This is a genomic window from Mucilaginibacter lappiensis (assembly GCF_900155965.1).
GTDB classification, from domain to species: Bacteria; Bacteroidota; Bacteroidia; order Sphingobacteriales; family Sphingobacteriaceae; genus Mucilaginibacter; species Mucilaginibacter lappiensis.
Genome location: NZ_FTMG01000005.1, coordinates 283,520 through 341,190, shown reverse-complemented (window position 1 = coordinate 341,190; position 57,671 = coordinate 283,520). Strand labels below are relative to the sequence as shown.

Sequence of the window (57,671 nt, the reverse complement as noted above, 5' to 3'; positions counted from 1 at the left end):
TTTGTTGATCCGCGGAACAATAATGAACCGGTAATACTTACCTGGTTGTTAATATTGATGGAAGTACCGGCGGTTAGCAAAAATTTAGGCAGGTTCCATGCCTGTACTTCGGATGCCAATTGGTAATCCTTAATCTCTACACGGCCAAAAATGTTAAAATCATCACTGGCTTTAAAATCAAGCTCGCCGTTAAAGCCGTTTACACGAGCTTTGCCATCATCGTATATCACCTTGAATTTGTTTACTTCAGCATCGAAATTGCTGACCAGTAACGGCATGTTTTTAACGCTGTTGCGGAACACAGATGCCTTAAAGCTTAAGCCCGGAGCAAGGGTGCCTTTTAAACCAGCACTAATATCCAGCTGATCAACCGAATTTTTGATGTCGATATTTTGACCGATGAAAGGATTGATGTAAGCCAGGTCATGTAGGGATGTCCGGTTGATATCGCCTTTGGCTTCTACAAACAAACGCACATATTTCGGGATCACCTGTACCTCTAATTTAGCGGCAGGGAAAATGTAGAACTTGCCAAAGTCGCCAAATTCCTTCTCGATATTTACACCCGCGTCAATTTTATAATTGGTACCCTGAAATTTGATGTAAGGGTTTAATCGTAAAATATTGTTGCTGAGTTTGTACAGACTATCCTTCTGCGAGTTCAGATCAACCGATCCGCTTAAACCTGCATAAAACTGTTTTACGGTTTGGTTGATAAAGCCCGAAATTACTACATTGTTTTCCCTGGCCTGGTAAGCATTGCTAAAGGCATAACCTTTTATTTTAAGAGCGTAGGTTAAATCATTCTCTACATCTTTATAGTTTTTGGCCAATTCTGCTTCGGCTCCAATGGTGTTAAAGTGTTGTTTGCCGGGGATAAATGTACTTAGCGGGGGAGCCGTTTGGTCGAACCCGTAAAAATTGGTACCCATACGGTTATAGGTAATACGACCACTGATATTATTATCACCCAGAATGCTTTTGCCAAATACACCAACATCATCCTTGCTCTGGCTTTGTTTTTCTAACGAGCCGGATTGTGAAAAATGTTTCAGGTATCCGCCAAACTGCAATGCCTGGTCACGACCATTAGAAAAATATGCTTCGCCAAAAAGAGATTTCAGGTTTCCGGCACCTACTTTAACATAATTGTTGAGTAGAATGGAGTCTTGCTCGGGCGGTCTCTTCATAGCTTCCAACTGCCTTATCTCGGAGTTTTGCTCCTGTCTTTTATCCAACGGAGTGTAAACCAATGGTGCTTTAAACGGAACTTTATCCTCTAAATCTGGGTTACGGCGTATTTTTACCGCATCGGCCAATACCGGTTTGTAAGCGGTAGTTACTACAATTTCTTCAGAAAGACCGCCACCACTATCAGCGTTGTTGCCATTGCCGCCTTTTTTGGTGGTATCGGCCGCAGCACGAGCCGCGGCATCACCTAAGTTTTTTGATGATGTGCTGGCTTTTTTAGGAGCAGTAGTTTTTGCCGCAGGCTTTTTGGTTGCCGGTTTTGCCGGAGTCTTTTTTGCAGCAGTTTTTGTAGTACCTTTTTTGGCCGGTTTCTTTGTTTGCGCTTGTGCAGGGACAAAGTATAATGCTAGTATTAAGGTAAGCAGCGTATAGATATATTTTAATTTCATTGCTTGTCTTTTTATATTATTCTTTGCCATCCTGTTAGTTTTGACCGGTTTTGGTAGTATCAGCCGGGGCCGGTTTATTATCACTTGTATCGGTTACCGGAGTCTCTATTTTTACAGGCTTGCCCGTTAATACGCCCAGCTTTTGTTTGGCTGTCGATAGTATATCGTCATTACCCTTATAATTTTCAATAATACTTTGCAGTGTGGCTTTTGCCTGGAAATTGTCTTTCAACTTTACATAGTTATCAGCCAGTAAGATATAGGTTTTGGCTACCCAGTAATCATAATTTGGCATTTCCTTAGCCAGGTCAAAACACATTTTTTGCGATGTTTTGTACCTGCCTTTTAAGTACTCTACATTAGCAATGTTGTATTTGGCTTCGGCGGCGGCTACGGTTTTGGTGTTGGTTACCGTGTAATCAAATTCTTTTACTGCAGCAGTGGTATCGCCTTTTAGCAAGTAAGCTTCGCCAGCATACAAGCCGGTACGGAATTTATCTTCCTGGGCTGCCTTATCATTACCCCTGATCTGTTTTACGTAGTTCAGCACATCATCGGGCATGTTCATTTGCGCGTAACAAAGCATCAGGTTATTGATAGCGAAAGAGTAATCTTCTTTAAACTCGGCATTGGTTTCCAGTTTTTTCAGGAACACAATGGCTTCGTTATACTTTTTCTGCGAAATGTACAGCTTAGCCATGCTTATCAATGATTTCTCAGTATAGGCGCTTGTCCAGTCATTCAGGATGATGTTATAATCAACCACGGCTTCCTGTGATCTGTTCAGGTTAACCAAACTTTGCGCACGTATAAACCGGGCCTGTTTTTCATAGATCTGTTTAGCCGGGAACTTATCTAAATAGGCATTAACCGCACCTACGGTCCCTTGCCAGTCACCTTTTAAATAAAGGTTGTTGGCTGCAGTGATCATGATATCTTCCTGTTGCGAGGTGGTATAATTACCAATAGAGGTAGTACCCGCGTAATTGATAAACGTCTGGGCATCGCCTTTATCGGTATAAATCTTTTCAATTTGTTTGAGCGATTGTTTGGCCTCATCGGTTGAGGAATAATCGGCAACTACTTTTTTGAATGATTCTACAGCCAGGTCGTCATGACCGGCATTATAGTCTATCAAACCAATGGTAACCAGCGCCCGTGGTACATAACTGCTGTGCGGATACTTCTGGATCATGGCATTCAGATCGGTTTTGGCCCTGTCGCCATCATTTTTAAGGAAATAGGTATACGCTATTTCGAATGAGGCGTCATCCGCATAATCTGAATTCGGGAAGGTGTTCAACACATCATTCAGGGTGCTGATCTTAGTATCCAGCGAGCCTTGTAGGCCCTGTATCATACCACGCTGAAACAAGGCGTAATCTTCGCCCTGGTTGTGCATAGCTATAATGCGGTTATAATAATCAAGCGCGGTGCTGTAGCTTTTCAATACAAAATAGCTGTCACCCAGCCTGGTTATCGCATCGTTCTCAGTATTTTTATCCTTTACATCTCCCCGAAGGAATTTTTCGAAGTAGTTGGCCGCTTTTTTATATTGTTCACCATAAAAGGCAGCGTAAGCCAGTGCGTAGTTAGCATAATTGGCCAGATCGGTCTCTTTGGCTTCGGGCATGCTTAAAAACGCCTCAAAGTTTTCTACTGATTCGCCATACTTACGTACTTCATACATGGCTTCGGCCATCCAATAAGTAGTTAATGCTTGAGTTTTAGGATCGACGGGGTTTTTTAACGAACGCAGGAAAATACCGATGGCGTTTTCAAAAGCGCGCTCGTTATAAAATTCCAACCCGCGGTAATAAGTCACTTTTTGATAAGCTATCTGGGCACTTTCTGATTTGTTGGGTATCGGTTCCAGTATCTCTACAGCTTCTTTGTAATTACGGGAGTTTAATAGTTCCTCACCCAGCAATACTTTCACCTCGTCGTTACGGCGCGAACGCGGATAATTCTTTAAATATAAGCGGGTAGCCGCCAGCGCTTCGGTATTGAAATCGAGCTCGTAAGATAGTTTGGCATATTCGTACAAAGCATCTTCCTGTAGTTGCTTGTCGTAGGTAAGTTTAGAAGCCGCTAAAAACGCGTTACGGGCACTTTGCTTGTTATTCATTTTCAGGAAAACATCACCCAGCGTGTAGTTACCGCTTTGGCTGTACACATCGCCCTGCTCTATTAAACGCTCCAGTTCGGTAGCCGATTTGGCATAGTTACCCACCTTGTAATAAGTATAACCAATCTGATAACTGTCCTGCGTGTTTTGGGTTTTGCCCTGGTCGCCGCTCTGGAAACGGTCGTAATATTTAACCGCGTTATCATAGTCGGCTTTGGCAAAGTAGGAGGCGGCAATAATGCGCAGCATTTCTGTTTCGTGCTCCTGATGGGTGCTGTTCACAATAGGCACCGCATAGCTGATCACATCGTCGTAGCGTTTATCAAGAAAGTAAACTGCCGATATATAGTAGGGATAGCTCCGCTCGTATTTTTTGGAGTTTTTAAGCTTTTCAAAGTTGGCCAGTGCCAGGTGATAATCTTTGTTGAGGTAAGCTATATACGCAAAGTAATAGGTAGCATCCTCGGTAAACTCCGAACGTTTGTTTTTTACTTCAGCAAAAAGCAATTGGGCATTCTTAAAATCTTTAAGAGAGAAATAAGCATAGCCCTTGCGGAATTTGTATTCGGTATTATCGTGACCGTTAAGCTCGCCGGCCTGTACCTTATCAAACCAGCGGATGGCATCCTCATATTTACCTTGTTTAAAATACGATTTACCAATCTGGAAGTAAGCCAGCTTGGTTAGCGGGTTTTCGGGGTGCTCCTTAATAAAGCGCAGAAACATGCTTTCGGCATCGTCGTTACCCAGGTTAAGGGCGCAAAAAGCCTCGTAGTACTGGCTGTTTTCTTTAACCAGCGACAGCTCCGATTCAAACTGGGGCTGGGTGGCTGTTTTAAGTCGTGATGTTTCAACGGAGCGGAATTGCTCGGCAGCGGAGGCAAATTTACCCTTGTCCATCAGGTCCATAGCCGTATGATAAGTGCGGTATACCTGGAAGGATGGATTTTGCTGCGCGCTGGCCGTTGAAACAATAAATACGGGGATTAATAGGGAAATGTATCTTATTTTGATCATAAAGCGCATACTAACGATGTTGCTAAATTAGCGAAACGAAAAAGAGCTATTAACATAAGTAATTAACAAATGTGGATAACACGTTTAATTAACGAAGGTAATACTTAAGACAATATGTGTGTGGAAAACTTTAAAATTGTTGAACAAAAACCATGGTACTGGCATCGACGGCCAAAGGTAACCAAATAGAACATTTCCGGACAATTTATTTGAACATTATGCGTGATATAGTATGGTAGGTGGTGTTGTGGTAATGGTGTTTTTTACAGCCAGCTTTTTGCGACGGAAGGGATTGCGAAGCAAGGTGCTATTAATCATTGTCTTAGTTGCTCCATCAATTTTAAAGGCTCAGAAAATAACAGGCCCGCTTGTTTTAAATAATGAGCGTTTGCCGGTAACTGCCAAAGAATTTTATGTAGCCGGTATAGTAGATAATCGGCCAGATCGTACTGCCGTGGCTTGGTTAGTGCCACCAGGACCCGGTGTGGCAAAATATACGGTCGACCTTAAAGGAGGTGCATTAGCCTCCATTAAACAGTTTGTGAATGCTGCTCTTCCGCCTGATAAAACATTAAGACCGGTTATTTTCCATATTGAAAAATTTAGGCTCGATGAAACACTGCTGCCAGGTAACCATGTAGAAGGTAAATTAAAAATATCGCTGTCTTTTTATTTGCAAAGAGATGGTCAATATATTCACCTCACAGACTACAATGCCAGTGCGGGTTATAACCGGCTTGTTAATCAGGAAGTTGATATCGAAATGGTATTACGCCATGCGTTGGAATATAGTCTAACCTTTTTTAACTCCTGGATAAACAATGAAGCCGGTACCAATATTAAATTGGCAAGGGATGTAAAGATTATTTTTACTGATTACCAGGAAGAACCCGAAGGCGATACTATCTATTATTCGCCTAAAAGACGCTTAATTTGGGACGATTTTAAGGCAAAGCCACTCAGCAATAGCCGGTTTGGAGCCGAAGTTTTACCCAGCATTGGTTATAATGAAGATGTAAGCGTAAGTAAAAGTACAGTAAATGTACATTTGAGTTTAAAGGCCTTTGTACCCAAAAGCGCCTGCTGGGTAAAAACCGATAGTAAAAATACTTACAGCCTGAACCACGAACAGCGGCATTTTGATATTGTAAAGATCATCATAGAAGGGTTTAAGCAAAAACTGAAAGCTGAAAAATTTACGGTAGATAATTATGATGGCCCAATCAATGTGGCTTACCTGGAATCGTTTCATGAAATGAATGTAATGCAGGATGAATATGATACAGAAACCTCCCATGGCATGAACATGGCAGTGCAGGAGCAGTGGAACAAAAAGATAGATAAGGAGCTGGGAGATTTGAAGTAAATAACTAAACTAACGTTGTCATCCTGAGCGCAGCGGAGGATCTTCTTCGTAGTGCCTCTGCTTAATAGATGCTTCGCTGCGCTCAGCATGACAAACTTTTTTAATCCGCATAACTCTATTAAATAAAAGTTCGAAAAAATAAATCCGAAATCGAACCTCCCCAATCCGAAATTCAAAAATAATCTTTCATTTATTTTTGAAAGTTTAAAAAGTTATTTATATTTGTATATGGAATTGGCAGAGGCAAAGCTGAAATTTATTGAAGCCTGGGGTAAACTGGGGTCGGAGTGGGGTATTAACCGCACCATGGCCCAGGTACATGCCCTGCTGTTGGTTTCGCCCGAAGCTTTAACCACCGAGGAAGTAATGGCCGAGCTGAGTATATCACGTGGTAATGCCAATATGACCCTGCGCGATCTGATAGATTGGGGTCTGGTTGAAAAACAACACAAAACCGGCGAGCGTAAAGAATACTTTTATGCCGAAAAAGATACCTGGATTATTGCCAGGCGAGTAGCCGAAGAGCGTAAAAAACGGGAACTTGATCCGGTGATTAAAATATTAGGTCAGCTAACAGAGGTGAAGGGGGATAAAAAAGATTCCGCCTATAAAGCATTCCATTCATCGGTAACCGACATCAGCAGATTGGCTAATAATGTAAACAAAACTTTAGACACGATGCTAAAAGCCGAAGAGAACTGGTTTTTTGGTTCGATATTTAAGATATTCAAGTAATATTTTTTTAATCATAAATTTCATTTTTTACTGAAAATTCAATAATTAATAATACATAAATAATCACAATCATGAACTACTTTATTTTAACTTACATTGTTTACCTGCTGGTAAGCATCGCTTTAACCGTATGGGTGGCCAGGGTGTTGTTTAAAAACGGTCGGATATTTTTAGTTGACATTTTTCACGGCAATAATGAATTGGCCGATTCTGTAAATAAATTGCTGGTAGTGGGGTTTTACCTGGTGAATATAGGCTATATGAGCTTGGCACTGAAAGAAACCGGCAGAATTGACAACGCGCAGGTAGTGGTGGAGGTTTTAAGCTACAAAGTGGGATGGATTATACTAATACTGGGTGGCATGCATTTTATGAATCTGATTGTGTTTTTCAAACTGCGCAACCGTGCCAAAAGAGAAAAGGAACTTAATATTAATGTTTGAATATAATGGGGCATAAAAACAAACCGGGCTGCTTAATTAAGCAGCCCGGTTTGTTTTTATATCTTAAGCAGCGTTATCTAACTGCCGGTTAATGCTCCTGAGCAAAACATCAATATCAAAAGGCTTGGCTATAAAATCATCAGGGGCGCCGGTTTGGTTTAATGTTCTGGAAACTTCATGACTCGCTGATATGAGGATAACCGGTATACCATGTGTTTCCATACCGGTTTTAACACTTTTACAAAGATCGCGGCCATCTAAGTTGCCTAGCATGATGTCCAATAATATCAAATCGGGTTGGCTTTCTTTTATTTTGTCAAAAAGATGATGCCCATCAGCTAAGGTTATCACCTCATAACCAGAATCTTCTAATATGTATTGTAAAACCTCCAGTATGTCGCTGTCATCATCAACCGCTAATATCCTTCTCATATTTTATCTTTAAGTATCGTCTACAAATTGCTTTCAAATAGTAAAAAAGCAAGTTATGTTAGGTTTAGCAATTCTTGTACCAAAGTAATAGTTAAGTACTTAAAGTACAGTTTAATATTGCTGTTTATACTTAATAATAAAGCGATTTTTTTTCGTGAAAGGTATTAGGCAGCATACAAAAGGTTTTTAATGCCTGTTTAAATAAACACCTTCCACAACTATGAAGGGGATTTATCAATAAAAACATAGGATGCTTTTTTGCATTTAGCACAGAAATATCTTCTTACAGGCAAAAAATATAATACTCTTTTTACAAACCAGTTTCTCTTTAACTGGAAATGGAAAGGCTCACCGCATTTTGAGCAGTGATACTTTTTTTTTCTCTTGATACTTGAATTTAGGTCGGCCACTATAAATAAAATAGTGTGCAAATTACAATACCTGTTATAAATATAAGGTGTTAATTAATGTAAACATACTAATAGGTATGTTTACATTAATTTAAAGTGATAAAAAATAATATTAAGTTAATTATTGTAATATATAAGTCTTACGCTGGCATCTGTAGCAGATATAACGTTTTAAGGGTAGGAAGAAAAGTATGGTTTTTACGAAAAAGCCTCTTGGTACGCGGTCGTCAAGTTGAGCCTTACATTTTGGGCACAGGGGGAGTTTTTTACCTTTAGACCCGATAGATTCAATTGAATTTACTGGAATAACCATATACCATTAGGGGTTTATTGTATATCAATATCCTTTAACATCTGTCACTAACAAATTTAATAATAATTGTCAATGTTTCAATCAAAGTGTTTGATTATTAATTAAACGTAATTTTTTCAGTAAAATTTTAATAGATATGATAATAAAAGGACATTTTGAGGAATGTTTTTTATTTGTCTGTTAATGATTACTGGTAGGTAGAGCAGGTTTGGAGGAAAATAAAAGTATTTATATGCCATAAAATTACAGGCATATGGTATACACGAGAAGACATTTAAAAAACTTATATTAAGTTATTCACCTTTTCAACCAGTTCAGAAAGATCAAAAGGTTTGTTGATAACACCGTCGCAACCATAATTGAGTAAATGATCATCGCCATTAAGGTAGGCCGAGAATATGATAACCGGTACGTTATTGAATTTGTTGTGAAGCTTAATACTTTTACAAATTTCACCTCCGGTAGTACCGGAAACCCTATAGTCTAATATGACTAGATCCGGGAGAAATTGTTCCATTAAAGGTAATACATCATGACTGTTCGAAGTACTTTTTACCTCAAACTGTTCATAGGTGAGGGTTTCATGTACAATATCTAATATGTCCTGATTATCATCCAATACTAAAATACGTTTTGACATAAAAAATATTAAAAAGTGAAAAGGCCGGAAAGGTGCTCAAGTACGTAAAACTAATATATAGATAGCAAAAAAGCTATGGATAGGGCTAAAAACTTTATCGGGTAAATAACACACAAACTTAACTATTTTTTATATCATTGAATTATAAAAAATAGCTAACCTTCATATATTTTTTGTTTTAATTAATGTTTTGAAAAAAAAAGATCAAAATATAGCTGTAAGGCAAAGCGCTGATGATTTGATTATACAGGCGCCCGTAGCCATCAGCTTTTTAAAAAGTAACAGCCTCGTTATTGAGTCGGCGAATTCCCATATATTGGAATTATGGGAAAAACAGGCTGATATTATTGGCCGGCCACTTGCTTTTGTCCTTAGTGCTCCCGGGCAGCTGCATTATGTAAAGTCAGTACAGGATGTTTATAAAAGTGGTCATATTCATTTTGGTTATGAAACTCCCATAAGGCTTAACCGTAACGGGCATAACAATTTATTTTATTTTGATTTTGTTTACAAACCGGTTAAAGATAGCAGTAATAATACGGTTGGGGTGATGGTTGTGGCCACCGAAGTAACTAAACAGGTAGTGGCAAGACAGCTTCTGGAAGAGGCGGAAGAGCGCCTGCGCCTGGCCATTGAGGCTACAGGTATAGCCAATTGGGACATGGATCTGTTAAACAATGATGTTATAGCATCGTCAAGGCTTTCAGAAATATTTGGTTATGATTCCGATGAAACGCTGACTTATCAGCAACTATTCGGCGCAGTACATCCGGATGATAAATGTGTAGTGGACATGGCCTTTGAAGAAGCCATAAAAAGCAGTATTTATTTATGTGAAACCAGGATAGTTTGGGCCGATGGATCAATCCGTTGGATACGAACAACGGGCAAGGTTTTGTATGATGACCACCACAAGCCTTTACGTATGCTGGGCACTACCATTGATATTACCAAACGGAAGCAGGAAGAGATCATGAAAAATGATTTTATAGCCATGGCCAGTCATGAATTAAAAACACCGCTTACCTCACTTAAAGCTTATACACAGTTACTGGTATCAAAAGCTAAAAAAGCGGGCGATGAGTTTTTTATCAATGCCCTTGAAAAATCCGAAAACCAGATCAACAAAATGGCCCGGTTGATATATGGTTTCCTGGATATGTCAAAAATTGAATCTGGTAAATTACAGTTGAATACCCAAGCATTTGATATTAATGAGTTGTTTGACGAAATAATAGCCGATAAATTGCTTATAGCGCCTGATCATGTTTTATCCTTTAAAAGCGGACAAACTATACAGATAAACGCCGACAAAGAAAAGATAGCCCAGGTGATTGGTAATTTTATCAGCAATGCTGTAAAGTACTCTCCCAAAGGCAGCGCTATAACCTTAGCAGTAAAAAAATTGAGCGAAAATTTGCGGATAAGTGTAAAAGATGAGGGTATTGGTTTAAAAGTCAGAGATCAGCAAAGCGTTTTCCAGCGTTTTTACCGGGTGGAGGATGAGAGCACACGGGGACTATCAGGATTTGGTATTGGTCTTTATTTATCGGCCGAGATCATCAGGCTGCATCATGGTAAAATTGCTGTGGAAAGCGAAGAGGGTAAAGGTGCCGAATTTTACTTCCTGCTGCCTTTACAAACTGATCCGAACTAGCTTTTGTAATCATCGATCCGTTAATTGTAACGGTTTTGTCTATAAGAATCCGAAACTCAAATATTGTTATTACTTTAGGCAGATGACAGGCGACTGTGGCTTCACCATGTTGCTTACCTGTATATAACCGTTTAAATCATGGCATTATTAACTATACTGATTTGTATTATCCTGCTTGTTTTATTGGTAAGCTGGGCAAAGGTTAATCCGTTTATAGCTTTTCTTTTGGTATCCATTGCTGCCGGTTTAATGTTGGGTATCCCCATCAATAAAGTAACGGCCTCTGTACAAAAAGGCATGGGCGATATCATGGGCCAGCTACTTATTATCATTTGCCTGGGTGCTATGCTGGGCAAGCTAGTAGCTGTAAGCGGTGCTGCCCAAAAGATTGCCGAAGTGCTGGTTAATGCTGTTGGTCAAAAATACATACAATGGGCCCTGGTAATTGCTGGCTTTATTATCGGTATCCCGTTGTTTTATGGTATCGGTTTTGTGTTGATGGTTCCGCTTATATTTTCGGTGGTGTACAAATACAAATTACCGGCGGTATATATAGGCTTACCTATGCTGGCATCACTGTCTGTAACACATGGCTTTTTACCGCCGCATCCATCGCCATCGGCATTGGTGGTATTGTTTCATGCTAACATGGCCACCACTTTTATTTATGGTTTGATGATAGCCATCCCTGCCATTATACTGGCGGGACCTGTATTTGCCCGTTTCCTGAAAAAGATACCGTCGGAGCCGTTAGCTACCTTCAGGGCCGAAGAATTGCCCGAAGAAAAACTGCCCGGCGCTTTCAATAGTTTCTTTACCGCCCTGCTGCCTGTGATGCTGCTGATGCTCACCGCATTTTTTCCTTACCTGGGCATCAAAGATCCGGGTTTGTTAAAATTAGTAGCTTTCCTGGGCGATCCATCCATCGTTATGTTGATTGCTCTTATTGTGGCCACTTTTACTTTGGGTGTAAAACAAGGCCGGAGCATGAGTCAGCTGGCCATTAATTATACTGATGCTATTAAAGATATTGCCTTGATCTTATTGATCATTGCGGGTTCTGGCGCTTTTAAAGAAGTATTGACCGCAAGTGGCGTGAGCGGTCAGATAGCCGCCCAGTTAGAGCAACTGAACCTGCCACCGCTTGTTTTGGGCTGGGTTATCGCTGCTATCATCCGCATCAGCCTGGGTTCGGCTACGGTGGCGGGGTTAACAGCTGCGGGTATTGTGGCTTCGTTAGTAGTGCAAAACCATGTGAATCCTAATTTAATGGTATTATCAATAGGTGCTGGCAGTCTTGCTTTTTCGCATGTGAACGATTCTGGCTTTTGGCTTTATAAAGAATACTTTAACCTGAGTATAAAAGATACTATCAAATCATGGTCGATGATGGAATCGTTAGTTTCAGTTATTGGTTTAATAGGTGTTTTGATCATCAACCAGTTTGTAAAATAGTAGCCTCAGCTGTCATGAAAAAAAGTATCATCATTCTTAATATCCTGATGCTATGGTTACTGACTGGTTATAACAGCCATGCACAGCAAGTGGTAGGTAATTATTATACTTCTTTTGATGGTACAAAAATATATTATGAGGTAAAGGGGAATGGTTTCCCGGTGATTTTGGTGCACGGTTTTTCGGGTACAGGAGAGGGCTGGAAAAAAGGGCAGCTTTATACCGATCTATTAAATGCCGGTTATCAGGTTATCATTTTAGATCAGCGGGGTAATGGCCGGTCAGACAAGCCCCACACCGATGCTGCCTATGCCAATGATGCTGAGGCTAAGGATATTATGGGATTGGCAAACAGCCTTAGGCTTAAGAAATATAATGTGATAGGCTATTCGCGCGGGTCCATTATTGCTTCACGGTTATTGGTATTGGATAAACGCGTGCAAAAACTGGTGATGGGGGGCATGGGCGACGCCTATACCAATCCCGAATGGCCCAGGCGCATACATGCCTACAAGGCGCTCATGGGCGATACTACTTTTCATGATGTAGATGGCATGATCAATTATATTCATAGTAACCCGGCATTTGATGTAACGGCCCTGGCTCTGCAGCAAAAATATCAACCCTCCACAAGTCCGCAGGAATTAGCCAAAGTAAAAATACCTGTGATGATCATTTGCGGTACCGACGACCATGATAATGGCTCAGAGACGGCTCTTAACAAACTAATTCCCGGTTCAAAGCTCAATTATGTTCCCGGCGATCATAATAGTGCATCCAGAACTATACAGTTTTCGGCAGCTGTGCTTGCTTTCCTGAAGTAAAATGTCATTTTTATTTATTTAAAGGGCCTTTTGGTATATGCGGCTTGCTATTTGCATGAATATGTTCAGAGATAATTTTTTTAACACTTATCAGCACATATTTTATGAAAAAGTTAATGATATATGTTTGCCTGTTTGTAGCGTTTCTGCTTACGCTAACATTTAACGCGCAGGCGCAAACTAAAAAGAAGGGTATTAGCCCACAAGGTAAAGGCGCCATTATAGGTGGTGCCGGTGGAGCCGTTGCAGGCGGACTTATTGGCCATAACGTAGGTGGTGCATTAATTGGTGGAGCCATAGGTGCCGGCGGCGGTTACATTATCGGTAACGAAAAACGCCGTTCCGACGAGAAAAAACGCCGTGCCGCATGGCGTAGAGCACACCCCAAACATCACCATCATTATACCAAAACCACCACACACTAAACGTTACTGATAAAAAAAGCCCGCGATTTATTTAAACCGCGGGCTTTTTTATATTAGCTTAATAGCAATTGTTATTTCAGGTACATCAATTTCGTATTAAAACAGTAATCGCTGTACGGATAATTTGAGATATGTAATCGAAATGAAAATTTAAATCCCGTTTTGAGCGTTAATATAACAGGCATTTTACAAACAGTAACATTCAATATTAGGTTTAATACATAATGGTTAAAGCGCTTTCGGCATTACTTTTTTGTTTGTTTCCTTTTGTTGTAATGGCCCAGAGCACGGCTACCATTGCCGATACAACTAAAACTCGTGCCGATACGGTGGCTCAAAAAGATTTGATAGATATAGCCAGATCTTTGTTTAAAATAAAACCACGCAAGATATCTGCTACCGAGAAAAAGAAGGTTTACTTCTCTATTTTACCTATATCTTCATCGGATGGCCGGAGTGGTGGTAAGGCACTTTTTACATCAACTTCTTTGGCGGTATATCTCGGCGATCCCCAAACAACTAACCTGTCAAGCTTTATATTTACCCCCTACTTTAACTTTAAAGGGAGGTATGGCCTGCCTATACGGTCAAATATCTGGCTTAATAACAATCAATGGAATATAGTTGGCGATACGCGCGTGCTGGTATATCCCCAATATACCTGGGGCCTTGGAGGCAAGCAGCCAGAAGATCGCCGGTTTTTGGTGAATTATAATTATGGACGTTTTTATCAAACGGTGCTTAAAAGAATAGAGCCTTATTTTTATGCAGGATTAGGCTACGATTTGGATTATTACCAGGATATTGACAGCGATGGTGATGTTAACCTGCATAGTTTTACGAACTATAAATATGGCACTTCTTCAGATCAGAATGTTTTTTCATCGGGCGTAACTTTCAATTTATTATATGATACCCGCAAAAACTCCATTAACCCGCTGCCGGGTGCCTATGCCAACATAATTTATCGGGTAAACTCCAAAATGCTGGGAAGTAATACCAATTGGAGCTCTTTATATATTGATTTGCGTAAGTATATATCCTTAACCGATTACGGTCCTAAAAATGTGCTGGCATTTTGGTCTTATTTCTGGACATCACTTACACCGGGCACCCCGTATCTCAATCTGCCCAGCCTGGGTTGGGAGCCTTCCCAACGATCGGGCAGGGGATTTGTACAAAACAGGTACCGCGGGCAGCGACTGGCTTATTTTGAAACTGAATACCGGCGTGATATTACCCGTAATGGATTACTTGGTTTTGTTTTGTTTGCCAACATAAACTCCGTTACGGAGCCGCACACCCACGCTTTTGTTTACTGGCACCCTGCAGGTGGTACGGGGCTTCGGTTTAAGTTTAATAAAAACTCAGGAACTAATATTAGTTTGGATTACGGTGCAAGTAAAAATTACAATGCCATCTATCTTAATTTGGGCGAAACTTTTTAATTAGTCCATGGACCATGGTTGATAGTCCATAGTTGATAGTTCAAGTGTAGGAGTCCATCATATATGATCTATGGTCCCTGGACTAAAATGAATAAATGACAAAATAACGATACGTGTTTTGGAATTTAAATTTTATTTTCGCGGTATGTTTTTATCCGGCCATTCGTAGTAAAAAATCCTTCTGTACCTCGCCGGTAATATCCTGTAATTATTCTGTTTACCCTGGTCAAAACCGACCATCCACCAAAATCACATGACAAAAAAACGTTACGTATTACTAATACTTATTCTGGGTTCATTAACGGCATTGGGCCCGTTCTCTATAGATATGTACCTGCCGGGCTTTGTAGCCATCGCTAAATATTTAGGTACCACCAGCGATAAGATGGCGCTAACCTTGACAAGCTATTTTATAGGTATTTCGGTTGGCCAATTGTTATATGGCCCCCTTTTAGATAGATATGGCCGTAAAAACCCCTTGTATTTTGGGTTGGGCCTTTATATTGCAGCCTCTATCGGTTGTTTCTTTTCTACCTCGCTGGAGATGCTGATTGTGATGCGTTTTTTCCAGGCGATAGGCAGTTGCGCGGCCAGTGTTGCGGCTATGGCCATGGTGCGCGATCTTTTCCCGGTTGAAGAGAACGCTAAAGTATTTTCGTTGCTGATACTGGTATTGGGCGCTTCGCCTATGCTGGCACCAACCATTGGTAGTTATATTACAGCAGCGTTTGAATGGCAGGTGATATTTTTGATATTAACCATTATTGCCGTACTGATATTGCTGGCTGTTATATTTTTCCTGCCCGAAAGTTACCAGCCCGATCCATCGTACTCTTTAAAACCACGACCTATTATCGGTAACTTTTTACATGTACTAAAAAATAAGCAGTTTTTAACTTATTCGCTTTGCGGCGCGTTCGCGTTCGCAGGTTTGTTTGCTTATGTATCGTCTTCGTCCATTGTATTTATTGATGTTTTTAAAGTGAGTCAGAAAAGCTTCGGCTGGATATTCGCCGGTCTTTCTGTTGGGTTCATCGGCTCGAGCCAGTTAAACAGCGTTCTGATGAAAAAATACAAAAGTGAGCAACTGGTATACGCTTCGTTGATCTGGTTGGTGTTCACCTCTGTTATTTTTTTAATAGGGTCGCTTAACGGTTGGTTTGGTATTGGTGGCACCATTACTATGATATTTGGTGTGTTGTGTGGTGTAGGTATCAGTTATCCCAACACGGCAGCTTTATCGCTGGCTCCTTTTACCAAAAATGCAGGTTCAGCATCGGCGCTTTTGGGGGCGTTTCAAATGGCTATCGGCGCGTTGGCGTCGTTTGGTATTGCCTTAATTAAAAGCCAAAGTCCGCTACCTATGGCAGCGGTTATGGCGGTATCAGCTGTTGTGGCGCTGCTAACTTTATTGATAGGCAAACGGTTTATTAAGCATAAAGTTGAAGCATCGGCCGACTCGGGGATAATAGCTCATTGATTTTTTGGATAAAGGATTTTAGGATTATAGATCAGGGACTTGGGGACTATTGAATTTTTGGATAAAGGATAAGGAATAATCCGTTAGTTAATCGGTTTTTCTTCTTTATCTTTCATCTCAAAGTCTTTTTCTAAAGTCCACTACTCCAAAGTCCCCAAGTCTTACAAGACCTCATCTATAATGCCGAATTCTTTGGCTTCGCTGGCTATCATCCAGTAGTCCCGATCGGATACATCATAAACTTTTTGGTAAGGCTGACCGCTGTGCTGGGCGATGATCTCATACAGTTCCTGTTTCATTTTTTTGATCTGGACGGATGCTATTTCAATATCCGATGCCATACCCTGCGCGCCACCCGATGGCTGGTGCAGCATGATGCGGGAGTGTTTGAGCGCGGCACGCTTACCGGCAGCGCCTGCACATAACAGCACAGATCCCATTGACAGGGCCATGCCTGTACAAATAGTAGCTACATCGGGTCCTATAAAATGCATGGTATCATAAATGCCTAAACCGGCATAAACCGAACCGCCTGGGGAGTTGATATACATTTGTATGTCCTTTTTGGCATCGGTTGACTGTAGGAAGAGCAGCTGGGCCTGGATGATGTTGGCTACATGATCGTCAACGGCCTCGCCAAGAAAAATGATCCTGTCCATCATCAGGCGTGAAAAAACATCCATCTGGGCTACACGCATTTCGCGTTCTTCGGTGATGTAGGGGGTCATGGCGGTGGGAAGGGCGCTTTTTTCGACCTTCGAAATGAAACTATCTACCCGGGTACCGGCAATAGCGTGGTGCATGACCGCATATTTGCGGAATTCCTGTTTATCAATATTCATAAATTTTTGTGTTTTTAGTGATCGAGGGAGCGAGAGTCGAGAGTGAGGAATCAAAACATCATTTTAAACTTTGTAATTGTCTTGATTCTTGGCTCTTGATTCCTGACTCTTATCTAAATATACGGGCTATTTTTTGTCTGAAACTTAGATGTTCGGGTTGATTAAATAACTGCTGATGAACGGCTTCTATCTCGGCCTTTACCTGTTTACGGCCATATTGCTGTACCAGGGTATAAACCTGTTGTTGTGCAGATACATGCGTCTGCAGATCCTGATCGAGCAGCATTTTGGCCTCGAACAACAGTGAGCTCGCAGGGTTCGACCTTTTTAGTAGATAGGTTTCGGTTTGTGCTATCTTATTCAAGGAAGTCCTCATAGGTCAATGCTTTTTGTTTAACAGATTCCCTTACTTTTTCAATACACTTATATTTTTGCACGGTTGCGGAGCGCACCCCCGAAAAGCCGAATAGTTGCGCTACTTTGTTCATTGGTAACTGATCGTAATAAAAGGAGCGGAGCAGCTCCATACAACGTTTGCCGGCAGTTTCTAAAAAATGCAATAATTTATCTTCGGAGAGGGGGATAGTGGTTTCCATGGTCAGATCCGCGGCGGCGCTGTCGTCCAGTTGCGTAGTTTGCTGGCCTTCCTTATACCGCTTGATCCACAGATACCGGGCGGTGCCATAAATGTAAGCCCCTTCGCTGCTGTTGATATCAGCCTTGGCCGATCTGCTTTTTTCGTAATAGCTCAGTAAGGCGTCCTGAAAAACATCTTTGGCTTCGTCAAATGATCCGCCGCATTTGCTTATATAGCGGGCCACTGCCGGGAAAACTTTTTGATATAATGTGATGAAAAGCTGCTGCCGTTCTGCAGCCTGCTCTTCTAAATTAACTGCATCCATTGTTCGCTGTTTATTACGATGTGTAAATTATAACAGATATATCACCTTTTAGATGAAAGATTTTTGGAGCAAGGGATTTTTGGATTCACTTACCTTGTCATCCTGAGTATAGCGAAGGATCTTCTTCAATATGCTCGTTGCATAATAGATGCTTCACTGCGTTCAGCATGACAAAGGAAGGGTTAAAACTTACTTGCCCGCAAAGCCGTAACCTTTGATCCTTCGGGTCCGGTGCTTTCAAAGACGATCTTACCATCGGTCAGTTCGGATACGTAGAAAACAAAATCGCGGGTCTTACCATCGGGCAGCACCTCTTTTACATTCATATTGCTGCCGTTAAGGGTAAAGCTGCCATGCGACAGGAATTTGCCACCCCAAACAATCAGATATTTCATCTCGGGCGTAAACTGTATGTAGGGTACAACCTCATCCAGCTCAGCCTTTTTCATCGTATCCGGTGGACTGGCATTGGGATGCTCTATTTTAATATATTTCCATTTGCCGGTAAGGGCCTGGGTGGTAACTGCGGGTTTGCACGATGCCATAACACCTAACACCAGTGCAAATAATATAAAGCCGTGAAATTTCATGATAGCATTAATTTTATCTAAGCTATGCAATTGCTGTTAAAGTATAAAATCAAGGTTTATGTTTCTGGTGCTTGTTTGTCCGTTCCTCAGCTTTTTTTACTTCGTCCCTTTCGCTGATGGGTGGATCTGTTTGTAATTCCTTTGTTGGTTTGGGCACTGTAGTTTTTTTACCGGTTTTTTTTGATGCTGAAGTATTCATGATCAAAGAGGTTAAGTAAGATATACTTATTGTTTTAACTCCCGGTTAACTGAATTGTTTACAATTATTTATTATGAATTGTTACTGGAAAATAACATCTTAGGTAAAAATCCTATAACCCTTAATTTAAACCAATCATGATTCAAACCAATCAAAAAAATCAGCTGTCAAAAATATTTTTTGAAAAAGTTGTAACATCCTGTAATTGCAACTGTCTTAATGACACTATATAGCCAAGGTACTCCAATCCAGTTTAAGCTATAAGTTATTGTGAGGGCCCGCACCTTAAGGGTTCCGTTAAAAAATCAAAAAATTAAATCTTTAAAAAATGAACAACAATCTAATTGTTATGCTTTGGTGGGCTGTGCCTGTCATCCTGATTTTGTTGATGTACAAATTTGTTTTGCGCGTGTTTTTCGGTATGGTGATCGTGCCGGATAATCGTATTGGCCTGGTGGTCAAAAAGTTTACCTTGTCGAGCAAAGCACGTTTGCCCGATGGCCGTATCATTGCTATTCATGGCGAGGCTGGTATGCAGGCCAAAGCGCTTGCGCCGGGTTTGTACTGGGGCTTGTGGCCATGGCAGTATGGTATTACCATGGAGGCGTTTACCGTTATTGAACAAAACAAACTTGGGCTGGTAAAGGCCAGGGACGGTGCATCGTTTGACACCGGTCGTGTGCTGGGTAAGCCGGTTGACTGTGATAAGTTTCAGGATGCTATTGCCTTTTTGGACAACAATGGTCAGAAAGGTCCGCAGGCTGCTTTCCTTACGCCGGGTAGTTATCGTATCAATACCTTTTTGTTTGAGATTGAGATGGTGCCTATTACCCAGATCCACGAAAACAAAGTAGGTATTGTAACCACGCTTGATGGTGAGCCGCTGGATAAAGGCGAGATTGCCGGTGAATCTGTATCGGGACATAAAAACTATCAGGACCCTATCGCGTTCATTAACGCCGGTGGTCGTAAAGGTTTGCAGGAGGATGTGATATTGGCCGGTACTTATTACCTGAACCCATGGTTTGTAATTGTGGAGCAGGTAGATATGACCTATATACCTATCGGTTATGTAGGTGTGGTGAACTCCTTTGTGGGCCCGGAAGGTAAAGATACCAGCGGCGATGCCTTTAAACATGGTAACATAGTTCACCGTGGTCAAAAAGGTGTTTGGGAAGAACCGCTTGATCCGGGTAAACACCCCATCAACATCTATACCCACGCGGTTGAAATTGTACCAACAACCAACATTGTGTTGAACTGGGCCGATAGTCGTACCGAGGCGCATGAGCTTGATAAAAACCTGTGTACCATTACCGTAAGGTCATCAGATGGTTTTACATTCAACCTGGATGTGTCACAGATCATCCATGTGCCACGTAACGAAGCGCCAAAAGTAATAGCCCGTTTTGGTAAGATGAAAAACCTGGTATCGCAGGTATTGGAACCTACCATCGCCAACTATTTCCGTAACTCGGCACAAAAGAGTGATGTGATAGGATTTTTGGCCAACCGTATAGAAAGACAGAACGACGCTAAGGATCATATCAGCACGGTGCTGGCAACCTATAACGTGGTTGGTGTTGATACCCTGATAGGTGATATTGTTCCTCCTGCAGCTTTAATGAAAACCCTTACCGATCGTAAAATAGCCGAACAGGAAAAGGTGACTTACGAGATACAACGCCACGCCCAAATTGAGCGTAAGGAGTTTGAAAGTGCCCGTGCCGGTGCCGATATGCAGCCAGAGGTGGTAAAATCAACCCGCCAGGTAGAGATCAATACCCAGATGGCCGCTTCGAAAGTTGCAGCGTCACATGGTGAGGCAGAAGCTAAAACCATTAACGCTAAAGCAGATGCCGAAGTAAGGATTACCATAGCTAAAGCTGATGCCGAAGCCAAAACAGTGAACGCCAAAGCCGATGCTAACGCTACCGAGGTGAATGGTATTGCCGAAAGTACCAAGATCAAAGCTATCGGTTTGGCCGAAGCAGAGGTTACCAAACAAAAAACCGAAGCCATGGGTACCGAACAATACGCCATTGTACGTGTAGCCGAAGCCCTGGCCAGCAACGGTATTAAATTGGTACCTGAAATATTGGTGAGCGGTAAAGATGGTGGTGGTAACGGTATGATAGATGCCCTGATAGGCACCGAAATGCTCAAAAAATTACAGAAGGAAAATGAAGGGGGAAAAAGTGAGTAATAAGTTATACGTTTAATATCACGTATCCTGTCAATGAGAAGAGCGCCGACCGGCGCTCTTCTTTGTTTTACCGGTTTGTCGATATGTTAAAATAAGTTAAAAAGTTTATCCGTAAATTTGCGTTTTGTTATTTTGGTTACTTTATATATGCCTCGTCAGTTCCTGCTCATATTGATCGCTTGTTTGGTTTCGGCACTGGCCTATGGGCAGGGTGTGCAGAAAGGTGTTGTTTATGAGATTAAGTCCCATACTGTAGTTGCTGGTTTACGGGTGGAAAATTCAACTAATGGTAAAGTTACTGCAACCGATAAAGCCGGTAAATTCAGTATCCCGGCAAAACCCGGCGACTTGCTTCTGTTTAAAAGTTCTTTTTACCTCACAGATAGTGTTTTGGTAACCGACCTGCGTGAAAGACAGGTGTTTGTAACGGCCAAACAAACCGAACTGAAAGAAGTTAAGGTAACTAATGTAGAGATCAAAAAGCCCGCGAGTGGTTATGTTGATCCGGAATTTCATGGGCAAACCATGATCTATCAGCGTAATGCACCTAGCGCAGCTAATCCTAAAGGCGATCCCAAAGGCGGCGTAATACTCCGCTTGCATTACTGGAACAAAGACGAAAAGGATAAAAAGAAACAGGCTGAATTTTTAGAGAATGAACAAACCCGCGATGAAATAGCCAAAGTATTTACGGCAGATAATATAGCCAAGTATGTACCTCTTAAGGGCCCTGAGTTAGATAATTTTATCTTGCTTTACATCCCATCGGTTAAAGTTTATACCGCCGGTGAATTTAACCTCACCAACTATTTAAGTGCCAGTTATAAAAGTTACCTCGCACTCCCTCCTGATAAACGCAATGCAGGGCAATTAATCAAATAATTGCAAAGTGGTGTAACTAATTTGAAAAAAAAGCATCCTTTAGCTATATCAAATTATAAAACATCGCTTTAACCTATACCAATGCAAGTTCAATCCGTTGTATCACCCATTACCGCTGGCAGTAATACACAAACCGGTAAAATTGTATATATTGATAATCTGAAAGTAATGCTTACCGTTTTGGTGGTATTGCACCATACTTTTATTACTTATGGAGGCCCTGGGAGTTGGTATTATACCGAAAAAACCACTCATGTTGCCGTGTTGATACCCATGACCTTGTTTGTGGCCACTAATCAGTCTTTTTTTATGGGCTTTTTCTTTTTTATCTCGGCTTATTTCACCGAATCGTCCTTCCATAAAAAAAGGGCTGCACGTTTTACTGTCGATAGGTTAAAACGGTTGGGTATCCCCCTTATATTTTACTCTTTTATCCTGTCGCCTGTATTGAGCTATCTGGTTTATCGTTTTGCACTGGGGCATGATATTTCTTATATAGATTACCTGCACGGTTTTCATCCCTGGATAGATTTTGGGGTGTTATGGTTTGTAGCCGCCTTGCTGCTCTTCAGCTTGTTGTATGTGGGAATCATGTTGCTATTTAAACGGAACAAGCCATCTCAGTTAGGTAAATTGCCATCTGTATACACTATTGTTTTATTTGCGCTCACACTGGCTTTGGGTAGCTACCTGGTGAGGTCGGTATTCCCGGTTGGCTGGGTATTGAAACCAGTAGGTTTTCAGTTGGGGCACTTTGTACAGTATATCGCTTTATTTGCTTTAGGTATAGTAGCCTCGCGCGGGCAATGGCTCCAAATTGTAAGTTATAAAATGGGTAAGGGTTTTGCTGCTATGGTTGCCTTCATGATTGTAGTATTGTTTCCGGTAATTTATTACATAAAAATAGTAACCAACAGTCCTCTGGAAACATTTAATGGCGACGGGCACTGGCAATCGTTAATGTATGCCTGCTGGGAACAGTTTACCGGAATATTTATCATCGTAGCTTTACTGGGCATTGCCCGGCAAAAATGGAATAGCCAATCGGCATTCATGAAAAATATGTCGAGAGCCACGTTTGCGGTGTATATATTTCATCCGCTGGTATTGATATCACTATCCATGCTGTTCAGACCATGGAATGCTGATCCCGCTATTAAGCTGCTTTTTGTAGCGCCGCTGGCTGTTATTGGTTCATTTGCTTTAGGCAGTTTGCTGGTTAGGATACCAGGGGTAAAGGCGATTATTTAAAGCCACATCTAATCCTATTGAAAGGGGAGAGCGTAAAAGATCATGTTTTAAATTTTCGCCCGCCGATATTGGCAATGATAGTCCAAAGGAGTATTACGGCGCCAAAGGCTATCATCATGTGGTCGGTGTGGTTGGGCATCAGGGTAGCTATTATGGCTAATAAAAGGCATAGCAGGCCGGTGACCAGTAAACTTCCGCCTATCCAATTGGCCAAGCCGTCTTTATCTTTACAGGTTCGTTCATCATAGCCGGCAATGATCTCCACCTGCTTTTTGTATTTAATAAGGTACGCCAAAAAAATAAGCAATAAGGCTGCACAAGCCTCAATAATTCCCAATACCATACAGCCCGTTTTCATACTTATGCCAATACTTATTGTGCCTTTAAACTATCAGCCTTGGCTTTTGCTTTCTTCTTGAAAAAGCCGCGCAGCAGAAAATTGTGTTGTACAGCTTCCAAATCGTCATTGAGTTTAACGGAACTTTGTTGCAGGTAATTTAATGTGGTTTGTACCTGAGCAGCGCCTTTGGGGTCATTTAATAATACGCCAATAGCATTATCGGTAGTATTCAGTTTATTGCTGGCTTTGGTCAGGTTATCGGTTAGAGTGGAGGCATTAGCAGCCGCTTTTTGTAGTTGACCCACCGACTGGCTGATTTTGTTGAAAGTGGCGGTGTCGGTCAATAATTTATCGGCAAAGCCGCCTTTGGTATTCATTTTAGCGCTGAAATTATTAAGCTGAACCGCCATGATTGCCGCACTTTGTGTGGCAGCCTGCAAATTACGCATGGAGGCGCGCAGTTGCATGGCCATGGTACTATCGGCCATTAAGGCGCCAACGGTGCCTTTGCCTTCCAGTATTTTATGGCTCAGGGCTTTAAAATCGGTAGTAATGGCCAGCAGGTTCTGGTTATTATCCTGTAAGGTTTTGAGCATATCATCAGTCGATAGCATTTTTTCGGCCTGTAACACATCGCCATCCTGTACTATGGGTGCCTGCGGACTACCGCCATCAATCACAATGATCTTGTTGCCTATCAATCCGTCGGAGCTTACCTTGGCACCAGCATTACGGTGTATATATTGTTGTGTAGCTTCATCAATATTCATAAACACTTGTACCTGTGATGGGCCAATGAATTTAACATTGCTGATGGTACCCACCTTCACTCCGGAGAACCATACATTATTTCCTTTTTTTAACCCAGCCACGTCACTAAAAACGGAGCTTATTTTTATATTTTTCACGAAGCTTTTTTGCTGGCCTCCAAGCGTGAATACCCCTAGTATAAATACGATGAGGCCAAGTGCTAAAAATATGCCTACTATAATTGCTTTTTTATTTTCTGTTGCATCCATGATAATGGTTATAATATCTGTTCTTAGTGAATAAAGTTATAGTCAAAAAATGGTTTAACCCGGCTATCATCCGTGTCAAACACCTCATCAAAAGTACCGGTACGTTGAAATTGCCCGTCGAGCAGCATGGCAATGCGGTCGCCCGTTTGTTTGGCGCAGGTTAAATCGTGGGTAATGATGATAGATGAGGTATTGTATCGTTGTTGCACCTCGTTAATCAGGTCATTGATCTCGATACAGGTTATCGGATCAAGCCCGGCTGTTGGTTCGTCATACAACATGATCTCTGGGTTCAGGATCAGTGTACGGGCAATGCCAATACGTTTACGCTGACCGCCAGACAATTCAGAAGGCATCTGGTTAATGGTTTGCGACAGGCCAACGGCATCCAATACCGTTTCAACCGAGTTGTCGATCTCAGCCCGGGTAATACCCTTACGGTTGCGCACCAGTGGAAATTCCAGGTTTTTGCGAACCGTCATACTATCATACAAGGCGCTGTTCTGGAACGAAAAACCGATCCTCACACGTAGTTCCTGTAGTTCTTTCTCATTGATCTGCTCCATGTTATGGCCCAATACGGTTATTTCGCCCGCATCAGGTTTCAGCAGGCCCGAAATGATCTTGATCAGTACAGATTTACCCGTACCCGAACGACCAAGCACCACCAGGTTTTCGCCCTGGTAAAGGTCAAGGTCGATACCGCGCAGTACGGCATAATCTTCAAAGGCTTTTTTAAGTCCCCTGATGCTGATAACCGGATTGCTATGATCTGCCTGTGTTTTTGTCTTTTTCATATTAACGGAACCAGCTGGTTATCTGCACAATAATAACTTCTTCTATAAATACCAGGAACATGGCGGTAACCACCGCACCGTTGGCGGCCTTGCCAACACCTTCGGTGCCTTTGGTTGAATTATAGCCCTGGTAACAACCTACAATACCTATAGTAAAACCAAACACTATTGATTTTATAAGTGAGGCCACAAAATCAACAAAAGTTAAAGGTTCAAATACCTGCTGTATAAATGTGCTCCAGCTGGTGCCTTCGTTCTGGCTTACGTTTAAATAGCCGCCCAGTATAGCTATCAAACCGGTATAGGTTGATAAGATAGGGATAGTAAGGGTGGTAGCTATTACACGCGTACACACCAAAAATTTAAAAGGTTTGGTGCCCGATACCTCCATAGCATCAATTTGCTCGGTTACCCGCATGGAGCCAAGCTCGGCACCAATACTTGAACCTACTTTGCCCGATGCTATAAGCGCGGTAACCAAAGGTGCCAGTGCACGCATAATGGCAATGGATACCAGGGATGGCAGCCATGACTGCGCCCCAAACTCTGATAGCGAGGGGCGCGATTGTTTGGTGAATATTACACCAACAATAAAGCCTGTTACGGATATGAGTGTAAAGGAACGTACACCTACTTCAAAACACTGCCGCACAATTTCTTTCAGTTCAAACGGAGGTACAAATGCCTCTCTGAAAAAACGTAAAATAAACTGGTTGATCTTATACAGGTCGGTAAAAAAGTTGATGAGGCTTTGCTTAAACTTCGAATTCTTTTTAACCGTTGTTGCGCTTTCTGCTGTATCCATTAAATATGATATAGTAGTATTTGTACAAATTAATTATGGTTACTCTACAATAACTTATAGCAATTGTTTGAACCTTGTATATTATATGGCAATTTCATGTTTTTGCCTGACAAAGTCGAATTCATTATACAATTTACAAGCCAAACCAAAAATTACCGGATCTTTCTTCCGTAAGTTAAGGAGACCGGGTTTAGTAACATATTAAATTGAGTTTAAGTTTCTGACCATTAGGGTAAAAAGTTAAACTCACAATTGGCTGCAAACCTAATAGTTATAATTTATATTGAATAATGCACCCAGAAAAATATAGTTGATGGAGTGTAAAATTTATCAGCCACGATGATATTAGCCCTGTCTGTATAGAAATTATAAACAAATAGGTTAGTGGCATGCGTTTTAATAATATTAATTTAGTCGCTTGCCTGATCGTTTAAAATATGCATCCAGTTTTGAGGTATGTAACCATTACCGCTTTATTTTTATTGTTTTATAACTTGTTTGCCAGCGCGCAATTATATAGCCCAAGTGATAAAAAGGCCACGGCCGAAACCAGCGCTCTTTTTTTCAGTATGCAGCGCTTGTTGGGTGCCGGTATCTTATTTGGTCATCATGATGATACCGCCTATGGGGTTAACTGGAAGTTTGAGCCTAACGGGTCGTCAGACGTAAAAAGTGTTACAGGTTCTTATCCCGCTATATATGGTTGGGATCTGGCCAAAATTGAACATGATAGCATCAATGATATTAATGGTGTACCATTTAAACTACAAAAGCAATTGGTAAAAGAGACCTATGAACGCGGAGGCATCAATACCTTCTGCTGGCATATGGATAACCCGGCCAATGGCAAAACGGCCTGGGATACCACTCAACATACCATTAAAGAGCTGATTCCGGGAGGAGCATATCATGATGTTTATGTATCCTGGCTGGATAAAGCCGCAGCTTATATGGCCGATTTAAAAGGCTCAGGCGGCGAAGCTATTCCCATATTGTTCCGGCCTTTTCACGAGCTTACCGGCAATTGGTTTTGGTGGGGCAAAAACACCAGCTCGCCCGATGAATTTAAAACCCTTTGGCGTTTTACTATTGATTATCTGCGTAAAAAGAAGAAACTCCATAACCTGCTCATTGTATATTCAACCGCCGATTTTGACTCAGAAGAAGAATTCCTGGAGCGTTACCCCGGCGATGATTATGTGGATTTTGTGGGCTTTGATAATTATTGTTATCAGAATGTTGCCGAGTATCAAACCAAACTGGCTAAGCGCCTTAGCATTTTAGATGGGGTAGTTGCGAAACATCACAAAGTAGCCTGCTTACCCGAAACCGGTTATGAGCAAATACCCCAGGCCGATTGGTGGACAAAAATTTTACTACCTACACTTGCCAAACATAAATTATCATACGTATTGGCATGGCGTAATGGTACTACAAGTCATTATTTTGTACCTTATCTGGGGCAGATAAGTGCCGATGATTTTGTGAAATTTTATAATAGTCCGCAAGTGATGTTCCAGGATAGGCTTACCCCGCTGGGTGTGTACGGCAAGCGGAATGCAGGGGAGTCGGTTGGTAAGTGGTGAGTTAAAAAAAAGGCCGAACAAATTAGTCGAGTTCTGATAACCTTGATTCATACAAAACTCACTATCAGGTCTTCCTTAGTACCAATACCCCAAGCCCACCAGCCAATAATGAAGCTAACAGGATGCCATATTTAGCCTGATCAACCATCTCCGGATGACTAAAGGCGAGCCCTGATATAAACAGCGACATGGTAAAGCCCACGCCAGCCAATAATGCTACACCAATGATTTGTTTCCAGGTAGATTTTGCCGGCAACTGTGCGCCGAATTTTACCATGAGCCAGGTAGCCAGCAGCACGCCAATAAACTTACCGGCCAGTAAGCCAACGGTTACCCCCAGGCTCACCGGGTTGGCCAGCGACGAAAAAAAGTTGGCACCAATCACGATACCCGCATTAGCTAAAGCAAAAAGCGGCATTACTATAAAAGCAACCCAGGGATGCAGCATAAATTCAACCTTTTGCAGTGGTGTTTCGGCATCCATACTCAATTTCTTTATTTTTTCGATGGTATCGTGTTGCTCGGGGGTGGTTAAGGTGCTGTTATTGGGCATGGCCTGTTCAAAATTGAGCAAAAGCTTGCGAAGGTTATCAGCATAGCTTTTTTCGTTGATTCGGGTCCGGGCCGGGATAGTAAAAGCTACCAATACACCGGCAATGGTTGCATGTATGCCCGAAAGTAAAAAGGCTACCCAAACCCCAAAACCGATCACCAGATAAAAAGCAGTGTGTCGTACCCCCATCTTGTTACCGATAAGCAGGATAACCAGCAGCCAAACTCCAATGGTTAAAGGCAGTAACGCTATATGCGAACTGTAAAATATAGCGATCACCAGCACTGCTCCAAGATCATCGGCAACGGCCAGTGCCGATAAAAATACTTTTACAGATGATGGTATACGTTTACCGGCAATAGAAAGCAAAGCTAGCGCAAAAGCGATGTCTGTAGCCATCGGTATTCCCCAACCGTGCTCAGATAGGGTGCCCTTGTTAATGAAAAAGTAAATAAGGGCAGGCACCAGCATACCGCCTAAAGCAGCTACCATGGGTAAGGATGCCTTTTTGAGGGAAGAAAGTTCGCCGGCCATAAACTCCCGCTTCAATTCCAGGCCTATTACAAAAAAGAATATGGCCATCAATCCGTCGTTTATCCACAAGTGCAGGGAATGATCAAGGATGTGGGCACCAAAACCTAACGAAAATTTGAGGTCCCACAAAGCATGATAAAAGTGCTCCAGGGGCGAATTAACCCATATAATGGCCACTACCACGCTGATAAAAAGCACAATACCACTGGTATGTTCCTGGTGGATGAACTTGTGTACTGGTGCCGTAATTTTTTCAATAGGAGTTTTTTGCCGCATCGCCCCTAAATTAAGGAATTAGTTTATGGTTCATGGTTTATAGTTCATGGTTTTCATTCACTACTCACCATTCGCTATACCCGTCACCATCAGATTTTGGCTTTGGTAGATACCACTACCACAGATACGCCCATGCAAGCTATCAGAATAAAGGAAGCTCTTAAGGTGGCTAAACCTGCTATAAAACCAATGATGGGGGGCCCTACCAAAAATCCCAGAAAGCCTATGGTTGATACCGCCGCCAAAGCAACACCTGGTTGCATGGTTTTTGACTTACCGGCTGCACTGAAAACCATTGGTACTACGGATGATACACCTACACCTACCAGTAAAAAACCCGCCATGGCCGAGTATATATAGGGGAATGCCACAGCGATAAGCAAGCCGGTAGCAGTTAATGTACCGCTTACCTGCAACGTACGTTTTAAGCCATAGCGATGAGCGAATTTATCGGCAAAAAACCGCCCCGCGGCCATGGTCGCCATGAAGGCGGTAAAACCGGCGCCTACAAGGGCTGTTGGGGCAAGTACTACTTTTTTAAAGTAAATAACACTCCAATCAAACATGGCGCCTTCGCAGATCATAGAGCAAAAGGCAATAACTCCCAGCTTGATCAGCGAACTATCGGGCATTACGAAAACAGGGCCAGCATTGGCCACTTTATCATCTTTCAGGTAGCGTGCAGCTATAATTACACCAATCATGATCACTACCATCATCAGTAAAAAATGCTGATAAGGAGCCACGTGATTAGCGATCATGAAAGTACCGACCCCTGCGCCTACAAATCCTGCCGAACTCCATAAACCATGAAATGAAGCCAGGATAGGCCGTTGATATAATTCTTCGGTGACTACAGCCTGGGTGTTCACAGAAATATTAACCGCGTTACTGCTGAATCCGAAACATATGAGACAAATGATCAGCTGGAAAGGGTTTTGTGCGAGTCCCAGGGTTACCAGTGCTACGGAATACACCAACAAAGCGCTGATAAGCAATTTACGGCTTCCTATTTTAGTGATGATCCAGCCTGAAAATGGAAGGGAGCACATTAAGCCCACCGGGAGAGAGAATAGTACCGCGCCTAGTGCCGCATCAGATAACCCCATGTCTTGTTGTACCGTAGCGATGCGCGATGCCCAGCTAGAAAAGCTGAGTCCGGCCATAAAAAACATGGCTCCAACAGCAATGCGGAGGGCTTTTTTTGATACAGGAAGAGGTACAGTGGGCGCGTCGATCATTTATATTTATGTAAGTGTATTAAGTACACTATGATTCATATACACAAAGGTATAATAAATATGTTACAACATGAACAGGCTAAATCGTTTTTTGATTTACCTTATATATAAAGATTTACGCGTGGTGTAAAAATTATCCGCAGTCACCATCAGGCGAGCAGGATTCGCCTTCAATAATGGTTAATGAAGGTTTCCGGTTTCCCTGATTCCATTCGGTAAATGATTTTTCAATAGTTTCCAGAAATACGGGTACCGCTTGCGCGCCAGATACGCCGTATTTATTATTCATCACAAAAAAAGGAACGCCGCGGATACCTAATTGCTGCGCTTGTGCAATATCGTATTTTACCTCATCGGTATAGGTATCGCTTTCTAATACTTGTTTTATTTCGGCGGCATTTAAGCCAATAGCTACTCCCAGTTTAATCAGGGTATCGTTATCGTCAATGTTCTGTCCTTCGGTAAAATAGGCTTTAAAGAGGGTTTCTTCAGCGGCGTCACCTAAATCGTGTTTTTTAGCAAGATGCGTAAAACGGTGCGCGTTAAAACTATTGGCTACTACAGCACGATCGAAATTGTAGGTTAAACCTACTTCTGCTGCCATTTGGGTTACATGATCATTTAATTGAGCCGCATGATCCAGTGTCCAGCCTTTTGCATCGGCCAGGTACTGGTTAATATTGGTAGACAGGTCGGTTTTCATATCCGGGTTAAGCTGAAAGCTTTTCCATTCAATTTCTATTTGCTCCTGGTGTCCTGATTGTTGCAGTGCATCCTCAAACCTGCGTTTGCCGATGTAACAAAACGGGCACATCACATCAGACCATATCTCTATTTTCATGTTTTTCTTTCTTAGTTAGAATCTGTAAAGTTAATATAGCTCAGCCACTCTGTAGTAAAAGCAAAGTAAAATTTAGAACAGGTTATTAATAATATGTTCTATAATACTTGTCGGGCTGCCAAAAAAACAATTGTTTTGCTACCACATTTACAATACGTTATTTAGCTATGAAAAAATCCCCTATTTATTTCTTGCTGGCTGTTATTTGTTACAGCTTTACGGCATCGGCGCAGCAAAAAGCAAAAGTTATCAATCCCAGTAATGGCAATTTGTTCAGCGCCGGTTTAGCTTCGGCTTTTATTGGTGGTTTGTATGATTCGTACTATCCTTATAAACAATTGATGCAACAGGGCAATTTTGGCTTGGGTGCCCCGGCCCGGCTCGATGGTGAATTACTTGTTTTTAAGGGGCATCTTTATCAAACACAGGCAACCGGCAAAACAACCGAGATAGCCGATACCGGGAAAACGCCGTACGCAGTAGTTTGCTTTTTTAACGCCACAAAAGTGTATAAGCATAGTGGTACATTAAACAAGGCCGCGTTTTACAGTTACCTGGATAGCTTACTCACCAATCAGAATGGTATTTATGCCATCCATATCAGCGGCAAATTTAAACGGGTAAAAACCAGGGCTTTCCCGCCGGTTGAAAAACCGTACCTGCCATTGGCTTCCATGCTGGACAGGCAACACTTTTTTGACCATGCCGATATGAACGGCGACCTGATTGGCTTCCGGATACCTAAGTTTATGGAAGGCCCGCACATTGCCGGTTACCACTTTCACTTCTTATCAACAGATAAAGCTTTCGGTGGTCACGTGGTAGATCTGATAGCCGAAGATATTACTGTTGAAATTGATCCGCTAAGCAGCTTTACCCTGGACGTACCTCAAACTACTGATTTTAACAATTTTGATTTTGCAAAAGACCGCAAGGAAGAGATCAAAAGTGTGGAGAACGGTAAAAAGCAATAGTAGCTACTTAATGGGCAAGCTTTTTGGGTAAAAATAATTATTACGGTAGTGTCTGTTCTTTATAAAAGTAATTTTTAATAAATTCGGAGTGATTATATACCCGATTATTGGAAATTTATTGACCGGTATAAGCTGGTCGCTGAACTATTGATATGCCATATATACCATTAGACGAAAATCTGCCCGGAATTACAGGTTTACTGAACTACCGTCAGGACACTGCTTTGCCGATCAGGCAACTTACACAGATTTTGTTGCGGGGCGAATCGACATTGACTGAAGGTGAGCGCGAATTGATAGCTACCGTAGTAAGTAATGGAAATGACTGCCAGTTTTGTACCAATGCGCATACTGCTGCGGCTAACGTGCTTTTGGGCGAAACAGAAACAGCAGAAAAGGTAAAGAACGACCCGGATAACGCTCCCGTAAGCGAAAAAATGAAGTACCTGCTTGAAATTGCCCGCCAAACACAGGTAAGCGGTAAAAATGTGACTTCGGCTTTGGTTGACAAGGCCCGTAATGCCGGTGTTACCGATCTGGAAATACATGATACCGTATTGATTGCTGCATTGTTTAGCTTATATAATCGTTATGTTGATGGCTTGGCGAGTGTAACCCCAACAGATCCTGCTTTTTATGATCGCCTTGCTGGTATATTAAAAAGCAGTGGCTATTTGCCGTCACCAAACAGATACGCAGCTTTAAACCCCGAAGTGTAATGGCATATAAGAATAGATCGTGGATATTTTGGCTGGGTGTTATTTTACTGATCGTACCGGGGTTGGTGCATGCTTACCTGCTGATGCCTTTTCCGGGCAGCCAGGATCTTGACGCGATTACCGTATGTTATTATCTCGAAAAACTGGTTAATCCTTTACGGGTTATCGGTACGTTGCTGGTGGTTTGGTTCCTGATCAAATATTACGGGAAAGATACTAAAAGGGGTAATCTTGTAAAGATAACTGTATTGGTGCTTTGTCTTATTAGTTTTTATTTTACCGATGTGGCCTTCAAAGCTGAGGCCATGTTTAAAGAAACAAGCAGGGTGAAATTTGCTAACGGCTTCACCAATAAAGTTCCTTTAAACTACTTAATTATAGGAGTGGTGAATAATGGCGCTGCCAGGGCCTATCCGGTGGTTTACCTGGGCTATCATCATAAAGTACAGGACGAGGTTGGGCGACAGCCCGTTTTGATAACCTATTGTACCATGTGCCGTACCGGCAGGGTATACAGTCCGGTCATCAATGGTGTCACGCAACATTTTAGGTTGGTAGGAGCAAGACATTACAATGCTATTATAGAAGATGAAAGTACTAAAACCTGGTGGTACCAGGCTACGGGTCTTGCTGCTGTGGGTGAATTGAAAGGTCATCAGCTACAGGAATTGCCTTATGAGCAATCAACACTGGGGGCATGGCTGCAAAAACATCCTGCCACATTGATCATGCAGCCTGATAAACTATATACTGACGATTATGCCGATCTGAAGAATTACGACCGGGTGCAGGTTGTTGATCGGGATAGTACCCTGAAAAACAAAGACTCCCTGATTGGTAAAAGCTGGGTAGTGGGTGTAATTATCAACGGCAAAGCCAAGGCTTATGATTGGCGGCATTTAAATAACAAACGCTTGCTTAATGACGAGTTTAACCATCAATCCTTGCTATTAGGTGTTGAGCACGATAGCCTTACCTACCATGCCTGGAATACAGTAGTAAATGGTAAAAAACTGCATTTTAATCTGGGCAATGATGGCCTGCTGACCGATCTGGAAACGGCTTCGGTTTGGGATTGGGACGGCTTGTGTATATCGGGCACTCAAAAAGGGCAGCGACTGAGCAAAGTACAGGCATACCAGGAATACTGGCGCTCCTGGAAACATTTTCACCCAACTACAATATTCTGGAAAGGTGGCGAAATGGAAGAACCCATAGCCGGTATCTATTAAGCTTAGCCTTCAATAACAGCCACAATTTTACCAATGTCGCTATCGCTCATCAGCTCTTCTTCGGGCATGTTGGGGTAGTATTTATTCAGGATCTTTTTGATGAGTAGGTAACTTTCTATAGACTGAATAGGAGGATTAGCCAACTCATTGATGATAGAACCTACCATCTTGATCTTTTTAGCCTCATACTGGTTCAGCACAAAATCTGAGGTCTTTTTTTTACGACTGGCAACAATCAATTCATCCAATTTTTTGATGTCTTCAACCAAGTCCATCAGCTTTAATACTTCCACCTTTTTCATCGGGTCAAAATTAAACAATTATTTGTGCCGCTAAATAACATTCAGTTAATATGTAAAAATAAAAGAGCGTATAATTTGTTTAAACCGCTATTTTATCTTAACTTTTGTATGGTTTAAATAATGTGTACTTAACTGATTTTTAACAAAAAACACATTATCTTAGGTAAATAAAAAATCCGTTATGAAAAGAAAGTTTTTTACTACCGCGATGTTGGTAGGTTGCTTTATGGTTTGTTTGGCAGCCATCGCCGACTTGAATGGCAAATGGGCCGGAAAATTAGTTTTGGGCGATGGTTCACAGTACCCATTACTATATAATTTTAAAGTTGATGGCGATAAATTAACCGGAACGGCTTTAACACCAGATGGTGATGTGCAGATAGCTAATGGTAAAACAGATGGCACCACTTTTTCATTCATTGTTACTACTGGTGGTATGGATATTCCGCATACCGGCAAATTCTATGGCGATTCAACTGGTATCGACCTGGAGATCAATGGTGCAAAAGTTCACTCTGTATTAAAAAGACCAGAAGAAAAGAAATAACCTTAAAGTATTTTCATACTTAAACCTCGCTATGAAAACCTTGCTTATGAGTAAGGTTTTTTTATTTAGTTAAACCAATTAACTAAAAGTTTGTATATCTATAGCAGGAAGGCAATAATCCTGTCTGCATTGCTCCATGAAAAGAAAGATATTTGCAACCGCAGTTATGGTTATCTGTTTGATGGTTTGTTTTGCTGCGATGGTGGACATTAACGGAAAATGGACAGGTAAGCTAAAGCAACCTAATAATGCTACATTTATATTAAGCTATACCTTTAAAGTGGATAGTGATAAGCTTACCGGTACAGCACACATGCCGGAAGGTGATGTTAAAATTACCGATGGCATGATCAATGGCAGTGATTTCTCCTTCAATGTACCCGTGCCTGATGGCAACGCCCCCCATACCGGTAAAATTTACCCGGATTCTATCCAGATGCATATTGTTTATAAAGGAGAGCATTTAAACACGGTGCTTAAACGGGCAAATTAAATAGGGCAAACCTAATTGGATTTATTGGAGTTAGTCTTTGTAATTGAAATGGTTGTTTCGGCTAAAGCCAGCAAATGTTTCCATTGTCCGTCCCATAAATGAGACGGCAATGAATAGAAAGTGGGTTGATTTAACTTTCATTGCCGTTGGTTTTAACCAACGGATTTCAAATGAAAAGCTATTGGCTTTAGCCTAAAACATTATTATAGATGTTAGCTTTGGCCCCAATTAAAACTTATTTTTCCCCAGGCATTGCTTATTAAACGTATAGCTACTACCTTTGCGGCAACATGCTGCAACGTTTTACAGCCTATTTACTCATCGTTTCGCTAATCACGGTTAATTTCTCGCGGTTCTTTATTTACGCGGGTTTTGAACTGAACAGAAACTACATTGCCACCAAGCTTTGCGAAAACCGGAATAAACCCTGGTTGCATTGCGATGGTAAATGTTATTTTGCGAAAAAGATAAAACAGGCAGAGGAAAAGCAGGCCAGCGATGAAAGGCAATCGCAAAAGAGTCTCTTTCAGGAAGTTTATGTAGCCACTTCAACGGTTATTAAATTTCACTCCAGCTTGTTGCAAGTGATTGTAACCCCTTATGATTGTACCCTTCCGGTTAAACCAGACGGTACCATCTTCCAGCCTCCCCAGTTAGGATAATTCCCATTTTATATTCCCGGATCTTTTGGATTGATGGCTTTGCTATGCGCTTTTGCGTGTAGAAATATTTTGTCACCATTATACATTATAACTATGTCATTGCGAGGAGGAACGACGAAGCAATCTCCTCGTATAAAAGGCAAACATAGTGAGGAGATTATTAATGCTGCTAATTGTTTTTAGGGTATTAATGAGCTCCCGCTGGTCGGTTGTCCACGCTGCGCTCGCAATGACATAGTGGGTTTAGTTGTAGACGACCAACCATCCATCTCCGGGAATCCCATTGTCCTATACTCAATTTTATACCGGGGCTTCGGCTCCTGATTGCTTATTCATGAAAAAATATCTAATTCTATCTATACTTTTTATATCACTTTTTATCCGGTCATACGGCCAAACCACCTTACAAGGAACTATTACAGATGCCAATACGCATGAGGCCCTGGTAGGCGCTTCTATATGTAAAGCCGATGCCGTAACTGGTGTAAAGCTGGCTATGACCAATGCTAAGGGACATTTTACTATTAATGCACAAGGTATTACCAAACTTAAATTTGCAATGGTAGGTTATAATACCCGCATGGTAGATGTGGCTACCTTAAAAGGGCAGGAACTTGACATCGCCCTGGAGCCTTCAACCGTCGACCTGCAACCGGTAGTGGTAACTGCCAGCAGGGAAGGGCAGGCCCGGCAGGATGCACCTATCGCCATCAGCAAAATAAATTCCACCCAAATAAAAGACGCCAAAGCCACCGCGCTTTACCAGTTATTGAACAAGGTAGCCGGTGTATACATGGTGAACCTGGGAAATGAACAGCATACGATGGCTATCCGTCAGCCCATTACTTATAACGCACTTTATTTATACATGGAAGATGGTCTGCCGATACGCCCTACGGGGATCTTTAACCATAACTCGCTGTATGAGATCAATATGTCGGGCGTTAAAGATATTGAGGTGATCAAAGGCCCGGCCTCATCGCTTTATGGTAGTAACTCTATTGGCGGAGCGGTTAACTTTATTACGCAGGGACCGCCTACGGGTTATGCGGGTAATGTTTCTGTTCAGGGCGATAATTACCATTACCGCCGGGTTGATGCCGATGGTGGTTTTAGTCAGGGTAAGTTTGGTTTATATGTGGGAGGATATGTGGCCCATCAGAAAAACAGCTGGCAGGATTACTCCGACTTTGATAAATACTCGGTAAACTTTAAAACCACTTATGATTTTAATGCCACCACCCGTTTAACCACGGCTGCTGCTTATAACTACCTAAACACCCAAACACCAGGTAGTTTGGATAGTGCTCATTTTTATAGCCGCAAGTATGGAGCAAATCAGCGTTTTACCTATCGTACAGTGAAGGCTTTCAGGGCCAGTACCCGTTTGGATCATCAATGGGATGATAAGAACAGCACTTTTGTAACCCTGTTTTTCCGTGATAACTCTACCGCGCAATTACCCAGCTATTATATTTCCGATGTGCGGGATAATGCCGGCAAATACGTAAGTTCAAATGGACAGGTAAATGATCAGAAATTCCAGAGCTACGGCTTGCTGGCCCAACACCGTGTCGACATTGATTTTCTACACTCGCGTTTAATTGGTGGCGTTTATATGGATGATAGTCCGAGCTCGTACTATGCCCAATATTTAAACATCGATAAAGATGTACAGAACAACTATTACACGGGCTTTACCAATACCGGCAGGTATATTGATAATTATAACATCAAACTGTTCAACACCGCTGCTTACTTACAGTATGAAATAAAACCGGTAGAGGCCCTGCGGATTGTGGGCGGCTTGCGTTATGACAGGGTGCATTATGATTTTACTAACAGCATTCCGGCTGGGCAAACCAAATACAAGCAACAGGAAACCAATAATTTTAATATCGTGGCGCCAAAACTGGGTTTAACGTATGATTTGGGGCATAATAAAGGATTCTACGCCAATTACAGTGTAGGTTTTCAACCGCCAGAAACCGGCGACCTATACAGCTCTCGCCAGTTAACACCATTGAAACAAGCTACTTTTGATAATTATGAAGTAGGTGGTTGGTTTTCGGCGTTCAACAAAAAGCTATACTTTGAAATGAGTTTGTTTGATATGGAAGGCCACAACGAGATTATTAGTCAGCTGTTGCCCGATAATACCACGCAAAACCAAAACGCGGGAGCAACCCGTCACCGCGGGGTGGAGTATTCCGTAACCGTAGCGCCTGTTAAAGAGCTTACCTTCAGGTTTAGCGGTACCAACGCCAGGCATACCTATGTAGAATACAGCGAAGTACGCACCAGTAACGGAACCAGCACGGTGATCAGTTATAATGGCAACCGCATGAACAATGCACCCGCATGGATAGCCAACTCGGAGCTTACGTACAAACCTCAGTATCTACCGGGTTTTAGGATAGCTACCGAGTGGCAACACATCAACCAGTACTATACTAACCCGGCCAATACCAAAACTTACAGCGGTTACGATATTTATAACCTGCGTTTGGGTTATGATATCAAAAGCAGTGTGATCAAGGGTGCCGGCATCTGGTTTAACGTGTTGAACCTAACCAATAAGCTGTATGCCACTACGGTAACCAGCAACCAATACGGCGATACGTATAATGCCGCGCCGCCGCGTACTTATACCCTAGGCATTAGTTACTCTTTTTCAAAATATTGATCATGGCATCATCAGCAATAAAAAGTAGTTTTTATAAATGGCATCGTGTACTGGGCTTAATAGGCCTGGTACCGGTGATCTTTTGGACATTGAGCGGACTTTCGCACCCTTTTATGTCAAACTGGTTCAGGCCATCTATTGCCAAAGAAGTTTTTAAACCTTTATCGCAAAGCAAAATGCAGCCGGCGCTATCCCTTCAGCAAGTAATGGATAAGAACAACCTGAACGAGCTTCGGAACTTTAACCTCATCCATTTCAACAAAGGCACCTTTTACCAGGTGCTGGGGCGCGATAGTGTTTATCAATATTACTCGGCTACCGATGGTATATTGTTGCCCAACGGCGACGTGCAATATGCTGAATACCTCGCCCGTTTTTTTACACAGGACTCTACATCTACCCTGAAAAGCATCCTGCTGCAAACCACTTTCGACGCGCAATACCAGCCCATCAATCACCTGTTACCCGTTTGGAAGGTTTCCTTTAACCGCCCCGATGGTATGGATGTTTACATCGAAACAGGCCATAACCGCATGGGCACATTTAATAACAATACCCGGAAAATCATGCTCTGGGTATTTGAGCAGTTCCACACCTGGCAGTTTCTGGCGGATATTGCCGGCGATACATTCCGGAATGTGTTCCTGTTGGCTATTATGTGTGTGATGCTGTTTTCGTTGATCAGCGGCTTAACTATCTATGGTCTGTTCTGGAAAAAGTTTAAAACCATACAGCAAAACCGCAAAGCCAAAGGCACCGAGGACAAACGCTTTGTACACCGCTTTCACCGGCAGATAGGGCTCATCGTATCTTTTGTGATGTTCACCTTTGTGGTAAGTGGGGCCTTTCATTTAATAGTAAAGCTGTATCACAATGAGCCAGCCAAAGCTGATTATGGGCAAGTGATCACCCGAAAGCAATTAACAGTTTCAAACCTTACCTTACCCATCGCCGATAGCACCATAAAACAAACCGGCTTGGTAAGCTTTAACGGCAATACTTTTTACCAGGTAGTTGATAACAAAAAAGAGGTGCTTTATTTTGATACCCAAACAGGCCATGAGCGCGAATTGGGCGATGAGGATTATGCCCGCTTTTTAAGTACTTATTATCATACCCCCACATCGGGTTTAACCACATATAAAGGCCGGGTGAAAGTAGATGTGATTAAGCAGTTTAATAACGAGTACGGCTTTATCAACAAACGCCTGCCGGTTGCACGGGTGAGTTACCCCAATGGCGATAACTGGTATATCGAAACAACATCATCAAAACTGGCTACCAAAGTTGCCGGTATCGACAGGGCCGAGGGCTTATCGTTCATCTTCCTGCACAAGTATTTCGGTATGAGCTGGGCCGGTAAGGATATCCGCGATATCGTAAGTATGCTCGCCGCCCTCGGTATGCTGGTGGCATCGCTGTTTGGCTTTGCCGCTTTTATAAAAAACAAATAGCTATGAAAAAGTCAATTATTATTTTGTGTTTAGCTGTATGGTCATTAGGAACCATCACGGCTTGCAGCAACGGCGATAAAGCCACTGAAAAGCATCAAAAGAAAAGCAAGTACACCTGCACCATGCACCCCGACCTGAGTTTTGACAAACCCGGTGTTTGCTCCAAATGCGGTATGGAATTGGTAGAAAGGGATACAACGGAGGAGAAATAAGGCACAAATTCCAATCATGTCATTGCGAGAAGGAACGACGAAGCAATCTCGTAGCTATGCACATCTAAAAGCGCACGAGGAGATTGCCACGCTGCGCTCGCAATGACATTTTTATATTTTTTAGAGGGGGCTTTTACTTCTTCCTCAACAACGTTGTATGCGCTTTGGTATCACCCACAGCAATATCAACCCCGATAGAATCCGCATAAAACTTGCCGGTGTGGGCAATCTCCATGTCACCTAATGTTATGGTGAATTTGAAATCATTACCGGTTATTTTGCCATCGTCAATAGGCAAATCCCCTTTTGGGGTTTTGGCAGTGCCGGTTAATTTATCACCCTCAATTTTAAAATTGTAAAGGAGGGGATATACCTCACCGGTTTCAACTTTTAAGGTGCCTGTCCACATACCCGAGAAATCGGCGATAGCTGCAAAACTGGCTAAAAAGCAGCAAATTAACAGGGCGGTTGTTAAAATTGTCCTTTTCATATGGTTGTTTTTTAATACTTAAAGGTAAAATCCCTATTATAACTCATGGTGAACAACAGGTTAAATTTCAGTATAACCAATGCTATATAATTGTTAAAACAATAATTGTTAAGCATACATTTTATTGCGTAATCATGTATCTTAGTTGCTCCTGAATTTTCGTAAAGAGAGAACTGTTTTACCTAATAAATTACTTTGAATGAGAAAATTACTTTTACTTATTTTACTTGCTGCGGGCTTTTTAAGCGTCCGTGCGCAGGATGTATCCTTAACCAAGGGATGGAAACTAGCCATTGGCGATTCTGCACAATGGGCCTCACCTACTTATAACGATCAGCATTGGCAGGCTGTTAATGTGGCCCAAAGCTGGGAGCAGGAAGGGCATCCCGGTTATGACGGCTTTGGCTGGTACCGTATTCATGTGGTGATCCCGTCGTCATTAAAACAAAATGCATTTTTGAAAGATAGCCTGCGCATTAACCTGGGCAGTGTTGATGATAATGATGAGGTTTACTTGAACGGTAAATTGATCGGCCGGTTTGGTGGTAAAACCGGCGATATTAAAACCGGTAGCTTTTATGGTCCGCGCACGTATACCATCGCGGCAAATAACCCGGCTATTTTGTGGGACAAAGAGAATGTTTTGGCTGTACGTATTTTTGATACCGGCGGCGATGGCGGTATTTATGGCACCAACTTTAGCATAGGCATGGCCGATGTGATGGATCATGTAACTGTAAATACCGAAGCAGATTTTAACTACGGCGAACGCAACAGTTTAAGTAAATCCATCAAACTCATTACTACTAACCATTATGATTACAAAGGGAAATTAGCGTTCAAAGTTACCGACCCGGAAACCAAGGCTGTTTTGTACGAAAAAACAAACGATGCCGCGTTTTCAGTGGGCAGGCCTTTTACCTATTCGTTTGAGATAGCCCGTTTAGAGAAAAAATCATATACTATTGTTTACACGTTTACCGATGAAAAATCTGGTAAAGAAATAACCCATACCGAAACCACACCGTACTTGCTTACACCATATCCATCGGCCAAACCAAAAATAAATGGTGCCGATGTTTTTGGTGCACGTCCGGATCACCCTTTTTTATACCTTATACCGGCAACCGGCCAAAAGCCTTTAACTTATAAAGCACAGGGTTTACCCGATGGCTTAAAGCTGGATGCGGCAACAGGTATCATTACAGGCGCAGTAGCTCAAAAAGGTTCTTACCCAGTAACGCTCACCGTCAGTAACAGGCTGGGCAGCAAAACCAAGTCGTTCACCATTATTATTGGCGATAAAATTGGTTTGACACCGGCATTGGGCTGGAACAGCTGGAATGCCTGGGGTTTAAGTGTGGATGATAAAAAGGTACGTATATCGGCAAAAGCCATGGTCGACAGGTTAAGCGCGCATGGTTGGGCTTATATTAATATTGATGATGGCTGGGAGGCTGAACAGCGTCAGGCCGATGGCAAAATCATAGCCAACAGCAAATTTCCGGATATGAAAGCGCTCACAGACTATGTACATGGTTTGGGTTTACGCATGGGGATATACTCATCGCCGGGGCCACGCACTTGCGGCGGATTTTTGGGTAGCTGGCAGCATGAAGACCAGGACGCGCAAACTTATGGCGATTGGGGTATCGATTACCTGAAATACGACTGGTGTTCGTACTCTGAAGTAACTCCCGCAAACCCTGATCTGCCGGCTTTGAAAAAACCTTACCAGGTAATGCGCAGCTCTTTAGATAAAATAAACCGCGATATCATGTACAGCCTTTGCCAGTATGGCTGGGGTAAAGTATGGGAGTGGGGTGCCGAAGTAGGCGGTAACAGCTGGCGCACCACGGGCGACATCCAGGATACCTGGCGCAGTTTATCGTCCATCGGTTTTAACCAGGATAAAGCGGCGCCATTTTCGCAGCCAGGCCATTTTAACGACCCCGATATGCTGGTAGTTGGTAAGGTAGGCTGGGGGCCAAGTCTGCACAATACGCGCCTCACTTACGATGAGCAATATACCCACATCAGTTTGTGGAGCTTGCTTTCATCACCATTGTTGATCGGTTGTGATATGGGGCATCTGGATAGGTTTACACTTAACTTGCTTACTAACGACGAAGTACTGGCCATTGATCAGGATGCTTTGGGCAAAGGGGCAAGCCAATACCTGAAAAAAGAAGATTACCAGATCTGGGTAAAAGAACTTAAAGACGGCGGTAAAGCCATTGGCTTATTTAACCTGTCGGACAAGTACCAAACCATCAGCCTGGATAAAAACGATCCTGCTTTAAAAGGGTATACCAAATTCAGGGATGTATGGCAGCAAAAGTATGTAATTACTACCGGTAAAGATTTTAGCGCCAAAGTAGCGCCGCATGGCGTTATGCTCATCAGGGTGGAGAAATAAGTAATTAGAAATTTGTCATCCTGAGCGTAGCGAAGGATCTTCTTTAACAGGTAAGCCGCATAATAGATGCTTCACTACGTTCAGCATGACAAATCAAAAAAAAATTTAAACGCTACTGCGGTATTTCGTAATAATAGATAGGGGAGAAAACGCCTTCGCTGGTGGTATAATAAGCCTTTCCATCAGGAGTGAATCCAATAGCTTCGCCTTGTTTTTCTACCTTATAACTCAGTTCATCCGGCTTTCTGCGCATGGTTTCCCAAATGTGTTCTTTGGGCTCGCGTTTCCAGTAATACACCTTTTCATAGCTTTTTAGCAATATCTGTTTTCCATCTTTGGATATATCGCCGGCAGTGATCCATTTAAAGGGCTTAAAGCCCGAGAAAAATAATTTGGTCCGTTTGGTAAGGGTAACGGTATCTTTAGCCGTGTACATTAAAGGCGTAGTATAAACCGATACGGTATCTTTTCTTTTACTTACAATGCACAATAATTTTTCAATCGGATCAATCATCAGGGTTTCGGCATCTTTAGGGCCATCCGGATATTTCAGATAAAGGGGTTCCGCTTCTGCATGGGTAAGGCTGTCCGTAGCCCATGATTTTTTTTCGCGGATACGATAAATGGTAATGTACGGCCATCTGGCGGCATTATCGCCAATATCGCCTATATAAACGTAGCTTTTGCCTTTGGCTGGTCCGGGGCCCACGGCAATATCTTCACAGTCACGTACACCCAGGGGGATGTTATTAGCGCCATTAAAGTAAATAGTGGTTTTTAATTTGCCATCGGGCGTTATCGCAAAAAAACGACTGGTATCGCCGCTGTCGTTATGTACATAATAAATGTTTGGGTTGATGGATGAGGCGGTTATGCCCGATATCTCGTCCATTTGTTTACTGTTGAGTGTACCAGCTTGAGCAACCTTGTCAAACAGTCTGTGCTTGGCAAAGGCTCCTACAAAAATAAGGATGACTAAAGGTGCTATTAATTTTAATTTTTTTGATCTGGTCATCTTATTTGTTACAAATAATAACGCAAATTAACCAAAATATTATGAAGATAGCATTAATTAAATCGCCTTAGTTCACAAGGAAGTAGTTGGAGAGCAATAAATTAGAGACTGTAGGCCAGTGATTAAGAGGTGCTTTTTAGCAGATTTAATTACTTTCTGCAGACAAGCTTTTTTAATCTAACTGCTGCGGTTTCCGTTCAAATTTTTGAAATGGCATTTTAACTGCACCAACAAAACTTCCGTTCAATTTCTCGTCCATGTGTGTGTCAATACCAAACACGGTTTCTTCTTTGCTTAGTTTGCCAAAAGTGCCAAATAACCTATCCCAGATGCTTAATACGTCGCCATAGTTGCAATCGGTATAAGGTAACTGGTAGTGGTGATGCACGTGGTGCAGATTGGGGGTAATAAATACCAGGCCTACAATGCGGTTAACCTTTTCGGGCAGCCTGAATTGTGTGTGCGCAACGATATTGGAGAAAGATTGAAATGTTTGACGTAAAATTAAAACACCGATAGCCGGGCCGCAAATAAATACCCAAAGCATCAGGAAACAGGTACGGATGCCGGTTTCAAGAGGATGTTCGCGGGTGGTAGTGGATACATCAACATTTAGGTCACTGTGATGTACCAGGTGAAATCTCCATAATGCTTCCACCTTGTGCATGGTAACATGATAAATATACTCGCACAGGTCAAGCAGTACAAACAGGCTGGTGTAGTATACCCAGGGATTATTATGGTATGGAATAAAATTAATCAACCCCCAATGATGAGCGATGGTCCATTTGGATATCAGGATAACAAAGGTGGTTAATAACAGTTGTATAGGTAACGCTGTAAAAATAAATGAGGCGTTTACAGTAGAGTGTTTCCACTTGGTTAGGGTGCCTTCTGATGAAGCTATAACTTCGGCAAACCATAAGCTGGTAATGATGCCTGCGTATAAAATTACCTGGGTTAAATCTTCGTGATGTGAGAAAAAGGAGCGCAATTCAGCCATTTATTAAATTAAATTAATAGGGAGTTAAAGGTAAATTAATTTAGCATATTTTAAATAGTTGATCTTTTCGTCTTCATCATTTGTTCATTTTTAAAGAATGCTTTTGGCATCAATAAAACAACCATGTCTGTCTATCAAAGAAGGGCCTTTGAGGCCCTTCTTTGATAGCATCCCTTATACCTGGCTTGGTTCAAGCTTAGGTTTTGCGCTTTCGGTTCGTGTCATATCGATATCTGGTTTTGATATATCAGTTAACGCAACTTTGCCGCGCTCTTTACGCAGGATGCGGTTAAACAGAGATATTTCACGATCAAACAGGAAGCGGAAAAATAATTTTGTCCACGAAGTATGATAATGTAAGGTATCATAATACTCGGGTGCTGTTTTTTTGATCTCGGGTAATTTATTCCAGGGAATTGACGGAAAATCATGGTGCTCGTTATGGAAGCCCACATTAAAGGCTACCACGTTAAAATTGCCATAGTAGCTATAAGTTTCCTGCTCAACACTATGGGTAAGGTAATGTTCCTGTATCCAGCGGGCACCCAGTGGATGTAAGCCAACTGAGAAAGAAAAACTTAACAATAAAAAAGCAACTGCAGGCCAGCCCATAAAGTACCATATAGCAGTAGTAAATACCACTTGCAGTACAAAGTTGGTGAGTATCCAGCCATCAAAAGGGTGTATTTCTCTTAACCTTGATAAACGGAAAAGCTGGAAAACCGGGAAGAATAACAACCACATAGCTTTACCAAAAAAAGAATTGCTGATCAGTTTTGCTTCCCATTTGTTGGGTAAATCGGCATCCAGTTCATGTACACCCTGAAAAGAATGGTGTTTGATGTGGTATTTTTCGAACGATATGGCGCTTGGCAATATTTGCGGTAAATTGGCAAACATAGAAGCCCAGCGATTGGCATTGCGGTTTTTAAATAACAGTTGGTGGGTGCATTCGTGTATCATCACAAACAAGGCATGATCAGCAAAAGCACCTAATAAATAAGCTGCACCAAAAATAATCCACCAGGATTGGTCACGAACAAACCAGGCTAAAACCACCTGAAATGCCACCAGGCCAATGATAGCCCATATGGTTTTTGGGTTTTTGCCAATCAGCTTACGTAATTCTGGAAATTGCTTTAATATTTTTTTTGTGCGGATACGATGAGGTTCAGACTCCTGGGAATAAACAAAATCAGTTTTCTTAATCATATAAAATGTAAACGTTAAATATAACAATAACGTGTTGAAACTATCATTTTTTAGTAAAAAATTATCGTCAAAGGTCAAAAATTCATCAACAATTCACGAATATTTTATATAAAATTTACTTTGCCGATACCTGAACACCAATGCTTTAAGCATAATATGCTGTAAACGGGTAGTAAATCGGCTCCCGTTAAAATTTACTTGGTAGACTCAGGCTATAAACAACTGCATTAACACCTGTAGGGATTTTAATGGTGTTTTTGCTATATCAGATCCATGAAAAGGCTTAATAATAAGCGTTCCCGAAAGTGCTGAAAATTTTTATCATATTAAATTAATTGTTATTATTTTTTCATTTACAACACTTATTGCCGTTTTTACCCTTACTCTTTTGATATAATATTTTATAATTTTTAACGATTTCTAACTAATACGTGAGCTAAGCTATAGCATCAATTTGTAGACATTTTGTATTTAAGCAGATTTACTACAGTTTTGATCAGGAGCTTTGTGTGTCGGGCTTAGGTATTCAGTAAAATATTGCGTATTTTTGTATATACAACAGCCCGGTTTTCCTGATAAAAAAGGAAACCGGGCTGTTTGGTTAAAGGAAAATACAAGCCAAACCCCACCGTTTGGTAGGTAGTTATTTGACAGCCAATAGTTTAATACTTTTTAAACCTTTCAAAACGTGCAAAAAATTTGTTAAAAAGTGTTAAAATGGCATTAAAATTTAGGTAAAACGGATAATTACCGGGCTTTTTTGCCCCCTTTCTGAACAAAAAAATGTTAAAATAATAGGTTTAAAAAGTTTTTGGGGATGTGTTTATGCCGGCTATACTCCAGAATATTTAAACTCATAACAATAAACTTACAACTCAAAATTTAAAACTATGTGGTGGATATATGCTTTATTTTCGGCCTTGTTTGCGGCGCTTACCGCCATATTTGCCAAAGTAGGTATTAAAGGAGTTGATACCGACCTGGCAACTGCCATACGTACCGTAGTGATACTGATATTAGCCTGGGGCATTGTGCTATTTAAAGGCAGCAATCAGGGCATCAGCGGTTTAAGCAAAGTAAACTGGACATTCCTGGTGCTTTCGGGCTGCGCTACCGGGCTTTCATGGATCTGTTATTTTAAGGCGCTGCAATTGGGTAAAGTATCGCAGGTGGCGCCGGTTGATAAACTGAGTGTGGCCCTTGCCATTATTTTATCCGTAGTTTTTTTAGGCGAGCCCCTTAGCTGGAAAACCGCCTCGGGTGCTTTGCTCATTATCGGAGGAACCTTGGTACTTATTTTTTAATGGTTTATACCAGATATTTTACTTGGGGTTAATCATATTGTAACAAATACACAACAATTGATAAAATTCAGTTTTAATCCAATCTTTCTTGGCAAATTCGCGGCTTGAATAATCCTTTTAGCACAGTAATGAAGCCTGTTTATATACTATTTTTATTTGTAGTTTCTTTTGTAAATGCCGAGGCCCAGGTTAACCCCGTTGCCAAGGGCAAAATAAGTGGTAAAGTTACCGATGCCACTAATAAGCAGCCGGTTGACTATGCCACCGTATCTGTTTATAAACAGGGGAGCACATCGCCATTTAACGGGATCAGTACTGATACTAAAGGGAATTTTACGGTAGATCATATCCCCGCAGGCGAGTATAAAGTGACAGCAGATTTTTTAGGTTATCAGCGGGCTACTATTGAGCATGTGATTGTAAAGGATGGTAATGTATCTATCGGTGAAATAAAATTAAGTCCCGTACCGCACCAGCTTCAAGGCGTCACTATCACCGCTAAAACACCTACGGTAGAAAACAGAATAGATAAAATGGTGTACAACCCTCAAAATGATTTGAGCGCGCAGGGCGGTGTGGCTATCGATATATTAAAAAAAGTGCCACAAATAACGGTTGATATTGATGGCAATGTAGAGTTGCAGGGTAATGCCAATATCCGTTTTTTAATCAACGGTAAACCTTCCAGTATTTTTGGGGCAAGTTTGGCCGACGCACTGGCCAGTATCCCGGCCAGCCAGATCAAGAGTATCGAGGTGATTACCAGTCCGGGTGCTAAATATGATGCTGCCGGTACCGGTGGTATCGTAAACATTATTTTAAAGGATAGCAGGGTAGAAGGTGTAAATGGCAGCGTTAACCTATCAGCAGGTACACGCCGCGAAAACGGGTCATTTAACCTGAACGTGCGCAAAGGTAATTTTGGCGTGAATGCTTTTTTTAGTGGTAACGCGCAGATTAACACTAATGCGCCCAATACACGTAACCGTAATTCAAAAGATTCATTGAATAACAATACCAATCTATTTCAACAGGGTAGTAATAACTTTAGACGCAACGGATATCAATCCGGTCTGAATTTTACCTGGAACATTACCAAACATGATGATCTGAACGCCTCTATCGGTTTTAACCATTTTGGCAACCATGGTAATGGCATAACCAATGAAGATTCGCGTAAAACAAGCGCAACCGGTAGTTTGCTATCAGATACGAGTGATATTCGCAATTCCAACAGTAAATTCAACGGCACTTCTACCGATGTAAGCGTTGGGTACAAAAAAACGTTTGATAAAGAGGGGCAGGAGCTTAATGTGCTATACACCTCCAGCTTTGGTAATAATAGTTTCAGCTCTTTTCAACAGCAGGATTATTTAAACAATGTTAAACCTTCAACGGGGATATCAAATACCAACCCCGGTAAAGATCATGAAACCACGGTTTCTGTTGATTACACCCATCCGGTAAGTAAAAATTTTACGGTTGAAACGGGCGGCAAACTCGATTTTAATAACATTAATAATAGCGTAGCTACTTCTATATTATCGCCAGATGGGGTATTTGAACCAAGTGCTGCTCAAACATATAGCTTTAAGTACGATCGCAAAATATACGCCTACTATTTGTCGGCTTCCGCATCGCTATTTAATAATTTTTTGGATGTAAAAGGTGGCTTAAGAGATGAATACACCGTTACGAATTCTGATTTTCAGGGAGTTAATATTCCTAACTATAACATCCTGGCGCCATCGCTGGTGTTCTCCCATAAGTTGGATGCTACACAATCCATCAAGCTAAGTTACACCCGCAGGATACAGCGCCCAGACTATGGCGATCTGAACCCATTTTTGAATATCAGCGATGTGCATAACATCAGCACCGGCAACCCGAACCTGAAACCTGAAAAGGGTGATAATTTTGAACTGGGTTATAATAAAAGCTATGATAAAGGAGCTAACATCAATATTGCTGCTTTTTATCGCCGCAATACAGATGATATACAATCGTTTACAACCTTTTACCCCACATTGGATGTAAATGGCACTACTTATACTAATGTATCCTATAATCAACGATACAATTTAGGATCAGAGATACGTACGGGTATCAACATCTATGCTTCTGTACCGGTTACCAGTAAACTGAGTTTGCGCACCAATATGATCTTTAGCGACAGAACCAGTAATAACCCGGGTTTTACAAGTGTAAGCGCTTTTGCTTACCGTTTAAACCTGAATGCGCAATACAGCTTTGGACATGACCTGAGCGCGGAGTTTTTTGGTAACTACAATTCGTCGCAGAAAGGTATACAGGGTACCAATCCTAAATTTGTGTTCTATAACCTGGCCATGCGTAAAATGTTCATGAACAAAAAGGCCAGTATCGGGCTTACAGCATCAAATCCGTTCGCCAAATATGTTAGCCAGAGTTCAACAACTTTCGGAAACGGTTTTTATCAAACCAACCTGCGACTGGTTCCGGTGCAGTCATTTGGCATCAGCCTGAGCTACAAATTTGGCAAGCTTGAATTTAAAAAAGATAACAGGGACAATAAAGAGGATGATAACATGAATAACAACTCTGATAACCCTCCTACAGAAAAACCTAAAGATAATAACGGCGGCGGCGGAAAAAGCAAGTAAAGCAAAAAGCGATGCTGAACTTATTTCAACATCGCTTTTTGTTTAGCAGTTTTAAGAAAAGAGCTATATGTTGTTATCCGTTTTTGATCAGGATGCTTTCAATAATAAGGGTAGCATCCTCGCAGCTGTCGGTAGCGGTTTCCATTGCCATAAATACGTCGGTATATTTGATCAGCTGTATGGCATCTGTTTCATTAGCCAGCAGATCGGCAAAAGCTTTATTATAAACGGTATCGGCCTGGTATTCCAGTTTTTTGATGCTGGCACAAAGCTCAAATATTTGCGCAGAGTTGCCCAGGTTACTCATAGCGTTGATCGCTTTTTCAAGCTCAGTGCTGGTTTGTAGTATTAAATTGCCCAGGCTTAAAATAGGAGATGTTATTTTAGGTACATCATATAAATGTATCCGGCGCGACGCCATGGCAATACTATCGGCTACATCATCAATAGCTGCTGCCAGATCGCACATATCCTTACGCTGAAATGGAGATACCAGCTGTTTGCCCGATTCTGAGAATACCTGGTGGGTAAGCTCGTAACTTTTGATCTTTAATTTATCAATATGGGTAAAGTTGTACTTTTGCTCAAAAACATCTTTTGAGTTTACGGCTATGTCAAGCAATTTGGCCATTTCGGCCACATTGGCTGCTGCCTTGTTAAACAGGTCATAAAAAATCTTATTAGAATTTGGAAGTATCGACATACACTAAACTTTATGATCCTTTTTTAATATCATTAAACTAAAATGTTGAATTTTAGCTGATTAACTTGCTTAAGTCCTCAATAATATTTTGGCTAAATGTAGATATTAATTTGCGCTTAAAGGTCATGTTATTGTTAATGTAATGTTAATTTAATATTATTAATTAACGTATATTTATTGCATGCCCAAGCATCATTTACCTACTTATGCTATTGTTGAGCTGCTGATAAGACTATCGCAACATAATTATTTGATAGGCGATTACAAGAATCATAGCGCGTTTGATACGGGTGTCATGGTTAAAACTTCGGGAGGGAGCATTAGTTTCCCAACCCATATTGTACTTCGGCAGTTTGAAGACCCCACCACCATTAGTGATGACGAACTATCGCAAATGGCATTACGTTTCAGGAAGGCTTAGCAGCACTGTATAGCTAAGGGTTTATAAAGTACTTTGTAACATTTGAGGGTGGATAAAACAATATGCCCACACCCTTTATTATGTTTATATAAGTTCACTATTTATGAAACCCGCTGATAAACATTATAAATTTATAAACAGTAAAACTGGTTATGTAATTTATTATCATTCCATAAGCAGCGCTCATACCGCCGAACAGATCAAGACCGAATTGCAGGAAATAAAGGCCAGGGTAGCCATTCAATATAAAATATACCTCGAAACCGTTTACTGGGAACAGTTCGAAGACGATGTTAATGTTTAAGCTTATCGTCTAGTGATGGAAAAGATAGTATAAAAAACCCCCGCCTTGCGGCAAGGGTAAAAAACCACAACAATTGTTTAATCTTAAGGCTATGAACCCCTAAGATCAATTCCTAACTGCAATGTGGCATTCCTAATATAGGAACCTTGCTGACAGTCAATTAGTTTTAGCTGTTTGCATATATTTTACAGGTAATGTGTTAAACTAACTTATTTACCAGGTAAATGAATAAGCATACAATTTTCATCTTATATTTACCGATAAAACTATAAAACAGACTATGAGAAGATTATTACAATTTAAAGCAGGATTGCTTTTTGCATTTGTGCTTTTAACGTCGGTTGCCTTGGCCCAGGATAAGAAGCCGGCAAGCCCGCATGACAGTACAACAGCTGTAGTGGCCGGTTCAACTATCAAAATTAAATATGGCAGCCCTTATGTAAAAGGCCGCAAAATATTGGGCGAATTAGTGCCATTTGATAAGGTATGGCGTGCAGGAGCCGACTCCGCAACCAGCATTACAACCAGTAAAGCTATAAAGATAGAAGGCAAAGCGCTTCCTGCCGGAAGATATGCTTTTTTTGTTATCCCATCTAAAAGCGGAACGTGGACTATTATTTTCGACAAGAACCCTAAACAATGGGGAGCTTATACTTATAAAGAAAGTAATGATGCTTTACGCGTAACAGTTAAGGGCAAAACCGCACCTAAAAGTGAAAGCCTTGTTTATACAATTACCAAAAACGGCTTTAATCTGAAATGGGATACATTTGAAGTGCCGGTTTCCATAAAATAAGATTTTTTTAATTAACCTGATGAAAAAAGCCCCTTTGAGGGGCTTTTTTCATAACCGGGTAACCCGAATAACTGTTTAATAGTAATTTAGTAAATTACTATTGGCTTATACTTACATCCCTGATGCGTTATAATCTTCGCGAAAAACCTTTGTTAAAAAAAATAGCAGTCATATTATTACTGGCGCTGGCCATTTTTATCCTGATGCAGTTAGCAGATCATCCAGCATGGGTTGAGCGTTATTACTCAGAGGGATTTTACATATTTATTTGCCGCGTATTACACCCGGTTTTTAACTTGTTTCCTTTTAGTGTGGGCGATGTTATATATATAGCCATCATCGTCTACCTCATCTATAAAACTATCAGCTTCTTTAAGGTCCTTTTTCAAAAACAGCTTAAAAAAGCAGGTATGATGTTATTGGGGTTAATTATAGGAGTGCAGGCAGGCATATTGGCATTTTATCTTTTTTGGGGGATGAATTATTTTCGGCCATCTGCAGCTGAGCGGCTTAATTTACGGGATACTTCTTTTACAACTGCCGATCTGTGTGCAGTAACCCGGCTGCTTATAGATAGTGCAAATGTAGCACGGGCACGGGTTACCACAGCCGATTTGGCACAAAGCAACAGTACTATTTACCAAACAGCCGAACGTGCGCTGAAGTCATTATCAGCTGGTTCGGTTAGCTTTCGTACATGGCACCCGGGTGTTAAGCCATCAATGCTGACTTTTTTGCTCAACTTTATGGGTACGTCTGGCTATTATAATCCCTTTACCTCCGAAGCACAGATCAATTATCAGATGCCTGTTTTTAACCGACCTTTTGTGGCCTGCCACGAGATGTCGCACCAGATGGGTTACGGCGCCGAAGATGAGGCCGATTTTGCCGGCTTTGTGGTTGCCATTCACTCCAATGACCGGCTGTTACGCTATTCGGGCTACCACCTGGCTGTCAGCGAATTTATGTACTCACTGGGCAGGCGTGATACAGTAGCTTATAAAGCACTGAAAGCCACCATATCAAAGGATGTACGCCACGATTATGCCATCGAACATAACTACTGGCTATCCTACGAAAATAAGCTCAACGCCATCAGCAGTATTTTTTATGATAGTTTTTTAAAAGCGAATAATCAGCCTAAAGGGCTCGAAACTTATAACCGGATGGTATTGCTGGTGATGGCCCAGGAACGTAAAAATTGGGTTAGTTCATTGGTTCATTAGTGCCTGACAGATTTTACCTACATATACAAATAAACTAATAAGCAAGTGATCCAATGAACTAAAATAAAAAATGCGTCCCGGTATCTCACCCCCGGAACGCACTGCAATATCATCAAATGATATTGTATCAACTAAATCTCAGATATCATGCTTAATGAGTATCTAAGCTCTTATAAATTTACCGTGGCAAAAAAGCGTCTGGTAAACAAAACTTTATTACTTTGTAAGTATGCTGTTTTATAGCGGTAAGATTGATCAGTTAAGTATCCAATTATGAATAATTGAATGGAAACGCCTTTGCATTGTAAACATTGTACGCTTGAACGGCAAATCTACTGTAATTATTATGAAAACATTTTAAACTTTATAATCAAAAAGTCAAATTGACTAGTAAAAATATCGTTACCATGAAACCTTATATAACTATAGTTTTAATATTTTTCCCGATAGTAACTTTTGCTCAAATATTTAACCAAAACGAAATAAAACGAGCTAAAGAACAGGCAAAAACGGTTACCATTATACGTGATAATTGGGGAGTTCCGCACATTTATGGAAAAACAGATGCAGCGGTAGTTTTTGGACTAATGTACACTCAATGCGAAGATAATTTTAAAGGTATTGAGCGTAATTACCTGTACCAATTAGGCAGGCAAACTGAAGCGGATGGGAATAGCAAGCTATATACGGATGTACAATTACAGCTAATAGCCGATAGTGCCGAGGCCATTAAAGATTATAAAGCCAGCGCACCCTGGTTTAAAAAGCTCATGGATGCTTTTGCCGATGGTATCAATTATTACCTGTACCAGCACCCAGAGGTAAAACCACAGGTATTTAAGCGCTTTGAACCCTGGTATGCTTTAATGTTTACCGATGGCAGTGTTGCCGCTACCGAAACCGGAGGGATCTATCTTAATGAAACAGAAAGATTTTATAATGGCAAGGGTGAAAGACTGGGAGCCTTGAACAGCAAACCAACCCCAATTTATGATATGGTGAATGAGCGTGAAACCGGGTCAAATGGTTTTGCTATAGCGCCATCCAAATCGGCATCGGGACATGCTTTGTTATATATTAACCCGCATGTGCCTTTTTATTTCCGTAGTGAGGTAGAGCTAGTGAGCGATGAGGGACTATATGCTTATGGTGCGGTTACCTGGGGGCAATTTTTTATTTACCAGGGATTTAATCAGCATTGCGGTTGGATGCACACCAGCAGCTACGCCGATGTTGGTGATTTATATGCCGAAAAGATGAGCAAGAAGGACGGCAAATGGTATTATGAATATGATGGCTCACTTAGGCCGGTTACTACCCGCAACCTGGTGTTGAATATTAAAAACGGCGATAAGTTGGAACAAAAAACAATCACAGGGTATTATACGCATCATGGGCCTGTTCTTGGTAGTCGCGGTGGTAAATGGCTAGCGCTAAAAGCCAACAACCGTTCCTATAATGCCCTGCTGGAATCATGGTTGATCACCAAAGCCAATAATTTGGCCGAGTATAAAAAGGCCATGGACCTGGTATCCAACGCTTCAAACAATACGGTTTATGCCGATGATAAGGGTAATATTGTTTTCTGGTATGGCAACTATATCCCCAAACGGGATCCGAAGTTTGACTGGAGCCTGCCCGTTGACGGTAGTACCTCTGCAACCGAGTGGCAGGGTGTACATTCCCTAAAAGATATCATTACTGATATAAACCCGGCTACCGGCTGGATACAGAATTGTAATTCCACACCATATACGGCCTCAGGAAGTAGTAGTCCGGATAAAAATGAGTATCCTGTTTACATGGCTCCTGACGGAGAAAACTATCGGGCCATTACCGCTATTAAACTGCTTAAAGATGCTAATCATATTACGCTTAACAGCCTGATAGCGAAAGGTTATGATCATTATCTCGCCGCCTTCGACGATCTGTTGCCGCCTTTGTTCACCGCTTATGATAACGCGCCTGATTCTGTTAAACAGTTACTTAGTGAGCCTGTACAATTATTAAGGGAATGGGATAAGTATAGCGCTGCAAATTCGATAGCCAGCAGCCTGGCTATTGAGTGGGGTACGGCAATGATGAAAAATTTGCCCCCGCCCCAAACCGATCAGCAGAGCACTTTTATTACCCAACGTGTGAAAAAACTTGCTCAGATGAGTGGCGGTCAGCAACTTGGACTTTTAACAGCTGTTTTAAAAAACCTGCAAAGCCGCTTTGGCACGTGGAAAATACAGTGGGGCGACATAAACCGCTACCAGCGACCTGTTGATGGCATTACCTTTGATGATAAACTATCGAGTATTCCTGTAGGGGCAACCGGATCGGGCTTTGGGCAGTTGCCATCGTTCCAGAGCCGTACCATGAATACGCAAAAACGCTATGGTTATTCGGGTAATAGCTTTGTAGCAGCTGTTGAATTTGGCCCGCGTATAAAGGCCAAAAGCATTATAACCGGCGGACAGTCTTTTGATGTTACATCAAAAAACTTTACCGATCAGGCACAGGGATTTATTGACGGCAAATTTAAGGATGTGTTATTTTATAAGAGCGATGTGCTTAAACACGCTCAGAAAACCTACCATCCTGGCGATTAAGCCACGGACTGAAAAGTATATTTGGATATCAAAAAAATGAAGAAATATCTCCTGATAGCCTTACTGGCATGTTGTAGTGTTGATGTATTTGGTCAAAGTATTACACTGAACGACCTGATCAATATCTCCAACATGCCCAATGATGATGCCCATAATTACCTGGTGAATGGCAAAGGATTTAAAAACGAGTACCTGCAGGATGTTAATGGCCACACCGTAGAGCACCTGCACAAAATTGCAGGCAATAAAACCCAGGAAACCGTGATCATAGGCGAAGGTTATAAGCTCAGCAACGGAACTATGTTGCGTACGGTCACCTATAAATCACAAACCCCTCAGCATCTGTTTAATTTAATAACACAAGCCAAAAGTGCCGGGTTAAAAATGAATATCCAGGGCGCCGACGCCGCAAATAATATTTACCTCTTTGACAACAGCTTTTATCATATAGCCGTATATGTTAACCGCAACAACACATTCGGATCATTGGAAGTAAAGCAGAAAGAGTTTATCGGGTTCGATTAAACTTTCGCCGGTCAAAATTCAGTATAGCTTTATTATATTGCATAACCAATTGATAAAGCCTATGAAAACCATCAGTCGCAAAAAGTTTATTACTACGGCCGCACTGGCAGCTGTAGGGGTGCCTTTGGGATTAAATACCCTCGGAAAAACATCTTCTGATCACCTAGCTTTTAACGACCAAAACAACACAGGTACTCCCGCTGCCGAAAAGATCAGGGTAAGCATCTTCTCCAAGCATTTGCACTGGCTTAATTATACCGATATGGCTGCTTTGGCTGCCGAAATGGGGTTTGATGGCGTTGACCTTACCGTGCGTCCCGATGGTCATGTACTGCCCGAGAATGTTACCGCCGATCTGCCAAAGGCGGTTGCCGCGGTTGAAAAAGCCGGATTAAAAGTATATTCCATAGTAACCAATATTAAACAGGCTGATGAAAAATATGCTGCGGATATTTT

General features: G+C 41.6%; 54 protein-coding genes (2 of these 54 running past the window's edge). 32 read left to right on the top strand and 22 right to left on the bottom strand.

Annotation, left to right across the window (positions count from 1 at the left end; translation table 11 throughout):
* Both BW976_RS12860 and BW976_RS12855 read right to left on the bottom strand, forming a co-directional pair.
* Positions 1–1,640: the 5' portion of a porin family protein gene (locus BW976_RS12860; RefSeq protein WP_139332289.1), read on the bottom strand. 217 nt of this gene lie to the left of the window's left edge; 1,640 of the gene's 1,857 nt are visible here — the first part of the coding sequence; its start codon is at positions 1,638–1,640; its stop codon lies off the left edge, out of view.
* Positions 1,641–1,674: 34 nt separating this feature from the next.
* Positions 1,675–4,785, bottom strand: a complete 3,111-nt coding sequence (locus BW976_RS12855; RefSeq protein WP_076373733.1) for a tetratricopeptide repeat protein — start codon at positions 4,783–4,785, stop codon at positions 1,675–1,677.
* A gap of 232 nt (positions 4,786–5,017) precedes the next feature.
* Here BW976_RS12855 and BW976_RS12850 point away from each other — a divergent pair, with 232 nt between their 5' ends.
* From BW976_RS12850 to BW976_RS12840, 3 genes are all read left to right on the top strand, one after another.
* On the top strand, positions 5,018–6,151 hold the full coding sequence (locus BW976_RS12850) for a hypothetical protein (RefSeq protein WP_084192178.1): 1,134 nt from the start codon (positions 5,018–5,020) through the stop codon (positions 6,149–6,151).
* Between the two features lie 228 nt (positions 6,152–6,379).
* A complete protein-coding gene (locus BW976_RS12845) occupies positions 6,380–6,886 on the top strand; it encodes a GbsR/MarR family transcriptional regulator (protein ID WP_076373684.1) in 507 nt (168 codons plus the stop codon).
* A 71-nt stretch (positions 6,887–6,957) separates the two neighbouring features.
* Entirely contained in the window at positions 6,958–7,329 is a 372-nt protein-coding gene (locus BW976_RS12840) for a hypothetical protein (protein ID WP_076373683.1), read from the top strand.
* Positions 7,330–7,392: 63 nt separating this feature from the next.
* On the opposite strand, the gene BW976_RS12835 is transcribed toward BW976_RS12840, so the two are convergent.
* Together BW976_RS12835 and BW976_RS12830 are read right to left on the bottom strand one after the other, a co-directional pair.
* Positions 7,393–7,761: a response regulator gene (locus BW976_RS12835; RefSeq protein WP_076373682.1), complete on the bottom strand. Its 369-nt coding sequence runs from the start codon at positions 7,759–7,761 to the stop codon at positions 7,393–7,395.
* Positions 7,762–8,767: 1,006 nt separating this feature from the next.
* Positions 8,768–9,124 (bottom strand): response regulator transcription factor, encoded by a 357-nt coding sequence (locus tag BW976_RS12830; protein WP_076373681.1) that lies wholly within the window; start codon positions 9,122–9,124, stop codon positions 8,768–8,770.
* 190 nt (positions 9,125–9,314) lie between these two features.
* Between BW976_RS12830 and BW976_RS12825 the strand changes: the two genes are divergently transcribed.
* From BW976_RS12825 to BW976_RS12800, 6 genes are all read left to right on the top strand, one after another.
* On the top strand, positions 9,315–10,781 hold the full coding sequence (locus BW976_RS12825; protein WP_076373680.1) for a sensor histidine kinase: 1,467 nt from the start codon (positions 9,315–9,317) through the stop codon (positions 10,779–10,781).
* Positions 10,782–10,919: 138 nt separating this feature from the next.
* Positions 10,920–12,236 carry a gluconate:H+ symporter gene (locus BW976_RS12820; RefSeq protein WP_076373679.1) on the top strand — a complete coding sequence of 439 codons (1,317 nt, stop codon included), beginning with the start codon at positions 10,920–10,922 and terminating at the stop codon, positions 12,234–12,236.
* A gap of 14 nt (positions 12,237–12,250) precedes the next feature.
* The gene (locus BW976_RS12815; RefSeq protein WP_076373678.1) at positions 12,251–13,060 is read left to right on the top strand and encodes an alpha/beta fold hydrolase; all 810 of its coding nucleotides are present in this window, start codon (positions 12,251–12,253) and stop codon (positions 13,058–13,060) included.
* Between the two features lie 104 nt (positions 13,061–13,164).
* Positions 13,165–13,485, top strand: a complete 321-nt coding sequence (locus BW976_RS12810) for a YMGG-like glycine zipper-containing protein (RefSeq protein ID WP_076373677.1) — start codon at positions 13,165–13,167, stop codon at positions 13,483–13,485.
* 224 nt (positions 13,486–13,709) lie between these two features.
* On the top strand, positions 13,710–14,933 hold the full coding sequence (locus tag BW976_RS12805; protein WP_076373676.1) for a BamA/TamA family outer membrane protein: 1,224 nt from the start codon (positions 13,710–13,712) through the stop codon (positions 14,931–14,933).
* Between the two features lie 253 nt (positions 14,934–15,186).
* Positions 15,187–16,413 carry a multidrug effflux MFS transporter gene (locus tag BW976_RS12800; protein ID WP_076373675.1) on the top strand — a complete coding sequence of 409 codons (1,227 nt, stop codon included), beginning with the start codon at positions 15,187–15,189 and terminating at the stop codon, positions 16,411–16,413.
* Positions 16,414–16,574: 161 nt separating this feature from the next.
* Here BW976_RS12800 and BW976_RS12795 read toward each other — a convergent pair whose 3' ends face one another.
* The 5 genes from BW976_RS12795 to BW976_RS29375 all read right to left on the bottom strand — a co-directional run bounded on the left by BW976_RS12795 (position 16,575) and on the right by BW976_RS29375 (position 18,946).
* Positions 16,575–17,255: an ATP-dependent Clp protease proteolytic subunit gene (locus tag BW976_RS12795; protein ID WP_076373674.1), complete on the bottom strand. Its 681-nt coding sequence runs from the start codon at positions 17,253–17,255 to the stop codon at positions 16,575–16,577.
* Between the two features lie 109 nt (positions 17,256–17,364).
* Positions 17,365–17,631 (bottom strand): hypothetical protein, encoded by a 267-nt coding sequence (locus BW976_RS12790; protein WP_139332288.1) that lies wholly within the window; start codon positions 17,629–17,631, stop codon positions 17,365–17,367.
* Positions 17,612–18,157 (bottom strand): RNA polymerase sigma factor, encoded by a 546-nt coding sequence (locus tag BW976_RS12785; protein WP_076373672.1) that lies wholly within the window; start codon positions 18,155–18,157, stop codon positions 17,612–17,614. The genes BW976_RS12790 and BW976_RS12785 overlap by 20 nt, the downstream gene beginning before the upstream one ends.
* A gap of 182 nt (positions 18,158–18,339) precedes the next feature.
* Complete coding sequence (locus BW976_RS12780; protein ID WP_076373671.1) at positions 18,340–18,747, bottom strand: hypothetical protein; 408 nt, start codon at positions 18,745–18,747, stop codon at positions 18,340–18,342.
* A 49-nt stretch (positions 18,748–18,796) separates the two neighbouring features.
* Positions 18,797–18,946 (bottom strand): hypothetical protein, encoded by a 150-nt coding sequence (locus tag BW976_RS29375; protein WP_175614100.1) that lies wholly within the window; start codon positions 18,944–18,946, stop codon positions 18,797–18,799.
* Between the two features lie 328 nt (positions 18,947–19,274).
* On the opposite strand from BW976_RS29375, the gene BW976_RS12775 reads away from it, so the two are divergent.
* The 3 genes from BW976_RS12775 to BW976_RS12765 all read left to right on the top strand — a co-directional run bounded on the left by BW976_RS12775 (position 19,275) and on the right by BW976_RS12765 (position 23,285).
* On the top strand, positions 19,275–21,152 hold the full coding sequence (locus BW976_RS12775) for an SPFH domain-containing protein (RefSeq protein ID WP_076373670.1): 1,878 nt from the start codon (positions 19,275–19,277) through the stop codon (positions 21,150–21,152).
* Positions 21,153–21,299: 147 nt separating this feature from the next.
* Positions 21,300–22,034 carry a hypothetical protein gene (locus tag BW976_RS12770; protein WP_076373669.1) on the top strand — a complete coding sequence of 245 codons (735 nt, stop codon included), beginning with the start codon at positions 21,300–21,302 and terminating at the stop codon, positions 22,032–22,034.
* Between the two features lie 81 nt (positions 22,035–22,115).
* Positions 22,116–23,285 carry an acyltransferase family protein gene (locus BW976_RS12765; RefSeq protein ID WP_076373668.1) on the top strand — a complete coding sequence of 390 codons (1,170 nt, stop codon included), beginning with the start codon at positions 22,116–22,118 and terminating at the stop codon, positions 23,283–23,285.
* A gap of 40 nt (positions 23,286–23,325) precedes the next feature.
* Here BW976_RS12765 and BW976_RS12760 read toward each other — a convergent pair whose 3' ends face one another.
* Genes BW976_RS12760 through BW976_RS12745 form a run of 4 tightly spaced genes read right to left on the bottom strand, consistent with a single transcriptional unit; the run spans position 23,326 to position 26,246 of the window.
* On the bottom strand, positions 23,326–23,643 hold the full coding sequence (locus BW976_RS12760) for a DUF3784 domain-containing protein (RefSeq protein ID WP_076373667.1): 318 nt from the start codon (positions 23,641–23,643) through the stop codon (positions 23,326–23,328).
* Positions 23,644–23,657: 14 nt separating this feature from the next.
* On the bottom strand, positions 23,658–24,644 hold the full coding sequence (locus BW976_RS12755; RefSeq protein WP_076373666.1) for an MlaD family protein: 987 nt from the start codon (positions 24,642–24,644) through the stop codon (positions 23,658–23,660).
* A gap of 23 nt (positions 24,645–24,667) precedes the next feature.
* Positions 24,668–25,441 carry an ABC transporter ATP-binding protein gene (locus BW976_RS12750; protein WP_076373665.1) on the bottom strand — a complete coding sequence of 258 codons (774 nt, stop codon included), beginning with the start codon at positions 25,439–25,441 and terminating at the stop codon, positions 24,668–24,670.
* 1 nt (position 25,442) lies between these two features.
* On the bottom strand, positions 25,443–26,246 hold the full coding sequence (locus BW976_RS12745; RefSeq protein WP_076373664.1) for an MlaE family ABC transporter permease: 804 nt from the start codon (positions 26,244–26,246) through the stop codon (positions 25,443–25,445).
* A 437-nt stretch (positions 26,247–26,683) separates the two neighbouring features.
* Here BW976_RS12745 and BW976_RS12740 point away from each other — a divergent pair, with 437 nt between their 5' ends.
* On the top strand, positions 26,684–27,832 hold the full coding sequence (locus BW976_RS12740) for a glycoside hydrolase family 26 protein (RefSeq protein WP_076373663.1): 1,149 nt from the start codon (positions 26,684–26,686) through the stop codon (positions 27,830–27,832).
* 64 nt (positions 27,833–27,896) lie between these two features.
* Here BW976_RS12740 and nhaA read toward each other — a convergent pair whose 3' ends face one another.
* The 3 genes from nhaA to BW976_RS12725 all read right to left on the bottom strand — a co-directional run bounded on the left by nhaA (position 27,897) and on the right by BW976_RS12725 (position 31,277).
* Positions 27,897–29,195, bottom strand: a complete 1,299-nt coding sequence (nhaA, locus tag BW976_RS12735; RefSeq protein ID WP_076373662.1) for a Na+/H+ antiporter NhaA — start codon at positions 29,193–29,195, stop codon at positions 27,897–27,899.
* 89 nt (positions 29,196–29,284) lie between these two features.
* Entirely contained in the window at positions 29,285–30,436 is a 1,152-nt protein-coding gene (locus BW976_RS12730; RefSeq protein ID WP_076373661.1) for an MFS transporter, read from the bottom strand.
* Positions 30,437–30,569: 133 nt separating this feature from the next.
* Positions 30,570–31,277: a DsbA family oxidoreductase gene (locus BW976_RS12725; protein WP_076373660.1), complete on the bottom strand. Its 708-nt coding sequence runs from the start codon at positions 31,275–31,277 to the stop codon at positions 30,570–30,572.
* A gap of 167 nt (positions 31,278–31,444) precedes the next feature.
* On the opposite strand from BW976_RS12725, the gene budA reads away from it, so the two are divergent.
* The 3 genes from budA to BW976_RS12710 all read left to right on the top strand — a co-directional run bounded on the left by budA (position 31,445) and on the right by BW976_RS12710 (position 34,202).
* A complete protein-coding gene (gene budA / locus BW976_RS12720) occupies positions 31,445–32,251 on the top strand; it encodes an acetolactate decarboxylase (protein ID WP_084192177.1) in 807 nt (268 codons plus the stop codon).
* Positions 32,252–32,403: 152 nt separating this feature from the next.
* Positions 32,404–32,970: a carboxymuconolactone decarboxylase family protein gene (locus tag BW976_RS12715; protein WP_076373659.1), complete on the top strand. Its 567-nt coding sequence runs from the start codon at positions 32,404–32,406 to the stop codon at positions 32,968–32,970.
* Positions 32,970–34,202, top strand: a complete 1,233-nt coding sequence (locus BW976_RS12710; protein ID WP_076373658.1) for a DUF3179 domain-containing (seleno)protein — start codon at positions 32,970–32,972, stop codon at positions 34,200–34,202. The genes BW976_RS12715 and BW976_RS12710 overlap by 1 nt, the downstream gene beginning before the upstream one ends.
* A 2-nt stretch (positions 34,203–34,204) precedes the next feature.
* On the opposite strand, the gene BW976_RS12705 is transcribed toward BW976_RS12710, so the two are convergent.
* On the bottom strand, positions 34,205–34,504 hold the full coding sequence (locus tag BW976_RS12705; RefSeq protein ID WP_076373657.1) for a hypothetical protein: 300 nt from the start codon (positions 34,502–34,504) through the stop codon (positions 34,205–34,207).
* Between the two features lie 181 nt (positions 34,505–34,685).
* Between BW976_RS12705 and BW976_RS12700 the strand changes: the two genes are divergently transcribed.
* From BW976_RS12700 to BW976_RS12675, 6 genes are all read left to right on the top strand, one after another.
* The gene (locus tag BW976_RS12700) at positions 34,686–35,051 is read left to right on the top strand and encodes a hypothetical protein (protein ID WP_076373656.1); all 366 of its coding nucleotides are present in this window, start codon (positions 34,686–34,688) and stop codon (positions 35,049–35,051) included.
* Positions 35,052–35,187: 136 nt separating this feature from the next.
* Complete coding sequence (locus tag BW976_RS12695) at positions 35,188–35,544, top strand: hypothetical protein (protein WP_076373655.1); 357 nt, start codon at positions 35,188–35,190, stop codon at positions 35,542–35,544.
* Positions 35,545–35,834: 290 nt separating this feature from the next.
* Positions 35,835–36,206 carry a hypothetical protein gene (locus BW976_RS12690; RefSeq protein ID WP_076373654.1) on the top strand — a complete coding sequence of 124 codons (372 nt, stop codon included), beginning with the start codon at positions 35,835–35,837 and terminating at the stop codon, positions 36,204–36,206.
* Between the two features lie 334 nt (positions 36,207–36,540).
* Positions 36,541–38,892, top strand: a complete 2,352-nt coding sequence (locus BW976_RS12685) for a TonB-dependent receptor (RefSeq protein WP_076373653.1) — start codon at positions 36,541–36,543, stop codon at positions 38,890–38,892.
* Positions 38,893–38,894: 2 nt separating this feature from the next.
* The gene (locus tag BW976_RS12680) at positions 38,895–40,346 is read left to right on the top strand and encodes a PepSY-associated TM helix domain-containing protein (protein ID WP_076373652.1); all 1,452 of its coding nucleotides are present in this window, start codon (positions 38,895–38,897) and stop codon (positions 40,344–40,346) included.
* Between the two features lie 2 nt (positions 40,347–40,348).
* Positions 40,349–40,558, top strand: a complete 210-nt coding sequence (locus tag BW976_RS12675) for a heavy metal-binding domain-containing protein (RefSeq protein WP_076373651.1) — start codon at positions 40,349–40,351, stop codon at positions 40,556–40,558.
* A 133-nt stretch (positions 40,559–40,691) separates the two neighbouring features.
* Here the strand turns inward: BW976_RS12675 and BW976_RS12670 are convergent, their stop codons facing one another.
* On the bottom strand, positions 40,692–41,048 hold the full coding sequence (locus BW976_RS12670; protein WP_076373650.1) for a hypothetical protein: 357 nt from the start codon (positions 41,046–41,048) through the stop codon (positions 40,692–40,694).
* Between the two features lie 199 nt (positions 41,049–41,247).
* On the opposite strand from BW976_RS12670, the gene BW976_RS12665 reads away from it, so the two are divergent.
* Positions 41,248–43,467, top strand: coding sequence for a putative Ig domain-containing protein (locus tag BW976_RS12665; protein ID WP_076373649.1), 2,220 nt, complete (start codon positions 41,248–41,250; stop codon positions 43,465–43,467).
* A 112-nt stretch (positions 43,468–43,579) separates the two neighbouring features.
* Here the strand turns inward: BW976_RS12665 and BW976_RS12660 are convergent, their stop codons facing one another.
* The 3 genes from BW976_RS12660 to BW976_RS12650 form a co-directional block, all read right to left on the bottom strand.
* Positions 43,580–44,482: a hypothetical protein gene (locus tag BW976_RS12660; RefSeq protein WP_076373648.1), complete on the bottom strand. Its 903-nt coding sequence runs from the start codon at positions 44,480–44,482 to the stop codon at positions 43,580–43,582.
* 172 nt (positions 44,483–44,654) lie between these two features.
* Positions 44,655–45,485: a sterol desaturase family protein gene (locus tag BW976_RS12655; protein WP_076373647.1), complete on the bottom strand. Its 831-nt coding sequence runs from the start codon at positions 45,483–45,485 to the stop codon at positions 44,655–44,657.
* Positions 45,486–45,659: 174 nt separating this feature from the next.
* Positions 45,660–46,697, bottom strand: coding sequence for a fatty acid desaturase (locus BW976_RS12650; protein ID WP_076373730.1), 1,038 nt, complete (start codon positions 46,695–46,697; stop codon positions 45,660–45,662).
* Positions 46,698–47,587: 890 nt separating this feature from the next.
* On the opposite strand from BW976_RS12650, the gene BW976_RS12645 reads away from it, so the two are divergent.
* On the top strand, positions 47,588–48,001 hold the full coding sequence (locus tag BW976_RS12645; protein WP_076373646.1) for an EamA family transporter: 414 nt from the start codon (positions 47,588–47,590) through the stop codon (positions 47,999–48,001).
* Positions 48,002–48,129: 128 nt separating this feature from the next.
* The gene (locus BW976_RS12640) at positions 48,130–50,643 is read left to right on the top strand and encodes a TonB-dependent receptor (protein ID WP_076373645.1); all 2,514 of its coding nucleotides are present in this window, start codon (positions 48,130–48,132) and stop codon (positions 50,641–50,643) included.
* A gap of 73 nt (positions 50,644–50,716) precedes the next feature.
* Here the strand turns inward: BW976_RS12640 and BW976_RS12635 are convergent, their stop codons facing one another.
* Positions 50,717–51,346, bottom strand: coding sequence for a DUF47 domain-containing protein (locus tag BW976_RS12635; protein WP_076373644.1), 630 nt, complete (start codon positions 51,344–51,346; stop codon positions 50,717–50,719).
* Between the two features lie 181 nt (positions 51,347–51,527).
* Between BW976_RS12635 and BW976_RS12630 the strand changes: the two genes are divergently transcribed.
* The 7 genes from BW976_RS12630 to BW976_RS12600 all read left to right on the top strand — a co-directional run.
* Positions 51,528–51,767 (top strand): hypothetical protein, encoded by a 240-nt coding sequence (locus BW976_RS12630; RefSeq protein WP_076373643.1) that lies wholly within the window; start codon positions 51,528–51,530, stop codon positions 51,765–51,767.
* Positions 51,768–51,870: 103 nt separating this feature from the next.
* A complete protein-coding gene (locus BW976_RS12625; RefSeq protein ID WP_076373642.1) occupies positions 51,871–52,071 on the top strand; it encodes a hypothetical protein in 201 nt (66 codons plus the stop codon).
* 280 nt (positions 52,072–52,351) lie between these two features.
* On the top strand, positions 52,352–52,867 hold the full coding sequence (locus tag BW976_RS12620; protein ID WP_076373641.1) for a DUF2911 domain-containing protein: 516 nt from the start codon (positions 52,352–52,354) through the stop codon (positions 52,865–52,867).
* A 122-nt stretch (positions 52,868–52,989) separates the two neighbouring features.
* Positions 52,990–54,093 (top strand): DUF3810 domain-containing protein, encoded by a 1,104-nt coding sequence (locus tag BW976_RS12615; RefSeq protein ID WP_076373640.1) that lies wholly within the window; start codon positions 52,990–52,992, stop codon positions 54,091–54,093.
* Between the two features lie 407 nt (positions 54,094–54,500).
* Positions 54,501–56,690, top strand: a complete 2,190-nt coding sequence (locus BW976_RS12610) for a penicillin acylase family protein (RefSeq protein ID WP_076373639.1) — start codon at positions 54,501–54,503, stop codon at positions 56,688–56,690.
* A 36-nt stretch (positions 56,691–56,726) separates the two neighbouring features.
* The gene (locus tag BW976_RS12605; RefSeq protein WP_076373638.1) at positions 56,727–57,215 is read left to right on the top strand and encodes a hypothetical protein; all 489 of its coding nucleotides are present in this window, start codon (positions 56,727–56,729) and stop codon (positions 57,213–57,215) included.
* Positions 57,216–57,276: 61 nt separating this feature from the next.
* Positions 57,277–57,671: the 5' portion of a sugar phosphate isomerase/epimerase family protein gene (locus tag BW976_RS12600; RefSeq protein WP_076373637.1), read on the top strand. The gene runs 598 nt beyond the window's last position; 395 of the gene's 993 nt are visible here — the first part of the coding sequence; the start codon lies at positions 57,277–57,279; its stop codon lies beyond the right edge, outside the window.

Coding starts and splice junctions, on each gene's coding strand:
- BW976_RS12855 (WP_076373733.1), bottom strand. CDS start 4,785: ATGATCAAAATAAGATACATTTCCCTATTAATCCCCGTATTTATTGTT.
- BW976_RS12850 (WP_084192178.1), top strand. CDS start 5,018: ATGGTAGGTGGTGTTGTGGTAATGGTGTTTTTTACAGCCAGCTTTTTG.
- BW976_RS12845 (WP_076373684.1), top strand. CDS start 6,380: ATGGAATTGGCAGAGGCAAAGCTGAAATTTATTGAAGCCTGGGGTAAA.
- BW976_RS12840 (WP_076373683.1), top strand. CDS start 6,958: ATGAACTACTTTATTTTAACTTACATTGTTTACCTGCTGGTAAGCATC.
- BW976_RS12835 (WP_076373682.1), bottom strand. CDS start 7,761: ATGAGAAGGATATTAGCGGTTGATGATGACAGCGACATACTGGAGGTT.
- BW976_RS12830 (WP_076373681.1), bottom strand. CDS start 9,124: ATGTCAAAACGTATTTTAGTATTGGATGATAATCAGGACATATTAGAT.
- BW976_RS12820 (WP_076373679.1), top strand. CDS start 10,920: ATGGCATTATTAACTATACTGATTTGTATTATCCTGCTTGTTTTATTG.
- BW976_RS12815 (WP_076373678.1), top strand. CDS start 12,251: ATGAAAAAAAGTATCATCATTCTTAATATCCTGATGCTATGGTTACTG.
- BW976_RS12810 (WP_076373677.1), top strand. CDS start 13,165: ATGAAAAAGTTAATGATATATGTTTGCCTGTTTGTAGCGTTTCTGCTT.
- BW976_RS12805 (WP_076373676.1), top strand. CDS start 13,710: ATGGTTAAAGCGCTTTCGGCATTACTTTTTTGTTTGTTTCCTTTTGTT.
- BW976_RS12800 (WP_076373675.1), top strand. CDS start 15,187: ATGACAAAAAAACGTTACGTATTACTAATACTTATTCTGGGTTCATTA.
- BW976_RS12795 (WP_076373674.1), bottom strand. CDS start 17,255: ATGAATATTGATAAACAGGAATTCCGCAAATATGCGGTCATGCACCAC.
- BW976_RS12790 (WP_139332288.1), bottom strand. CDS start 17,631: ATGAGGACTTCCTTGAATAAGATAGCACAAACCGAAACCTATCTACTA.
- BW976_RS12785 (WP_076373672.1), bottom strand. CDS start 18,157: ATGGATGCAGTTAATTTAGAAGAGCAGGCTGCAGAACGGCAGCAGCTT.
- BW976_RS12780 (WP_076373671.1), bottom strand. CDS start 18,747: ATGAAATTTCACGGCTTTATATTATTTGCACTGGTGTTAGGTGTTATG.
- BW976_RS29375 (WP_175614100.1), bottom strand. CDS start 18,946: ATGAATACTTCAGCATCAAAAAAAACCGGTAAAAAAACTACAGTGCCC.
- BW976_RS12775 (WP_076373670.1), top strand. CDS start 19,275: ATGAACAACAATCTAATTGTTATGCTTTGGTGGGCTGTGCCTGTCATC.
- BW976_RS12770 (WP_076373669.1), top strand. CDS start 21,300: ATGCCTCGTCAGTTCCTGCTCATATTGATCGCTTGTTTGGTTTCGGCA.
- BW976_RS12765 (WP_076373668.1), top strand. CDS start 22,116: ATGCAAGTTCAATCCGTTGTATCACCCATTACCGCTGGCAGTAATACA.
- BW976_RS12760 (WP_076373667.1), bottom strand. CDS start 23,643: ATGAAAACGGGCTGTATGGTATTGGGAATTATTGAGGCTTGTGCAGCC.
- BW976_RS12755 (WP_076373666.1), bottom strand. CDS start 24,644: ATGGATGCAACAGAAAATAAAAAAGCAATTATAGTAGGCATATTTTTA.
- BW976_RS12750 (WP_076373665.1), bottom strand. CDS start 25,441: ATGAAAAAGACAAAAACACAGGCAGATCATAGCAATCCGGTTATCAGC.
- BW976_RS12745 (WP_076373664.1), bottom strand. CDS start 26,246: ATGGATACAGCAGAAAGCGCAACAACGGTTAAAAAGAATTCGAAGTTT.
- BW976_RS12740 (WP_076373663.1), top strand. CDS start 26,684: ATGCATCCAGTTTTGAGGTATGTAACCATTACCGCTTTATTTTTATTG.
- nhaA (WP_076373662.1), bottom strand. CDS start 29,195: ATGCGGCAAAAAACTCCTATTGAAAAAATTACGGCACCAGTACACAAG.
- BW976_RS12730 (WP_076373661.1), bottom strand. CDS start 30,436: ATGATCGACGCGCCCACTGTACCTCTTCCTGTATCAAAAAAAGCCCTC.
- BW976_RS12725 (WP_076373660.1), bottom strand. CDS start 31,277: ATGAAAATAGAGATATGGTCTGATGTGATGTGCCCGTTTTGTTACATC.
- budA (WP_084192177.1), top strand. CDS start 31,445: ATGAAAAAATCCCCTATTTATTTCTTGCTGGCTGTTATTTGTTACAGC.
- BW976_RS12715 (WP_076373659.1), top strand. CDS start 32,404: ATGCCATATATACCATTAGACGAAAATCTGCCCGGAATTACAGGTTTA.
- BW976_RS12710 (WP_076373658.1), top strand. CDS start 32,970: ATGGCATATAAGAATAGATCGTGGATATTTTGGCTGGGTGTTATTTTA.
- BW976_RS12705 (WP_076373657.1), bottom strand. CDS start 34,504: ATGAAAAAGGTGGAAGTATTAAAGCTGATGGACTTGGTTGAAGACATC.
- BW976_RS12700 (WP_076373656.1), top strand. CDS start 34,686: ATGAAAAGAAAGTTTTTTACTACCGCGATGTTGGTAGGTTGCTTTATG.
- BW976_RS12695 (WP_076373655.1), top strand. CDS start 35,188: ATGAAAAGAAAGATATTTGCAACCGCAGTTATGGTTATCTGTTTGATG.
- BW976_RS12690 (WP_076373654.1), top strand. CDS start 35,835: ATGCTGCAACGTTTTACAGCCTATTTACTCATCGTTTCGCTAATCACG.
- BW976_RS12685 (WP_076373653.1), top strand. CDS start 36,541: ATGAAAAAATATCTAATTCTATCTATACTTTTTATATCACTTTTTATC.
- BW976_RS12680 (WP_076373652.1), top strand. CDS start 38,895: ATGGCATCATCAGCAATAAAAAGTAGTTTTTATAAATGGCATCGTGTA.
- BW976_RS12675 (WP_076373651.1), top strand. CDS start 40,349: ATGAAAAAGTCAATTATTATTTTGTGTTTAGCTGTATGGTCATTAGGA.
- BW976_RS12670 (WP_076373650.1), bottom strand. CDS start 41,048: ATGAAAAGGACAATTTTAACAACCGCCCTGTTAATTTGCTGCTTTTTA.
- BW976_RS12665 (WP_076373649.1), top strand. CDS start 41,248: ATGAGAAAATTACTTTTACTTATTTTACTTGCTGCGGGCTTTTTAAGC.
- BW976_RS12660 (WP_076373648.1), bottom strand. CDS start 44,482: ATGACCAGATCAAAAAAATTAAAATTAATAGCACCTTTAGTCATCCTT.
- BW976_RS12655 (WP_076373647.1), bottom strand. CDS start 45,485: ATGGCTGAATTGCGCTCCTTTTTCTCACATCACGAAGATTTAACCCAG.
- BW976_RS12650 (WP_076373730.1), bottom strand. CDS start 46,697: ATGATTAAGAAAACTGATTTTGTTTATTCCCAGGAGTCTGAACCTCAT.
- BW976_RS12645 (WP_076373646.1), top strand. CDS start 47,588: ATGTGGTGGATATATGCTTTATTTTCGGCCTTGTTTGCGGCGCTTACC.
- BW976_RS12640 (WP_076373645.1), top strand. CDS start 48,130: ATGAAGCCTGTTTATATACTATTTTTATTTGTAGTTTCTTTTGTAAAT.
- BW976_RS12635 (WP_076373644.1), bottom strand. CDS start 51,346: ATGTCGATACTTCCAAATTCTAATAAGATTTTTTATGACCTGTTTAAC.
- BW976_RS12630 (WP_076373643.1), top strand. CDS start 51,528: ATGCCCAAGCATCATTTACCTACTTATGCTATTGTTGAGCTGCTGATA.
- BW976_RS12625 (WP_076373642.1), top strand. CDS start 51,871: ATGAAACCCGCTGATAAACATTATAAATTTATAAACAGTAAAACTGGT.
- BW976_RS12620 (WP_076373641.1), top strand. CDS start 52,352: ATGAGAAGATTATTACAATTTAAAGCAGGATTGCTTTTTGCATTTGTG.
- BW976_RS12615 (WP_076373640.1), top strand. CDS start 52,990: ATGCGTTATAATCTTCGCGAAAAACCTTTGTTAAAAAAAATAGCAGTC.
- BW976_RS12610 (WP_076373639.1), top strand. CDS start 54,501: ATGAAACCTTATATAACTATAGTTTTAATATTTTTCCCGATAGTAACT.
- BW976_RS12605 (WP_076373638.1), top strand. CDS start 56,727: ATGAAGAAATATCTCCTGATAGCCTTACTGGCATGTTGTAGTGTTGAT.